43 protein-coding genes and 1 pseudogene are annotated in these 57,671 nt (G+C 71.4%); 10 read left to right on the forward strand and 34 right to left on the reverse strand.

The window, feature by feature from the left end:
* The first annotated feature begins 75 nt into the window (after window positions 1-75).
* Window positions 76-1,263 carry a class I SAM-dependent methyltransferase gene (locus tag JNB61_RS18090; RefSeq protein WP_220340542.1) on the forward strand — a complete coding sequence of 396 codons (1,188 nt, stop codon included), beginning with the start codon at window positions 76-78 and terminating at the stop codon, window positions 1,261-1,263.
* Window positions 1,264-1,269: 6 nt separating this feature from the next.
* Here JNB61_RS18090 and JNB61_RS18095 read toward each other — a convergent pair whose 3' ends face one another.
* The 16 genes and pseudogenes from JNB61_RS18095 to JNB61_RS18170 all read right to left on the reverse strand — a co-directional run bounded on the left by JNB61_RS18095 (window position 1,270) and on the right by JNB61_RS18170 (window position 24,774).
* Complete coding sequence (locus JNB61_RS18095) at window positions 1,270-1,857, reverse strand: DUF4190 domain-containing protein (RefSeq protein ID WP_220340543.1); 588 nt, start codon at window positions 1,855-1,857, stop codon at window positions 1,270-1,272.
* Complete coding sequence (gene tsaD / locus JNB61_RS18100) at window positions 1,854-2,921, reverse strand: tRNA (adenosine(37)-N6)-threonylcarbamoyltransferase complex transferase subunit TsaD (RefSeq protein ID WP_220340544.1); 1,068 nt, start codon at window positions 2,919-2,921, stop codon at window positions 1,854-1,856. Before tsaD ends, JNB61_RS18095 begins: the two co-directional genes overlap by 4 nt.
* Window positions 2,918-3,403, reverse strand: coding sequence for a ribosomal protein S18-alanine N-acetyltransferase (gene rimI, locus JNB61_RS18105; protein WP_220340545.1), 486 nt, complete (start codon window positions 3,401-3,403; stop codon window positions 2,918-2,920). Before rimI ends, tsaD begins: the two co-directional genes overlap by 4 nt.
* A complete protein-coding gene (gene tsaB, locus JNB61_RS18110; RefSeq protein WP_220340546.1) occupies window positions 3,400-4,059 on the reverse strand; it encodes a tRNA (adenosine(37)-N6)-threonylcarbamoyltransferase complex dimerization subunit type 1 TsaB in 660 nt (219 codons plus the stop codon). Before tsaB ends, rimI begins: the two co-directional genes overlap by 4 nt.
* Window positions 4,060-4,250: 191 nt before the next feature.
* On the reverse strand, window positions 4,251-4,805 hold the full coding sequence (tsaE, locus tag JNB61_RS18115; RefSeq protein WP_220340547.1) for a tRNA (adenosine(37)-N6)-threonylcarbamoyltransferase complex ATPase subunit type 1 TsaE: 555 nt from the start codon (window positions 4,803-4,805) through the stop codon (window positions 4,251-4,253).
* A gap of 121 nt (window positions 4,806-4,926) precedes the next feature.
* Window positions 4,927-6,051: an alanine racemase gene (gene alr, locus JNB61_RS18120; protein WP_220288308.1), complete on the reverse strand. Its 1,125-nt coding sequence runs from the start codon at window positions 6,049-6,051 to the stop codon at window positions 4,927-4,929.
* Between the two features lie 104 nt (window positions 6,052-6,155).
* Window positions 6,156-6,509 (reverse strand): annotated as a pseudogene (locus JNB61_RS18125) (holo-ACP synthase); the annotation flags it as partial.
* A gap of 92 nt (window positions 6,510-6,601) precedes the next feature.
* On the reverse strand, window positions 6,602-8,452 hold the full coding sequence (gene glmS / locus JNB61_RS18130) for a glutamine--fructose-6-phosphate transaminase (isomerizing) (RefSeq protein WP_220340549.1): 1,851 nt from the start codon (window positions 8,450-8,452) through the stop codon (window positions 6,602-6,604).
* A 58-nt stretch (window positions 8,453-8,510) separates the two neighbouring features.
* Window positions 8,511-10,295 carry a hypothetical protein gene (locus JNB61_RS18135; RefSeq protein ID WP_220340550.1) on the reverse strand — a complete coding sequence of 595 codons (1,785 nt, stop codon included), beginning with the start codon at window positions 10,293-10,295 and terminating at the stop codon, window positions 8,511-8,513.
* 4 nt (window positions 10,296-10,299) lie between these two features.
* Entirely contained in the window at window positions 10,300-14,421 is a 4,122-nt protein-coding gene (locus JNB61_RS18140) for a hypothetical protein (RefSeq protein ID WP_220340551.1), read from the reverse strand.
* The gene (locus JNB61_RS18145) at window positions 14,414-17,491 is read right to left on the reverse strand and encodes a hypothetical protein (RefSeq protein ID WP_220340552.1); all 3,078 of its coding nucleotides are present in this window, start codon (window positions 17,489-17,491) and stop codon (window positions 14,414-14,416) included. The genes JNB61_RS18140 and JNB61_RS18145 overlap by 8 nt, the downstream gene beginning before the upstream one ends.
* Window positions 17,488-20,259: a DUF6603 domain-containing protein gene (locus tag JNB61_RS18150; RefSeq protein ID WP_220340553.1), complete on the reverse strand. Its 2,772-nt coding sequence runs from the start codon at window positions 20,257-20,259 to the stop codon at window positions 17,488-17,490. Before JNB61_RS18150 ends, JNB61_RS18145 begins: the two co-directional genes overlap by 4 nt.
* A gap of 180 nt (window positions 20,260-20,439) precedes the next feature.
* The gene (coaA, locus tag JNB61_RS18155) at window positions 20,440-21,393 is read right to left on the reverse strand and encodes a type I pantothenate kinase (protein WP_159846592.1); all 954 of its coding nucleotides are present in this window, start codon (window positions 21,391-21,393) and stop codon (window positions 20,440-20,442) included.
* 141 nt (window positions 21,394-21,534) lie between these two features.
* On the reverse strand, window positions 21,535-23,163 hold the full coding sequence (locus tag JNB61_RS18160) for a tripartite tricarboxylate transporter permease (protein WP_220288301.1): 1,629 nt from the start codon (window positions 23,161-23,163) through the stop codon (window positions 21,535-21,537).
* Between the two features lie 16 nt (window positions 23,164-23,179).
* Window positions 23,180-23,767, reverse strand: coding sequence for a tripartite tricarboxylate transporter TctB family protein (locus JNB61_RS18165; RefSeq protein WP_220340554.1), 588 nt, complete (start codon window positions 23,765-23,767; stop codon window positions 23,180-23,182).
* On the reverse strand, window positions 23,764-24,774 hold the full coding sequence (locus JNB61_RS18170) for a Bug family tripartite tricarboxylate transporter substrate binding protein (protein ID WP_220340555.1): 1,011 nt from the start codon (window positions 24,772-24,774) through the stop codon (window positions 23,764-23,766). The genes JNB61_RS18165 and JNB61_RS18170 overlap by 4 nt, the downstream gene beginning before the upstream one ends.
* A 190-nt stretch (window positions 24,775-24,964) precedes the next feature.
* On the opposite strand from JNB61_RS18170, the gene JNB61_RS18175 reads away from it, so the two are divergent.
* From JNB61_RS18175 to JNB61_RS18185, 3 genes are read left to right on the forward strand one after another with little or no spacing between them, the layout of a single operon-like run.
* Window positions 24,965-26,584 carry an ATP-binding protein gene (locus JNB61_RS18175; protein ID WP_220340584.1) on the forward strand — a complete coding sequence of 540 codons (1,620 nt, stop codon included), beginning with the start codon at window positions 24,965-24,967 and terminating at the stop codon, window positions 26,582-26,584.
* Window positions 26,581-27,255, forward strand: a complete 675-nt coding sequence (locus JNB61_RS18180) for a response regulator (protein WP_308289103.1) — start codon at window positions 26,581-26,583, stop codon at window positions 27,253-27,255. The genes JNB61_RS18175 and JNB61_RS18180 overlap by 4 nt, the downstream gene beginning before the upstream one ends.
* A 9-nt stretch (window positions 27,256-27,264) precedes the next feature.
* Window positions 27,265-28,209 carry a Ppx/GppA phosphatase family protein gene (locus JNB61_RS18185; RefSeq protein WP_220288298.1) on the forward strand — a complete coding sequence of 315 codons (945 nt, stop codon included), beginning with the start codon at window positions 27,265-27,267 and terminating at the stop codon, window positions 28,207-28,209.
* A 48-nt stretch (window positions 28,210-28,257) separates the two neighbouring features.
* Here the strand turns inward: JNB61_RS18185 and JNB61_RS18190 are convergent, their stop codons facing one another.
* The 8 genes from JNB61_RS18190 to JNB61_RS18225 form a co-directional block, all read right to left on the reverse strand.
* Window positions 28,258-29,019, reverse strand: a complete 762-nt coding sequence (locus JNB61_RS18190) for a TetR/AcrR family transcriptional regulator (protein WP_308289102.1) — start codon at window positions 29,017-29,019, stop codon at window positions 28,258-28,260.
* Between the two features lie 230 nt (window positions 29,020-29,249).
* Window positions 29,250-31,265, reverse strand: coding sequence for a glycoside hydrolase family 32 protein (locus JNB61_RS18195; RefSeq protein ID WP_220340556.1), 2,016 nt, complete (start codon window positions 31,263-31,265; stop codon window positions 29,250-29,252).
* 84 nt (window positions 31,266-31,349) lie between these two features.
* Window positions 31,350-32,315, reverse strand: coding sequence for a family 43 glycosylhydrolase (locus JNB61_RS18200; protein ID WP_220288297.1), 966 nt, complete (start codon window positions 32,313-32,315; stop codon window positions 31,350-31,352).
* Window positions 32,316-32,405: 90 nt separating this feature from the next.
* Window positions 32,406-33,365 (reverse strand): carbohydrate kinase family protein, encoded by a 960-nt coding sequence (locus JNB61_RS18205; protein WP_223214959.1) that lies wholly within the window; start codon window positions 33,363-33,365, stop codon window positions 32,406-32,408.
* Entirely contained in the window at window positions 33,362-34,318 is a 957-nt protein-coding gene (locus JNB61_RS18210) for a carbohydrate ABC transporter permease (RefSeq protein ID WP_220288296.1), read from the reverse strand. The genes JNB61_RS18205 and JNB61_RS18210 overlap by 4 nt, the downstream gene beginning before the upstream one ends.
* 1 nt (window position 34,319) lies before the next feature.
* A complete protein-coding gene (locus tag JNB61_RS18215; RefSeq protein ID WP_159846604.1) occupies window positions 34,320-35,261 on the reverse strand; it encodes a carbohydrate ABC transporter permease in 942 nt (313 codons plus the stop codon).
* Window positions 35,262-35,318: 57 nt separating this feature from the next.
* Window positions 35,319-36,608, reverse strand: a complete 1,290-nt coding sequence (locus tag JNB61_RS18220) for a sugar ABC transporter substrate-binding protein (RefSeq protein WP_220340557.1) — start codon at window positions 36,606-36,608, stop codon at window positions 35,319-35,321.
* A 41-nt stretch (window positions 36,609-36,649) separates the two neighbouring features.
* Window positions 36,650-37,738, reverse strand: coding sequence for a LacI family DNA-binding transcriptional regulator (locus JNB61_RS18225; protein ID WP_220340558.1), 1,089 nt, complete (start codon window positions 37,736-37,738; stop codon window positions 36,650-36,652).
* A 196-nt stretch (window positions 37,739-37,934) separates the two neighbouring features.
* On the opposite strand from JNB61_RS18225, the gene JNB61_RS18230 reads away from it, so the two are divergent.
* Both JNB61_RS18230 and JNB61_RS18235 read left to right on the forward strand, forming a co-directional pair.
* Window positions 37,935-39,548: a glycoside hydrolase family 68 protein gene (locus tag JNB61_RS18230; RefSeq protein WP_220340559.1), complete on the forward strand. Its 1,614-nt coding sequence runs from the start codon at window positions 37,935-37,937 to the stop codon at window positions 39,546-39,548.
* A 248-nt stretch (window positions 39,549-39,796) separates the two neighbouring features.
* Window positions 39,797-41,449, forward strand: coding sequence for a glycoside hydrolase family 32 protein (locus JNB61_RS18235; protein WP_220340560.1), 1,653 nt, complete (start codon window positions 39,797-39,799; stop codon window positions 41,447-41,449).
* 138 nt (window positions 41,450-41,587) lie between these two features.
* Here the strand turns inward: JNB61_RS18235 and JNB61_RS18240 are convergent, their stop codons facing one another.
* From JNB61_RS18240 to rplM, 6 genes are all read right to left on the reverse strand, one after another.
* The gene (locus JNB61_RS18240; RefSeq protein WP_220340561.1) at window positions 41,588-42,634 is read right to left on the reverse strand and encodes a LacI family DNA-binding transcriptional regulator; all 1,047 of its coding nucleotides are present in this window, start codon (window positions 42,632-42,634) and stop codon (window positions 41,588-41,590) included.
* A 39-nt stretch (window positions 42,635-42,673) separates the two neighbouring features.
* Window positions 42,674-43,510, reverse strand: a complete 837-nt coding sequence (locus JNB61_RS18245) for a universal stress protein (RefSeq protein WP_220340562.1) — start codon at window positions 43,508-43,510, stop codon at window positions 42,674-42,676.
* Between the two features lie 84 nt (window positions 43,511-43,594).
* Window positions 43,595-44,554 carry a hypothetical protein gene (locus JNB61_RS18250; RefSeq protein ID WP_220340563.1) on the reverse strand — a complete coding sequence of 320 codons (960 nt, stop codon included), beginning with the start codon at window positions 44,552-44,554 and terminating at the stop codon, window positions 43,595-43,597.
* A 1,746-nt stretch (window positions 44,555-46,300) separates the two neighbouring features.
* Window positions 46,301-47,659: a phosphoglucosamine mutase gene (gene glmM, locus JNB61_RS18255; protein WP_220288290.1), complete on the reverse strand. Its 1,359-nt coding sequence runs from the start codon at window positions 47,657-47,659 to the stop codon at window positions 46,301-46,303.
* Between the two features lie 16 nt (window positions 47,660-47,675).
* Entirely contained in the window at window positions 47,676-48,152 is a 477-nt protein-coding gene (gene rpsI, locus JNB61_RS18260; protein ID WP_045301569.1) for a 30S ribosomal protein S9, read from the reverse strand.
* Between the two features lie 25 nt (window positions 48,153-48,177).
* On the reverse strand, window positions 48,178-48,624 hold the full coding sequence (gene rplM / locus JNB61_RS18265; protein WP_116194399.1) for a 50S ribosomal protein L13: 447 nt from the start codon (window positions 48,622-48,624) through the stop codon (window positions 48,178-48,180).
* Between the two features lie 159 nt (window positions 48,625-48,783).
* On the opposite strand from rplM, the gene JNB61_RS18270 reads away from it, so the two are divergent.
* A complete protein-coding gene (locus JNB61_RS18270) occupies window positions 48,784-49,230 on the forward strand; it encodes a hypothetical protein (RefSeq protein WP_220340587.1) in 447 nt (148 codons plus the stop codon).
* Window positions 49,231-49,288: 58 nt separating this feature from the next.
* Here the strand turns inward: JNB61_RS18270 and JNB61_RS18275 are convergent, their stop codons facing one another.
* The 4 genes from JNB61_RS18275 to JNB61_RS20570 form a co-directional block, all read right to left on the reverse strand.
* The gene (locus tag JNB61_RS18275; protein WP_220340564.1) at window positions 49,289-51,079 is read right to left on the reverse strand and encodes an HNH endonuclease signature motif containing protein; all 1,791 of its coding nucleotides are present in this window, start codon (window positions 51,077-51,079) and stop codon (window positions 49,289-49,291) included.
* An 845-nt stretch (window positions 51,080-51,924) separates the two neighbouring features.
* A complete protein-coding gene (locus JNB61_RS18280) occupies window positions 51,925-52,662 on the reverse strand; it encodes a CPBP family intramembrane glutamic endopeptidase (protein WP_220340565.1) in 738 nt (245 codons plus the stop codon).
* A 68-nt stretch (window positions 52,663-52,730) separates the two neighbouring features.
* Window positions 52,731-53,255 carry an LPXTG cell wall anchor domain-containing protein gene (locus JNB61_RS18285; RefSeq protein WP_220340566.1) on the reverse strand — a complete coding sequence of 175 codons (525 nt, stop codon included), beginning with the start codon at window positions 53,253-53,255 and terminating at the stop codon, window positions 52,731-52,733.
* A 196-nt stretch (window positions 53,256-53,451) separates the two neighbouring features.
* The gene (locus JNB61_RS20570) at window positions 53,452-54,321 is read right to left on the reverse strand and encodes a CPBP family intramembrane glutamic endopeptidase (protein ID WP_220340567.1); all 870 of its coding nucleotides are present in this window, start codon (window positions 54,319-54,321) and stop codon (window positions 53,452-53,454) included.
* Between the two features lie 35 nt (window positions 54,322-54,356).
* On the opposite strand from JNB61_RS20570, the gene JNB61_RS18295 reads away from it, so the two are divergent.
* The 3 genes from JNB61_RS18295 to JNB61_RS18305 all read left to right on the forward strand — a co-directional run bounded on the left by JNB61_RS18295 (window position 54,357) and on the right by JNB61_RS18305 (window position 57,620).
* Complete coding sequence (locus tag JNB61_RS18295) at window positions 54,357-54,947, forward strand: arsenate reductase/protein-tyrosine-phosphatase family protein (protein WP_220340568.1); 591 nt, start codon at window positions 54,357-54,359, stop codon at window positions 54,945-54,947.
* 71 nt (window positions 54,948-55,018) lie between these two features.
* Window positions 55,019-56,722 (forward strand): polysaccharide biosynthesis tyrosine autokinase, encoded by a 1,704-nt coding sequence (locus JNB61_RS18300; RefSeq protein ID WP_220340569.1) that lies wholly within the window; start codon window positions 55,019-55,021, stop codon window positions 56,720-56,722.
* Window positions 56,723-56,735: 13 nt separating this feature from the next.
* On the forward strand, window positions 56,736-57,620 hold the full coding sequence (locus tag JNB61_RS18305) for a hypothetical protein (RefSeq protein ID WP_220340570.1): 885 nt from the start codon (window positions 56,736-56,738) through the stop codon (window positions 57,618-57,620).
* Window positions 57,621-57,671: the final 51 nt, after the last annotated feature.

The following is a 57,671-nucleotide window of genomic DNA, read 5'->3' on the forward strand; positions in this document are numbered from 1 at the left end:
GAATAGGGGGTTCCGGTGGGGGGTTTCGGGATGCGGTCCGGGATACCGCCGGGCCGCACGCCGTAGGCTCGGCGGGTGGAACTGTCCGAACTGGAAGCGCTCCTGACGCCCGAGGGCCTGCGCCTGCTCGACGCGATGGGGCCGGTGGAGTCGTCCGACGATGTCGCGCGCACCGTGACCCGGCTCCGCCGCGACGGCCACTCCCCCGACCTCGTCTCGGCCGTCGTGGGCCAGGCGCGGCTGCGCACACGCGCGCGGGCGAAGTTCGGCGACCTGGCGCAACGGATGCTGTACACCCGCGCGGGTCTCGAACAGGCGACGCGGCTGCCCATCGCGGCCCGGCACGCGGCCCGGTTCCGTGACGCAGGGTTCACGCGCGTCGCCGACCTCGGCTGCGGCATCGGCGGTGATGCCCTCGGACTCGCCGGACTCGGCCTGCGCGTCACGGCGGTCGATGCCGACCCGGTGACCGCCGGCATCGCGGCCTACAACCTCGCCCCCTTCGGAGCCGACGCCGAGGTGCGTCTCGGCACCGCCGAAGAGACCGACCTCGACGGCGTCGATGCCGTGTGGCTCGACCCGGCGCGCCGCACCACGGGACACTCCGAGACCTCCCGCACCCGTCCCGAGGACTGGTCCCCGTCGCTCGACTGGGTGTTCGACCTCGCGCAGCGCATGCCCGTCGGCGTAAAGCTCGGCCCCGGGCTCGACCGCGGCCTCATCCCCGCCGACGCCGAGGCCCAGTGGGTGAGCGCCGACGGGTCGACCGTCGAGCTGGTGCTGTGGTCGGGAGCGCTGGCCCGCCCGGGCGTGCGCCGCGCCGCGCTCGTCATCCGCGGCGATCAGGCGCATGAGCTGACGGCGCAGACGGATGCTGCGGACCAGCCCACCCGATCCCTCGGCGCGTTCCTCCACGAGCCCGACGGCGCCGTCATCCGCGCGCGCCTCATCGGCGACGTCGCCCGCACGCTCGAGGCCGGGATGCTCGACGAGCACATCGCCTACCTCACGTCGGACGCCGCCCTCACGTCGCCGTTCGTCTCGACGTTCCGCGTGCGCGAGGTGCTGCCCGCCGACGAGAAGGCCCTCGCGAAGGCGCTCCGCGAGCGCGACATCGGCCGCCTCGAGATCAAGAAGCGCGGAGTGGACATCGACCCCGCGGCCCTGCGCACCCGCCTGAAACTGCGCGGGTCGGCTTCGGCGACGCTCTTCCTGACGCGCATCGGCACGCGGCGCACGGCGATCCTCGCCGACCGGGTCTGACCTCGATCAGCCGATGATGTGGGCTTGCGCCGCGGCGAAGAGAAGCCAGCCGGCGCTGTAGATGAACGACAGCGTGCCGAGCACGATCGCCCAGATCGCCATCGCGCGGCTCTCCAGTGGTCGACGAAGAGCGATGACGGCCGACACGACGGCGACGAGGCCGATCGGGAAGCCCCAGCCGACGAACATCGACACGATGAGGCCGACGATCGCGAACGCGAGCGCCCAGCCCGCGAGGCCGCGGTGAAACGCCGAGTCGGTCGCCGTCCACGAGGTGTCGTCAGGCGTGAAGTCGCCGCCCGGCTCCGCCGGAGCCGTCTCCACGGTGACGGCGACAGGCGCCGTGGGAAGACGATGGAACCCGCCGCGATGCGCCCCCGGCAGGGGGGACGCGTCCTGCGCGAGATCGACATCGGGCGACACCGGAGTCACCGTCGGCTCCACCGGGCCCTTCGCGCCGTCCGGCGCTTCGTCTGTCGCATCCGCGCCCACGAGCGATGCGCTGTCCGCATCCTCAGGCGCCGGCTCGAGGTCACCCGGATCGGCCCCGGGCGTCTCGTCCTCGGCGGGTGGCAGCATCCGTTCGTCCGTCATGCCGACTCCGCGACCTGGATCTCGGTGACGGGCAGCGTCGAATCGGCGCCGAATTCGAGGGTCGAGGGCGCACGGCCCGACATGATGAGCTCCGAGGTCAAGGCCGCGATCATCGCGCCGTTGTCGGTGCACAGCGACAGCGGCGGGATGCGCACGGTCACGCCCTCGGCCGCGGCGCGCTCGATCGCCACGTCGCGCAGCCGCCGGTTGGCGATGACGCCGCCGCCCAGCAGCAGGCGCGGCACACCGTGGTCGCGGCACGCGGCGAGGGCCTTCGTGACGAGCACGTCGACGACGGCCTCGCGGAAGCTCGCGGCCACGTCGGCCACGGGCACGGTCTCCCCTTGAGCCTCGCGCTGCTCGACCCACCGCGCGACCGCGGTCTTGAGGCCCGAGAACGAGAAGTCGTAGCGGTGCTTCGCCATGTCGCTCGCGCGCGACAGTCCCCGGGGGAACGCGATCGCCTTCGGATCGCCGGATGCTGCGGCCCGGTCGATCTCGGGACCTCCGGGATACGGCAGCCCGAGCAGTCGCGCGACCTTGTCGAAGGCCTCGCCCGCGGCATCGTCCATCGTCTCGCCGAGCAGCTCGACGTCGGTCGTGAGGTCGCGGACGAGGAGCAGCGACGTGTGCCCACCGCTGACGAGGAGCGCGACGGTCGGGTACTCGAGGGGTGGCGCGTCGGCGTCGAGGATGTCGGCGGCGATGTGCCCGACGAGGTGGTTGACGGCGTACAGCGGCTTCTCGAGCGAGACGGAGAGGGCCTTCGCGGCGCCGACGCCGACCATGAGCGCGCCGGCGAGTCCCGGGCCGGAGGTCACCGCGACCGCGTCGAGGTCGGCGAGCGTCACCCCCGACTCGGCGAGCGCGGCCTCGATCGACGGCTGCAGCGCCTCGAGGTGCGCACGGGCGGCCACCTCGGGCACGACGCCGCCGTAGCGGGCGTGCTCGTCCATCGAGCTCGCGATCGTGTTGGACAGCAGCGTGCGGCCGCGCACGATCCCGATCCCCGTCTCGTCGCAGCTCGTCTCGATGCCGAGCACCAGCGGTTCGGCGCGGTTCACGTGCACACCCCTCCGTCCTCGTCCCGCCGGGCCCACCCGCGCAGGTCAAGCTTCATCACCACCGCGTCGACGTCGTCCGGCTGGTAGTACCGCGGCTTGCGGCCGATCTCGGCGAAGCCCTCCGACGCGTACAGGGACTGGGCGACGGGGTTGTCGGCGCGCACCTCGAGGAACACGTCCGTGACGCCGCGCCGCGCGGCCTCCTCGAGCAGCGCCCTGAGCATCGCGCGGCCGCGGCCGCGGCCCCGCGACACCTCGGCGATCGTGATGGTCTGGATGTCGGCATCCTTCGCCCCGGCGACTGCCCGAAGGCCCCCGTACCCGACGAGGCGGCCGGCTTCATCGTCGACGACGTACCAGCCGTGCGGCGACGAGAGCTCTTCGCGCATCATCGCCTCGGACCACGCGTCGGTCGGGAACGACGTGCGCTCGAGCGTCATGATGGCGGCGAGGTCGTCGGCGGTCGCGGGGCGCAGCGTCACAGGTTCACCCGCTTCGGCGCGTGCGGCAGCGTCACGTCGGGCGAGCGGAGGTAGAGCGCGTCGGCGGGCCCGATGGTGCGTCCGGCGGCGAGCGCGCGGGCCGCGGCGAGCGCGAGCATGGCCGCGGGGATGCGGTCGGCGTCGCGGCGCGCGGCCCCGGCGCTCGCGAGCACGCCGTCGAGGTCGTCGCGGGGAGCGAGGGCGGACTCCGTCACGCGCACGGGCAGGCCATCGTCGTCGAGCCCGCGGTACAGCGTGTACGCGAACTCGCGGCGGCGCGCGTCGGTGACGACGGCGAACGTCTCGTCGGACGACTCCTCGTATCCGCCCGTGAGCGCATCGTGGATGAGCAGCTCGAGGGCGACGGCGTCGTGGCTCGGGACCGGCACGACCGGCACACCGCGCCCGAGAGCGAACGTGCGGGCCGCGGCGATGCCCACGCGCAGCCCGGTGAACGGGCCGGGTCCCATGCCCGCAGCGACATGCGTGATCTCGGACGGAGAAAGGGATGCCTCCGCCAGCGCCTGCTCGATCAGCGTGCCGATCACCTCGGCGTGGCCGCGGGGGTCTGCGCTCTCGACCTGCGAACGGATGACGCCGTCCGGCTCGACCACCGCCACCGCGGAGCCGAGCGACGTGTCGATGCCGAGAATCACCCTTCCAGGGTAGTCGGCGCCCCGTGCCGGGAGATCCGAGCGGCTCGGGCGCTTCCGCTCCTCAATCGAGGACCAGGGCAGAGGTGAGGAGCCTCTCGCCGGGTTTCCGTCCTCATCTCGGGCGTAACCCTCGATTGAGGACGCGTCACCCGAGGCGCAGACGGAGGATGGATGCCGCGGCCGCCGGACGCTCAGCCGTGCCGGGTGATCTTCACGAGGCGGGGGGTGTCGGCGTCGAGCTCGGCCTCGTGGGCGACGGTGCCGCACGCGTCGTCGACGCCGTGGCCGTGCCACTCGCGCTCCAGCTCGACCTCCCACCACCGGTCGCGCAGGCCGTCGACGAGACCCCGTCCCCACTCGACGATGACGACGGAGCCGTCGAAGTCGATATCGAGGTCGTCGAGCTCCGCGGCGGAGCCCAGGCGGTATGCGTCGACGTGCACGAGCGGTGCGCCGTCCGACAGCGACGGATGCGTCCGGGCCAGCACGAACGTCGGGCTCTGGATCGGCCCCCGCACGTCGAGCCCCCGGCCGATGCCGCGGGTGAGCGTTGTCTTGCCCGCGCCGAGCGGACCGGTGAGCACCACTATGTCGCCGGGGCGCAGCATTCGTCCCATCTCTTCGCCGAGTGCCTCCATCGACGCGGGCGAGGTGATCTCGCGCGTGCCGACAAGGGCGTCGAGTCCCTGGGTCTGCGTGTTCACGCCGGGTGCAACGCCCGCGGCGTCCTCCGCGTTCCCGCTCATCGCCGCTCCCTCGTCCGTAACTCAGGATGGCTGCGCGGGCCGGAATGCAGAACCCGCGAATCTCCGCGGTTCCCGCGGACGCTCGCCCACAACGGTCGTGAGTAAGGAACGCGGCGCCCGCTCATTCCGACACCTGCCGGCGGGGTACGCGGGGGCCGATGCGGGTGACGATCTCGTAGTTGATGGTGCCGGCGGCGTCCGCCCAGTCGGCGGCCGACGGCACGCCCAGGGTCGGGTCGCCGAACAGCACCGCCGCGTCGCCCACGGCGACGGGTGCATCGCCCACGTCGACGACGAACTGGTCCATCGCGATGCGGCCGGCGACGGCGAACCGGCGTCCGCCGATCACCACGGGCCCCGCACCCGACGCCTGGCGCGGCACGCCGTCGGCGTACCCCAGGGGCACGAGGGCGAGCGTCGTGTCGCGCTCGGCGCGGTAGTCGTAGCCGTACGACACGCCCGTGCCCGCGGGCACGCGGCGGACGGCCGCGACCGATCCGCGCAGGGTCATCGCGGGGCGCAGGCCCAGGTCGGCCGAGGTGCGGTCGTCGAACGGCGAGAGTCCGTAGATGCCGATGCCGATGCGGACGCACCCGAGGCGCGCCTCGGGCAGGTCGATCGCGGCGTGCGTCGCCGCGATGTGCCGCAGCGGCGGCGCGAGGCCGAGCGAGGCGGCGACGGCCACCGCGTCCTCGAACGCCCGCAGGGCGGCGCGGTCGTCCTGGGTCGACGCGTTCGAGAGGTGGCTGAACAGCGCGATGACGCGCACCCGCCCGATCCGCTCGAGGCGCGCGGCCTCGGCGAACACGACGCGGTAGTCGGCCGGGGCGATGCCGTTGCGGGAGAGCCCGGTCTCGAGTTTCAGGTGCACACCGACGGGACGATCGGCGGATGCTGCGGCCGCAGCCTTCTGCAGCTGCTCGAGGCTCGAGATACCGAGCTCGATCCCGAGTGCGGCGGCCTCGGCGAAATCCGCCCCGGGCGCGTGCAGCCACGCGACGATCGGAGCATCGATGCCCGCGCGGCGCAGGGCCAGCGCCTCGGTGATGTCGGAGACCCCGAGCCGCGATGCGCCACCGGCGAGCGCGGCGAGCGCCGAGCGAACGGCCCCGTGCCCGTACCCGTCGGCCTTGACGACCGCGATGATCTCCGACCCCGTGAGCCGCCGCAGGTGCCGCACGTTGTCTTCGATGGCGCCCACGTCGACGAGTGCCTCGCGGAGGGCACCGGCGGGCAGGCGGCTCACGCGCCGGCTCCTTCGGCGCCCCGCGATCCGCGAGACAGGGGGTTCGCAGCGAGACCGGGGACGTTGCCCTCGGTCTCGCGGAGAATCCCCTGGGTCGGCGCCTCCGGCACGGCCTCGAGAATCACGAACGCGGTCGCGAGGCCGGCGTCGTGCGAGAGGGACAGGTGCAGCGCCGTGATTCCCCGCTCGGCGATGACATCAGCCGTCGAGCCGCGCAGCGAGAACAGCGGACGACCTGACGCCTCCGACGCGATCTCGATCTCTGTCCAGTGCACCCCGTCCGAGCCGCCGAGCGCCTTGATGAGCGCCTCCTTCGCGGCGTACCGCGCGGCCTGCGAGTGCGGCTTGAGCTGCTGCTCCGCCTCCGAGAAGAGCCGCGGGAGCAGCTGCGGGGTGCGCTCGATCGTCCGCTCGAACCGAGGGATGTCGACGATGTCGACGCCGATACCGACGATCATGTGGTCCTCCTGCATGCTGCAGCCGCAGCATCCGCCACCCTATCGCGGCCCTCCGTCGCCCGACCTCCCCGTTGAGTCGGCGATGGATGCTGCTACTCGACCGTCACCGACTTCGCGAGGTTGCGGGGCTGGTCGACGTCGAGGCCCTTGGCCGTCGCGAGACCCATCGCGAAGACGTGCAGCGGGACCACCGCGAGGAGCGGCTCGAAGAACGGGCCGGCCAGAGGGATGCGGAGCACCTCGTCGGCCTTCGGCAGCACGGCGGCGTCGCCCTCTTCGGCGATCGCGATGACGCGGGCACCGCGCGCCCGGATCTCCTCGATCGAGGAGATGACCTTCTTGTGCATCTCGGACGACTTGCGCGGCGACGGCACGATCACGAAGACCGGCTGGCCGGGCTCGATGAGCGCGATCGGGCCGTGCTTGAGCTCGCCGGCGGCGAAGCCCTCGGCGTGGATGTACGCGAGCTCCTTGAGCTTGAGCGCACCCTCCAGCGCGATCGGGAAGCCGACGTGACGACCGAGGAACAGCACCGAGCGGGTGTCGGCCATCCAGTGGGCGAACTGCTCGATGCGGGGCTGCTCGCGCTCGAGGATCTGCGCGATCTTGCCCGGGATCGCCTCGAGCTCGCGCACGTGGTCGGCGGCGGCCTCCGGCGTGATCGCGCCGCGGACGCGGCCGATGTGCAGGGCCATCAGGTAGAGGGCCGTGATCTGCGCGACGAAGGCCTTGGTCGAGGCGACCGCGACCTCGGGCCCGGCGTGCGTGTAGACGATCGCGTCGGACTCCCGCGGGATCGTCGCCCCCTGCGTGTTGCAGACCGACAGCGTCTTCGCGCCGTGCTCGCGCGCGTACTTGACGGCCATGAGGGTGTCCATGGTCTCGCCCGACTGGCTGATCGACACGACGAGGGTGTCGGGCCCGATCACCGGGTCGCGGTAGCGGAACTCGTGGGCGAGCTCGACGTCGACCGGGATGCGGGTCCACTGTTCGATCGCGTACTTGCCGACCTGGCCCGCGTACGCGGCGGTGCCGCAGGCGATCACGATGATGCGCGAGACGTCGGCGAAGAGCTCGTCGAGACCGTCGAGCTCGGGGATCACGACCTGACCGTCGCGGACGCGCCCGCGGATCGTGTTGGCGACGGCGTCGGGCTCCTCCGAGATCTCCTTGGCCATGAACGACGACCATCCCCCCTTCTCGGCGGCGGCGGCGTCCCAGGTGACCTCGAACGGCTCGACCTCGACGGGGTTGCCGTCGAAGTCGGTGACGGTCACGGCCTCCGGGGTGATCGCGACGATCTGGTCCTGCCCGATGGCGAGGGCGTTGCGCGTGTGCTCGACGAACGCGGCGACGTCCGAGCCGAGGAAGTTCTCGCCCTCGCCGAGGCCGATCACGAGCGGCGAGTTGCGACGGGCGCCGACCACCAGACCGGGCTGGTCCTCGTGCACGGCGAGGAGCGTGAACGCTCCTTCGAGGCGTGACACGACGGCGCGGAACGCGCTGACGAGGTCGCCGGTGCGGGTGTACTCGCGACCGAGGAGCACCGCGGCGACCTCGGTGTCGGTCTCGCTGCGGAACGTGAACCCGTCGGCGACGAGCTCGGACTTGAGCTCGAAGAAGTTCTCGATGATGCCGTTGTGGATCACGGCGAGCTTGTCGTCGTCGGCGAGGTGCGGGTGCGCGTTGCCGTCGGTCGGGCCGCCGTGCGTCGCCCACCGGGTGTGGCCGATGCCGGTGGTGCCGTCGGCGAGCGGGTGGGCGGCGAGGTCGTCGCGCAGCACCTTCAGTTTGCCCGCGCGCTTGCGCATCCCCAGTCCGCCGTCGCCGTCGATGACGGCGATGCCCGCGGAGTCGTAGCCCCGGTACTCGAGGCGCGAAAGACCCGAGATCAGTACGGCCTGGCTCGGGCGCGGGCCCACGTATCCGACGATTCCACACATGGGCTCAATGGTAGGCGGGCGGTTTCGCAAGGAACCCTTACGAATACGGCCGCCTCACTCAGCGCGGCGGCGGTGAGGGCCGCCGGGTGCGGTCGAACTCGAGTCCGCTCTCCGCCTCGCCGGCGGCGGGGCGCACGCGACGGCCGGTCCACAGGACCCATGACCCGTCGGCCCGGCGCGCGGCCTGAGGGACGCGCTGCACGCGCACCCCCTGGCGCGGGACCTCGGCCGCCAGGAGCCGCCGCTGCTCCTCCTCGTCGAGCAGGCGCCCGGCCGGCTCCACACCCTTCCCGCCGCGGTCGACGTCGGCGCGTTCGAGCGTGACGCCACGATCCGAGATGCGGGCCAGGTAGGGGAACCAGTTCGTCGGCACGTACGTCATGAGCTCGTAGCCGAGCACCTGATCGGCGGGCTGCGTGCCCGGGTCGATCGCGGGCACGGGCGGCGCGGGCAGCGCGGCGACGATGCGGGGGTCGCCGGAGTCCGCCGGGACCGTCTGCTCGATCGCCCACACCAGGTTCGCCGTCTCGTCGCGGACGAAGCGCACGTCCTCGATCGCGGCCCCCTCGAGGCGTGCCGCGATGGCGGGCGGCACGAACAGGCCGGCCAGATCGCGACGCACTTCGCCTGTCGCGCCTTCCCACGCCCGCTCGCTCGTCGAGTACATCCGCCACGTCGGGGTGAACCGTCCCGCGGGGACGGCCGGCGCCTTCTCGTCGGCGTGCCACCGGGCCCCGAACGTGTCGCGCCACTGCACCGAGGTGACCCTCAGCACTCCGCCCGGCGGCGAGTCGACGGGCACGACGAGCCAGTCGTCGCCCGCCATGATCGCCGCCTCGACCACGGCGAGCCGGGCGAGCTCGTGCGGATCGGCGAACGCGGCGCCGAGGTCGATGTCGGCGTCCTCGAACTCCCAGAACCGCGACACCGGCATGCCGGGGAACGACAGCTGCGAGGCGAGCAGTGCGCGGTCGATCTGCTCGGGTTCGACGCCGTCGGCCGGCGGAGGCGTGCGCGAAGGATCGGAGTCGAACGTCGCCCATCCGATCTCGCCGGCGCCGTGCTGCGGCGCGTGGAGCACAGCACTCGTCGTCGCGACCGCGAACTCGTACTCGAGCCGGTCGCCGAGCCAGCTCGAGGGTGCGACCTCGCGATCGACCTCCGCGTCGAACCACACCAGCCAGTCGTCGACGGCGCCCTCCGCGCGCCGGCGTCGTTCAAGGCTGCCGCGCAGGGCGGCGGTGAACCAGTCCGGACGCTCACCCGCGAACTGCCGCGCCACCTCGAACGGATCGACGGCGCGGCCTGCGAGCACGCCTTGCACCGCGGCCCATCCGCTGGGCGGCTTCCCGTCGGGACCCGGCTCCGGCGTAGGGGCCGGGCAATGCTCGAGCAGGGCCGCCACGAGCGTCCGCTCCCCCAGCTCGAGAAGCGTCTGCTGCAGGGCCGCTCCAGCCGATGCGGCGAGGCGAGCGGATGCGGCGGGCGCGGCCCCTCCCGCCCCTCCTTCGGCATCGCGCCCGGCCTCACGCTCGACCAGGGGTTCGAGGAGCTCCCCCGGCGCGAGCGGGAGCCAGTCCCGGTCCGGACCGAACGGGCCGGGATGCCACGCCACCAGCGGGTCGAACTCGGCGTGCACGTCGACGCGGATCGGTGTTCCGGTGTCCTCCCCGGCGAACTCTCCGACCTGCCACTGCCTGCCGAGCATCCACAACGGATCCCAGACCTCCGCCATGAGCCCGACGAGCGGGTCGCCGCTGACGGGATTCGGTTCGATGCGGGTTTCGTAAGGGCGGATGAATGTGAGCTTCGAGAACGCCTGCGCGCGGAAGATACCGGCCATCGCGTCACCGTGCCTTCGTGTAGGTCGAGACGATGCGGTCGGCTCCGGCGAGGCCGCGGGGATCGATGACGTTCTCGTCGATCAGCGACCAGTGCGTGACCGCGATCGCGGGCAGCAGCTCGCCGAGCCGGCCGAGGTCGCCGGGAGTCGCCAGGCGCATGAGCGCCAGCGCGCGCACCTCGTCGAGCAGAGCGAGGATCCGCGCCTCGCTCCAGGCGCCGCCGTCGGGGCTGACGCCCAGGAGAAGGGCATGCGGGGCGCGCGCGGCGGGTGCGTCGGCGTGTATTGCGAGCCCCGTCGACACCAGCTGCCTCGGCTCGCGTCCCTCGCCGACCCGCCGCAGGGCCGGCCGGTGCTCCGCCCACTGGTCCACGACGAACCCGGCGACCACGCCCGTCGCGTCGAACCCGGGCATCCGTTCGAAGACGAGCTGTGTCGCCGCGCCGTCGGGCGCCTCGCCGTCGCCCACCCAGCGGTCGGCTCCGAATACCGCGATGCCGAGCCCCGCAGCCCGCTCCGTCGCGACGCGCAGGGCCGAGAGCGTGCTGAATCGCGCGACGGCGGGGCGCACGTGCGTCATGCGGGCGAGCCATCGCCTCACGGTCGGCAGCGCGTCTGCGTCGACGAGCGCTCCCGGGAGCGCGGGGTCCGGGGGCGGGCGCAGATCGGGCACCACCGGCACCCGGCCCACGACTTCGGCGAGTGCCACAGCGGGGTCTTCGGCGGCCTGCGCCGCGGCGATGCGCGCGCGAAGCGCGGCGATCAGGCCCGCCACGAAGTCGGTCAATACCGTCGGCTCACCCCCCAGCGAACCCGGGTCCGTCTCACCCCCGAGGCCGACCAGGGCGAGGTCGTCGGCGCGGCGCAGCAGCTGGGCCGTCCGCGTGGGCAGCGGCAGGCCGGCGAGCTCCTCCAGCTCCTCGATCACAGCGATGCGTCGCGTGGCGAGCGCCGCGGTCTCCGGCTCGTGGCGTGCGATGTCGTTTCCGGATCCGGCGGCGACCAGGTCGTCGGGTTCGAGCGCGCGCGCGTTCTCGAGCACCGCCCTCGCGGCCGCCGCCAGCTGCCAGGCGTCGTGCAGCGTGATGCGTCGCGCGCCCAGCTGCGCGTGCGAGCGCACAGGCGTATCGGGCAGACCGCCGCGGCGGCGCCGGCAGCGCTGCCAGAAGCGCTCGAGTCCGGTTTCGCTGCCGTCGGCGGCGAGCACGAAGTCCAGCGCGCTGATGTCCACGGCCGAGAGGTTGACGGTGCCGCCGTCAGGCCGCACCCGGAGCGCGATCAGGTCGGCCCGCCCGAGCACGGCGCGGCACCAGGCCTCCCAGAACGGGTGCGCACGGGAACGGATGCTGTGCGCCCAGCCTCCCGCGGGCCCCGGCGCCGTGCCCGCCGCGGCGGAGAGCACCGCCAGTCGCTGGGTGATGCCCTGACGCTCGGCCGGCGAGCGGGGCACGTCGGGTTCCTCGGGCAGCACGTCTCCTGACAGCGCATCCATGGCCGCGGCCGCGCGGGCGGTGGCGCCCGCGGCCAGCTGGTGCACGCCCTCGGCGAGCATGAGGTCCGACACGGCGTCTGCGAGGCGCTCGAGCCGCTCGACGAGCGTGTCGACTGCTCTCAGCTCGTCTTCCGTCGGCAGGCTCCAGCCCTCGTACGTCTGCTCCTTCTGCAGTGCCGTCCTGAGTCCGGCGCGCTTCTGCAGGAGCACGAGTCCGTCGACGACCGCCCCCGTGAGGGCGAACGCCGCCCCGTCGGCCGGCGAGGGGGGCGTCTCCCGCCCGACCACGAGCGGTGCGTGCGCGCGCAGCGCCGGCACGAGCCGGTTGAGCACCTTGTCGTGCTCGTGAAGCCAGCGTTCGAATCGGTAGCCCAGCAGCGCGCCCAGCTCCTGGCCCTGCGCCATGCCCCGCACGATGTCGACCGCTTCCCGTGTGCGGGTGCTGCTGAGGTCGATCTCGAATGGGCTCTCGGCTCCTTCGTGCGGCGCGTGCGTGAGCCGCGCGCTGCGCAGCAGCGCCGCGGTGGCGGCGTGCGTCGGCGACGGCGCCTGGATCCAGCCCACCCCGCGCGACTCGACCGCCGTGTCGGGATCGGCCGACCGCGGATCCAGCGTGATGTCCTCGAGCCACGCGTACGCCCCCAGGGCGATACCCCTCGGTTGGTCGCGCCGCAGGCGCGCCAGCCGCCGGCTTGCGAGCGCGGTCACCCACGCATCGAGGCGATGGGATGCTGCGTCCAGCGCGCCCGCGAGAAGTCGCTGCCGATGCGCATCGCCGTGGATCTGGGCCAGTCGGGCGATGCCGGTGCGCGTGCGGTGAGCGGTGTCGAGGGCGTCGAGGTATTCGAGAAGGAGGGCGAGCAGCTCGCGGGCCTGGGTGAGCAGGTCCGGCCCGGGGATGCGGAAGCGGTCCAGGAGCGGCGACCCGCGCACCGCGTCGACGAGGCGCGCGTGGTCGAAGCGCAACCGGTCGAGGATGTCGCGGGCGAGCGTGTCGAGCGTTGCAGTGTCGATGTCGAACAGATCCGGGCCGACGGCGGAGACGAGCAGGTCCGCGAGACGCACGCCGTCGTCGCCGAGCCGCGGCGGTCCGCCGGGCTGCTGGGGGGCCGCGAACTGCTCCCACCAGAAGGTGAGCTGGCCGACGATCTCGTCGCGGATCCCGGCGGCCTCCCGCCCGGTGGGGTCACGGTCGAGGATGTCGAGCAGCTCCGGTCCGATGTCCAGGTGGCGCACGATCGCGGCCCGCGCGGCGCGGGCCTCGGCGCGTGCGTTCTCACGGGCGGCGGTGAGCAGCATCTGCAGCACGCTCTCCTCGCCGACGTCGCCGGTCCCCTCTACCAGCCGCGCCAGCGCGTCGGCGTCGCTGTCGTGCACGAGCGGGAGGCCGAGCATGCGGACGCCGCCGAGATGCGGCACCTGCCGAAGCGAGCCGGGCTCCACGCGGAGCCGCTCCTCGAGCTCGCGCGTCGCGCGGCGGCGCTCCTCCTCGCTGTCGGGGTCGGTGCGGCGGATCGACGCCCCCAGCGGGCCGTCGGTCCGCAGGGCGCGCCGTGCGCGCACGTTCCGACTCGCCGGGGCCAGCCCGAGGATGCGCGGGAGGGTGTCAGCGAGGTCGCCGTCGTGGACCGAGGGCGGAAGGGGGGCCGACGCCCACAACGGCCACACGGCCCGCGCCACCCGGATCAGCAGCTGCTCGCTCCGGTCGTCGGGCACGAGCTCCTCGGTGAGGCAGGTCGGCAGCATGCCGTAGGGCTGCCGGTCGATGCGGAGGACTGGCAGCGGGCCCTCCGGCCGCACGAACCGCTCGACGTGATCGCGCAGATCGATCCGGTCGAACACGGTGAGCCCGCGCCGCCGTGGGCGCCAGGCGTCCCGCAGCCAGCGGCCCCAGGTGACGGGCCACAGCGCCATCGCCATGGCACCGGCGAGGTCCGGGTCCGCGGCGGTGCGCGGCCAGTCGTCGAACGCCTGGAGGTCGGCGACGCCGAGCGCCCGGGCGAGCGCGAGCGACGCAGCATCCGATGTGTCCTCCGTCGGCGGCGTCGCGGCGCGCGCCGCCTCGGTGTTGTTCGTCGGCGTGCCTGCGCCGACCAGCTCCGCGCGTGCGTGCCCCTTGAGCGCGTCGACGACGTCGTCCGCGCTGTCGTCCGGCGTGCCGCTGCGCGCGCCGATCACGTACAGGCGGTCGATGCGCGCCCGTCCCCCGTTGAGGGTCAGCGTGACCGCGAACCCGCGGTCGCGCGCGGCTCCGTAGTCGGTGAGCCAGGCGGCGTCGCCTCCCGGCGCCCCGCTCGCGAGCGCGCCGAGGCGCTGGGCGCCCGCTTCGAACTCGGTGTCGCCGGCCTCCTCGCCGATGTGGCCGAGCCCGAGACCCAGGTCGTCGTTCCGGCCGATCGGCGCGCCGTCTTCGATCGAGACGTCGCCGCCCTGCGCCGCGATGACCCGGAAGAAGTCCGGCATCAGCAGCGCGTGCGACGCCGTGTCGTCGATCGCCACGTCGTCCGGGTAGATGCGCACGAGCAGCTCGATGCTCCCATCGCCGGCGGCGGATTCACGCGACTGTGTCTCGACCCGCACGGGAACGAGCAGCAGGGGCACCGAGGTGTCGAGGTCGGACCACGGGTCAGCCATCGTCGCGCTCCTCTCCGATCTTGTCGAGAAGGGTGCGCACGCGGAAGCCGACCCGCGCCGGCCGCTGGAACAGCGCCCAGGCGACCTTCGCGGCGGTCTCGACGGCGGGCTGCGCGGCGTCCGAGACCGTCGGCACATCGGCCTTCAGGTGCGTGTCACCGGGGGCGAGGGTCCAGTGCGCCCAGTTGAGGTCGTCCCGCTCCGGCACCCCGCCGGCGGCCGGCCCCTCGTCGAGCCCGAAGCGGGGAGCGGCGACGTGCTCGGCGAGCGTGAACCAGTAGGCGCCTGGCGGCGGTGCCACCAGGGGGTCGGAATCCACCCCTGTGACCTCCGCCGAGGTCAGGTCGACCGCGACGATCAGGAGGTTCGGCGAGAGTGCGATGCGGAACAGCGGGGTCACCGGTGCCGGCTCGTACGTCACGACGAAGCCGTCGTCGGTGGCGGACGCCGCGGCGTTCGCCAGCACGTGGGGGAACCGCCGCACCAACTCGCCACGCACGACGAACACGAGCTTCCCGGACCGGGCGTCGTCGAGATGGGAGCCCAGTGCGCCGGTACGCATCGCGTGGATGCCGCTCTCGAGGTCCGGGTCGCGCGTCCAGAACCGGCGGAGACTGGTCGCGCGGCCGTCGGTCGGGTACTCGCGCCACACGAGTTCGCGCGCGAACTCGTGATTCGCCCCGACGAGGAACGCCTCGACGAATTCGGGATTCGTCTGCATCGCGGTGACCATGTCGGGCTCGGGAATCGCGGCGACGCCCGGCATGAGCCACTCCTGGTCGTAGCGGCTCAGGGCTTCGTAGAGCGGATGCCGGAACTCCGGGGCCGCCATGACGGTGGCCAAGTCGTCGGGGTCGCGACCGAACATCGCCGCGAAACCGGGCAGGCGAGTCGCGACACGCCGCGGGACGGTGAAGACCGGCAGGAGAAGCCGGGGCAGGTCGAGTGCGACGAGATCCAGCCGCGGCCGCGGCGGCTCGACCGGCTCGGGCAGGTCGCCGAAGAATCCGTCGACCAGCGTCTCCACGATGCCCGGATCGTGATCGCCGAACAGCCCGCGGATCTCCTCCTCGCCCGGGCCGACCTCCAGGGGATGCGCGCCGCCGAAGCCCCGCCGCTCCAGCGCGTGGAACACCGCTTCGAAGATCCCCTCGTTGAGTCGGCCGCTGTCGAACTCCGGCGGGTCGTCGGGACCGGCGCCGGTGTCGGGGAACCGCGCCACCGACACTGCGGGCAGCTCCCATACGGGGCGGCTGAGCGCGAGGCGCCAGCCGAGCGCGAGGAGCGTCGCGGTCTCGTCGAACAGCACCTCGAGCTCCGGGCCGTCAGGGAAGGCCTCGACCTCGAGCGGCACCGGAAGCTCGTCGATCACCTCGCGGAGAGTCGCCGTCGCCTCGTCGTCGGGCGCCACGTGCTGCAGGAGCGATGCGTCGCCGCCCTCCTCGAGCGCGCGCATCGGCCGCCCCTCCCCGGAGGTCGGCGGCTCCGGGATCGGCAGCACCCAATCGGCGCCGGCATCGCCGTCGGCGAGGACTCCGGAGGCGATCAGTGCCTTCTCGTCGTCGGCGGCGAACCGGGCGGCGTGACCCAGCGGACGCACGAGACGCCGCGCCGCGGCGCTCGTCGCCGCCGGCGGGAGCGCGCTGCGCGCGATCTGGCCGCGCGCGGTGACCTCGCCCGCCATCGTGCGCGCATGCGCCCGGGCCGTGGCCCCCAGCATCGCGCCCGGCAGCATGCGCTCGATCGTGCGCCGATGCAGGGCGGTCGCCGTGAACCGGGCGAACTGGGCGGCGCGCAGCACGGCGTCGACCTGCCGCACGTTCGGCAGCTGCGCCCAGGCCCCGGCCATCAGGTGCTCCTGGTCCATCCGCACGACGGCCGCGCCCAGCGCGGCCGCGATGCGCTGGGCCGGGTCGAGGCTGAGCTCCGACAGCCACTCCGGTTCCTGTGCCTGCTCGGGGAGCACCTCGAGCTCGAGGTGAGCTCCGCCGTACAGCGGCGGCCCCACCTCGGGGTCGTCCGCGGTGGGGCTCGGATTCACCAGCGCTCGCAGTGCGGCCGTGGCCGCGGCATCCCATCGTCCTTCGTCCCCCGGTTCCGGCCGGCCCGACAGAGTCGGGGCGATCAGCGCGCCCAGCACGCCGCGCGGCCCGTCGGTGGCGGAAGCGTCGACGCCGGCGCCCGGCTGCGACGTGTCGACCCACCGCCGCCCCAGCCCCCGCGCTGCGGGCACCGGCACGATCTGGCGGGCGAGCTCCTCGAAGCCGAGCGCGGGCCCGGTCGCGAACTCCCACCGGTCGTAGACCGGAAGCAGTGCGGTATCGCCCTCGCCCCACGACCACGCCAGCGTGTCGACCGGCGTCTGCCCGAGACCGGCGAGGCGGCCGGCCTCGAACGTCGGCACGACCAGCGCCGTCCACTGCTCGTTCGGCGTCAGCCTCCGCGGACTCAGCAGCCGCGAGAGGTTGAGCCTCGGCGAGCCCGCCCCGAGGCTGTCGGCGAGCTGTGCGGCCGACAGGCCCTTTCCCGCGACCTGTGCGTGCGCCCACGCCCACGCCTCCTCCGGCGGGGGCAGCTCCGACCGCGGGATCTTCTGCGACGGCGGCAGGTCGGGGCCGGCAGGCGGCTGCGGCGGCTCGAGCAGGCTGCGCGTGCGGACGACCACGAGCCGCACCCATGGGGGCAGCATGCCCTGGCGAGGCGCCGCCGGGGTGAACATCCACGGCAGGTCGGGCGCGTCGAACTCGATGTGCACGAGGTCGCCGGTGGGAGCGTTCCCGGTCCCCGCGACGGGATGGCGTCGGATGATCTGCGCGGGATCGATCGCCACGACGTCGCCCGGCCCGCGCACTCCGACCTTCTGCGACACGGTCTCGGTACCGCCGGCGCCGTCGCCGAGGGTGAAGGTCACCTCGATGACGGCGCGAGAGCTCTCCGTGGGCGCGAAGAGCGGTAGACGGATGCCGGCCGCCGCTCCGGTGCGGAAGTACGGCACGAATGTGAAGCTCTCGGCCTTCACCGCCTCGGGCGTGATCGCGGCCGCGAGCGCTGTCACGTCGAGGACCTTCACGGCATCGCCACCTTCGTCATCGCGGCGAGCCCGCCCGGAGCGACCCTCGCCGACCGCACCGCATCGCTCCACGGCGCGAACCCGCGCATCTCGGCGCCGGTGTCGACGTCGGTCAGGCGCACCTCGCTGACGGGGCGGACCCCGATCACCCGTACCGGTTCGCCCTCGAGATACCGGTCTGCGCTGCGCAGCGACGCCGCGCCGGCCGGACCCGCGTCGAGGAGGAGCGCGGCCCACCCGGTGAACAGCAACATGCGTCGGCCGCGCTGCGGCTCGACATCGGGTCGCTCGTGCCAGGAGTCCTCGTACGACATGGTCGCCTCGGCCGCGAAGCCGACGAGCTGCGACACCGCCGTCTCGGCGCCTGCGGGGTCGATCGCGATACCGCTCTGCCGGTCCTCGAACTCGGGCGCGGCGAGCTGCTCGTCCTTGGTCAGCTTCAGGAACTGGCCGACGGGGAACGACTGATTCACCGCGGAATGGGATGCCTCGGCCCCCGGTCCGAGCGTGACGGCACCGTTCACCGAGATCCGGCATCCGGCCGGCTCGACCACCGCGCGGCCGTGGCGATCGAGGGTCATCTCCAGCGGGAACGCCTTCTGGCTCACCTCCACCAGGCCCCAGGGCTCGATGACCAGTTCGCCGGCCGCGATCGGGCGGAGCCGGACCGGCACGCGCTGACGCTGACGGTCGACGCGCTGCCAGGCGTCGCGCTCGCGCATCGCGTCGCGCACGCGCTCGAGCGGGCGCACCGGCGGCGGCGCCGGATCGGGCGGTGCGCCGTCGCCGATCTCGATGGGCCCGAAGTCGAGGCTCGGGTCGGGGAGCGGCCAGGGCAGGCTCACCCTGCCGGTGCCGCTCACGCGCCAGGGACTCGGTCCCGCCAGGTGCAGCGAGAGCCGCACGCCCACCAGCGAGAAGCCGAGCACCTCGACGTGCGCGCTCGCGGTCGCGTCTACGACGAACCCGAACGGATCGAACTGGATGATCGCGTCGAGCGTGAGCGACCCGCGCACCGCCGCGACCCCGACCGACAGTCCCAGCTCGATCGAGCCGCCGAACTGGACGGTGTTGGGCGTGAGCGCGACGTAGCCCTGCAGGCGCAGCTGCAGGCCGATGGGCGGCGACATCTCCGCGCCGATGCGGCTGAGATCGGCCAGCTCGGCGGGCTTGTGGCTGTACGTCGGGTGGAAGCCCCCGGCACTGATCACCACGGTGCGCTCGCCCTCGAACCGGATCAGCATCCCGATGCCGCCGTACACGGAGACGAACCCGACCCGCGACGAGAAGAGCTCGGCGCGCAGGAGCACGATGCCCCGGCCGATCTGCACCAGCACCGCAGCCCGCAGGTCGATGATCGCTGCCTGCTCGTTCGGGATCGCCGCGCGCGCCCTACCGAGCACGAGGATGAGGGGGTCGGGCACGGCGAGGAGGACGGCGACGTCGAGCGTCACGAGGCTGACCGGGCGCCCCCATGCGAGCCGCACCATCGGGCCGATGACGAATCCGCCGGGCTCGCGGGGGAAGACCGCCGCGAGCGTCTGCAGGATCTTCGGCGCGGCCTTGCGCACGTCGTCGGGGAAGAGCAGGCGGTCGAGCACGCCGTCCTTCAGTCCGCTCGAGATCGCGGCCGGGTCGATGGTCACGCCCAGCCCCACGATGCCGCCCACCGCGTTGAGCGTGAAGAGGAACCCTAGCTCGACCGGCACAGGGAAGTGCACGGCCATCACCGCGACGAACGACAGACCCTCGCCGGGCACCGAGCGCAGCAGCCCGAAGGCTGTGACCTTCACCGGTCCGAGCCGCAGATCGAGCACACCGCCGAAGCCGTCGTCCATCGACAGCAGGTACCCCGACCCCGACACCGGTCCAGCGCTCAGCGACAGGCCGATGCCGTTCGGGGCCACCGGCGTGATCGCGTCGAGGCCGCCGAACGGAGGACCTCCCTGCAGCACCCGGTCGGCGTCGAGAGGCAGCCGCACGCCGTACCCGTCGATGCGCGCGCCGAGCACGCCCGCGATGTCGGTGGAGATCCGGCTGCGGATGAGCAGGGCGAACCGCGCGCCGTCGGGCTTCAGCGTGAGATCCAGTCCCTCGAGGTCGACCACCTTCGCGTCCAGCCGGGCCGGCAGCGCGATCGGCCCGAGGCTTCCGGCGCTCGTCACGCCACGGTCGTCGACGGTGAGCTCGAGATCCACGGCAGCGCTGCCCCCCGCGCCGATCAGCAGCCTCACGACGCCGGGCGCTGCGTGCCCGAGCTCGATGCGCACCTGCCGCCCGCGCACGGTCATGGCCAGACCCTTCGTGCCGAGTGTGACGATGAGCTCGATCGTGCCGGCCCGCAGAAGCGACACCTGGGCGTCATTCTTCGACCACGTGAGGTCGACGGCGTCGGCGCGCGGCGTCGCCGTGGGCGACGTCAACTGGAGCTGGCTCACGAGGGCGCCGGGCGGCGCTTTGTTCACGGCCCGCTGCACCGCGTCGGCGCCATTCGCCACACCGGGCAGCAGCGCGGCCGCCTCCAGGAACCTCTGCACCGCCGACCACGCGTGGCGTGCACCGTTCGCGACGTCGTTCGCGGCGAGAGCTGTGGCGGCAGCATCCGCCTCCAGAAGTCCGGCGTCGATGCGCGACTTCACCGCCGCCGGGTCCGGCGGCGGGGCGACGCCGAGCTCCTGACGCATCTTGTCGGGCGTGTCCATCGCGCGCAGGCGCGCGAGCACGTAGTCGATCGCCGCGCGCAGCAGCCGGCGGGGAAGTTCGTCCATCCTGACCTCCAGCGGTCATGGCGACGGAACGCGAGGAACTGCAGGCGTGCGAAGCACGACCGTCGCGGAGGTCGACCCGCGGCGGTGCGAGAGGCAGTGAGGGCGCGCACGTGGCGACACCGTCACGCACCAAAATGGCCGCGCACCCCGGCGCTGTCAAGAGGGCGCCGCTCCGGCGGGTCAGAGCTTGCGCAGCAGCACCGTCTCCACGGTGTGGTCGGCCGCCTTCTGCAGCACGAGGTTCGCGCGATGGCGGGTGGGCAGCACGTTCTCCTCGAGGTTCGGGAGGTTGATCGAGTTCCAGAACCCGAGGGCGCGCTCCACCGCCTCCTCGTCCGACAGCTGTGCGAAGACGTTGAAGAATGAGCTCGGGTTGCTGAACGCGGCCCGGCGCAGGGCGAGGAAGCGGTCGACGTACCACTGCGCGATGTGCGCAGCATCCGCGTCGACGTAGATCGAGAAGTCGAACAGGTCGCTGACGGCGACGTCGTTCGGGGTGGGCGGCGGCTGCAGCACGTTGAGGCCCTCGACGATGACGATGTCGGGGCGGCGCACGGTGACCACGGCGTCGGGCACGATGTCGTACCGCATGTGCGAGTAGAACGGCGCCCTCACCTCGGGCGCCCCGCTCTTGACCTCGGTGAGGAACGAGACGAGCGCGCGGCGGTCGTACGACTCGGGGAAGCCCTTGCGCTCCATGAGGCCGCGGCGCTCGAGCTCGGCGTTGGGATAGAGGAAGCCGTCGGTCGTGATGAGCTCGACGCGCGGCGTTCCCGGCCAGCGCGAGGTGAGCTCGCGCAGCAGGCGCGCGATCGTCGACTTGCCCACGGCCACCGAGCCCGCGACGCCGACGATGAATGGGGTGGTGGAGTCCGCCTCGCCGAGGAACGCGGACTCCTCTTCGCCGAGGCGCTTCGTGGACTCCGCGTACAGCGACAGCAGGCGCGACAGCGGCACGTACACCTGTGCGACCTCTGCCATGTCGAGGCGGTCGCCGAGCCCGCGGATCTGCACGATCTCGGTCTCGGTGAGCGGCTGCGTCATGCCCGACGCGAGGCGGGCCCAGTCGGCGCGGTCGATCTCGCGGTACAGCGAGAGTGCGGGGGCGACAGCGGTCGCTTCGTCGGCGGACATCGCGCCCATCGTAGTCGGTACCGTGAGAGCGATCGATGCGGCCGGCCCTGGCGAGCCGATGCCCCGACCCGTCGGGAGAACGGATCGGGGCATTGCGGTGGGGGCCGCGGCGTCAGAACGGGGTGACCACCGCGCGCCGAGTCATCGTCGCGTCGGACCGTCCGCGTCATCGCGATGGTCGAGTTCGTGCGCGGCGGCGCTGCCGGGCACGAGTCCCGCCGTCTCGGCCGCGGCCTGCACCGCGATCTCCGACGTGAGCGCCTGCTCCAGCGCCGCCTCGTACCGCCGCCGACGGCGCTTGAGCCACAGGCCGCCGATGATCAGCACGGCCAGCACGCCGTAGGCGACCGCGGCGAAGGGGTGGAGGAACAGCGACACGACGTCCCCCTGGCTCTGCTGCAGCGCCTTGCGGAGATACTCCTCGCCCATCGGGCCGAGGATCATGCCGACCACGAGGGGCGCGACGGGGTATCCGTACCGTCGCATGAAGAAGCCGAGCACGCCGATCACCAGGAGGATGAAGACATCCACCGTCTGGAAGTTCACGGCGTAGGCACCGAGCGCGGCGAACGTCATGATGCCCGCGTACAGGTACGGGCGTGGGATGCGCAGCACCTTCGCCCACATGCCGACGAGCGGCAGGTTGAGCACGATGAGCATCACATTGCCGATGTAGAGGCTCGCGATGAGCGCCCACACGAGCTCGGGCTGGTTCTCGAAGAGCCTTGGACCGGGCTGGATGCCGTAGGACTGGAAGGCGGTGAGAATGATCGCGGCCGTCGCTGTCGTCGGCAGGCCCAGCGTCAGCAGGGGCACGAGCACCCCCGCGGCGGCAGCGTTGTTCGCCGACTCAGGCCCCGCCACGCCCTCGATCGCGCCGTGGCCGAACTCGCTCTTGTGCTTCGACAGCTTCTTCTCCGTCGCATACGAGAGGAATGTCGCGACGTCGGCGCCGCCGGCGGGGATCGTGCCGATCGGGAAGCCGATGGCGGTTCCCCGGAGCCAGGGCGCCCACGATCGGCGCCAGTCGTCGCGCTTCATGGAGTGCCGCCACGAGCCTCCGACCGGGGTCACCGGGATGGAGCCGTGGCGCAGCCGCGCCGCGACGTACAGCGTCTCTCCGACGGCGAAGAGCCCGACCGCGACGAGCACGACGTCGATGCCGTCGGCGAGGGGCAGGAGACCGAGGGTGTAGCGCGCCTGGCCCGACAGCAGATCGGTGCCGATGAGGCCGATGAACAGGCCGATGCCGAGCGACGACATGCCGCGGGCGACCGACGACCCCAGCAGCGCCCCCACCGTGATGAAGGCGACCACGATCAGCGCGACGTAGTCGGCCGGCCCGAGGCTCACGGCGAACTGTGCCAGCACGGGGGCGAGGAGCGTCAGCCCGACGGTCGCGATCGTGCCGGCGATGAACGATCCGATCGCGGCGGTTGCGAGGGCGGTGGCGGCTCGTCCGAGCCGCGCCATCTTGTTGCCCTCGATGGCGGTGATGATGGATGCCGATTCACCGGGTGTGTTGAGCAGGATCGAGGTCGTCGAGCCGCCGTACATACCGCCGTAGTAGATGCCCGCGAAGGTGATGAGGGCGGCCGTCGGATCGAGCGTGTAGGTGAGAGGCAGCAGGAGGGCGACCGTCATAGCCGGTCCGATACCGGGGAGCACGCCCACCGCGGTACCGACGAGCACGCCGAGGAAGGCGAAGAGGAGGTACTGCGGCTGGAGCGCCGTCGCGAACCCCTCCAGCAGGAGCGAGATGTTGTCCATGTCCGTATCCGTCGCCTCAGATGAGGGGGCCGAGCCAGTTCAGCACGGGACCGAGCGGCAGAGAGAGTCCGAGCAGCTCCCCGAAGAGGATCTGCACGGCGAGGCCGAGGACGAATCCGATCACGAATCCGAGCCACCACCGTTTCGCGCCGAGTGCCCACGCGACGCCACCGAAGAGGAGGGTCGCCGACAGCGTCCAGCCGATGTACTCGAGCAGCAGGAGCTGGGCCACGACCAGCGCGGCGATGATCGCCAGCGTCCGCCAGTCCGTGCGCGCGTTCGGGTCGGTGTCCTCCGACTCCTCCGGTGTGCCCAGGTGTCCGCGAAGCACGCTCACCAGCACGGCCGTGCCGGCCACCAGGAGAATCAGCGAGACGAAGATCGGGAAGACCGTCGGCCCGACCCGGGCCCCGGCGGGCACGCGGATCATGAAGGCGCCGACGAGCGCGAACACGCCGAGCCCGATCACGAGGAGGGCGAAGACGAGCTCGCCCACGCGCCGCGACGAACGCGACCGGGTCGTGACAGCGAGCGACGGCTTGGTGATCGGGGGCGGGCCCCCTTCCGATCCGGAAGGGAGCCCGCTCGAGGCCGAGGTGCTCATTCCACGAGCCCGATGCTCTTCAGCGTGTCGGAGACCGAAGCGACGTTCTCGTCGAGGAAGGCGTCGAACTCCTCGCCGACGAGGAACGCGTCGGTCCAGCCGTTCTCCTCGAGGACCGCGGTCCACTCGCCGCTGTCGTGCATCTCGGTCATGAGATCGGTGAGCGCCTGAGCCTCGGCATCCGTGATGTCTCCCGGCGCGAGCACGCCCCGCCAGTTCGTCAGCACGACGTCGTAACCCTCGTCGACGAGGGTGGGGACATCAGGCAGCAGCGCGGCCGGCTCCTCGGAGCTCACGCCGAGGGCGCGCATCGAGCCGTCCTCGACGAACTCGGCGAACTCGCCGACGCCCGAGATGCCGGCATCCGCGTTGCCGCCGAGCAGCATCGTCACGGCCTCACCGCCACCGGCGTTGGGCACGTAGTTGAGCTTCTCGATGATCTCGTCGGAGTCCAGGCCCGCCTCGGTGAGGAGGAGGCCCGCGAGGATGTGGTCGGCACCGCCCGCGGAGCCGCCGGTGACCACCACGTCCTGTCCGTTCTCGGCAATGTCGTCGACCAGGTCTTCGAGCGTGTCGTAGGGCGAGTCGGCCGGCACGACCACGACGAGCGGCTCGTCGGTGAGGCGGGCGATGGGGGTCGTGTCCTCGATGCGCGTCGCCGACGCGTTCGTCTCGACGGCGCCGACCATCACCAGACCCGTGACCATGAGCGAGTAGGGGTCGCGCTCGTTGGCGAACGACGCGAGGCCGACCGTTCCGCCGGCGCCTCCCTCGTTGGTGACGGGTGCGGCGGAGACGAGCTCCTCGTCCACCAGGACGCCGCTCATGGCGCGGCCGGTCTGGTCCCATCCTCCGCCGGGGTCGGCCGGCACCAGGATGCCGACCTCTTCGATGGCGGCGGCTTCCTCCTCGCCGCCGCCGTCGCCGGCGTCCGTTCCGGACGCCGAGCAGCCGGCCAGTGCGAGGACTCCCGCGGCGATGACCGTGGGGATCGCGAATCTGCGCATTCCACTCCTCCTCGAGTGCGTACGGGGCGACGCCGCCCCGAGCTGTGTGGCCCCGACGTTAGAAGCGTCGGGCGGGGAGATCGAGGTTGCGTAAGTAATGCGGAGGTTCGGTAACTATTGGTCGCGGGCGACGGATGCCGCGGCCCTGCCCCCACCCGGACGCCCGACCTACACTGGCCCCGTGACGCCGATGTCGCTCAAGGTGCAGCTCCTGCTTCTGCAGGCGGTCATCGTGTGCCTGGCGACCTTGATCACCGGCGTCATCGCGGTGACGCTCCAGGAGCGCGCGATCCGCACCTCGTACCAGGACCGCATGATCGCGGTCGCGCAGTCGGTCGCGCGGCAGCAGGTGATCCTTGACGCTCTCGACGACGCAGACCCCGCGGCGGTGATTCAACCGGTCGCCGAGCTCATCCGTCAGGCGTCCGATGTCACCTACGTCGTGGTGACGGATGCCGATGGGATCCGCTTGTCGCACCCGGATCCGGATCGGATCGGCGAACCGGTGTCGACCGATCCGTCGGTCCCCTTGTCGGGCGAGACCTTCGTGGGCACGCAGGAGGGCACCCTCGGTGTCTCGTGGCGGGTGAAGGTGCCGATCTTCGCGGACGTCGACGGCGGCGATGTCGTGGGAACCGTGTCGGTCGGCATCCTGGAATCCGAGATCAGCGCCCAGTTCCTCTCGCAGGTGCCGTGGCTGCTCGTGGCGATGGGCGCCTCGGCGGTGATCGGCGTGTTCGGTGCGGCGTGGGTGACCTCGGTGGTGCGAAAGCGCATCTTCCGGCTGGAGCCGGGCGAGATCGCGACACTGGTCGAACAGCGCGAGACGGTGCTGCACCGCATCGGCGAGGGCATCATCACCGTGGATGAGCACGGCGTGATCACGACAGCCAACGACGCGGCCGCGCGACTGCTCGGTGACGACGACCTGGTCGGCCGCACCGCCGACGAGGCACTGGAGCCCGCCGTCGCCGACGTTCTGCGGCGCGGCGAACCCGACGGCGCCCTCGTGCTCGTGGGCGAACGGGTGCTGATCGCGCGCAGCACCGGCACCGTCGTCGATGGCGAGGCGACGGCCGCGACGCTCCTGCTGCGCGACCACACGGAACTGCATCAGGCGCTGCGCGAGATGGACGGCGCGCAGTCGCTGACCGACGGGCTGCGGGCGCAGGCGCACGAGTTCGCCAACACCATGCACGTGCTGTCGGGTCTGCTGGAGCTCGGACTCGTCGATGACGCCCGCGAGTTCATCGCCGGATCCAGCCCCGGCGGCGCCATGGGCGACGGAGAGACGAGGCCCGTCCTCGGCCAGTTCGAGTTGTCGGCCCTGCTCGCGGTGAAGACCGCCCAGGCACGCGAGGTCGGCATCACGCTCGAGGTGCGGCGGCGCCCCGGAGACGCCGACGATGTCCCGCGCCTCTCGGAGGACGTCGGCCACGACCTCGTCACGATCGTCGGCAACCTCGTGGACAACGCCGTCGAGGCCTGCGGCCTCGGCGACCGCGTCGAGGTGTGCGCGCGGATGGACGACGGCATGATCGTGGTCGCCGTCGACGACAGCGGCCCGGGGGTTCCCGAGGATGAGCGCGCCCGCATCTTCGTGGAGGGCGTGAGCTCGAAGGCACCGGCCGGCGCGCGGGGTCCTCATCGCCGCGGAATCGGGCTCGCACTCGTGCGCCGCGTGGTGCGACGCCGGCGCGGCGACGTCTCCGTCACGGATTCGCCGCTCGGCGGCGCGCGCTTCGTCGTGCGCCTGCCGATCGATGCCCCCTCCCCCACGACGAGCGCACACGAGGCGGTGCCGGCGTGAGCGCGGCGATGAGAGTGGTCGTCGTCGACGACGAGCCGGCCGTCGCCCGGCTGCACACCCGATTCGTGTCGGCTTACGACGGGTGCGAGGTGGTCGCCGTCGCGAGCACCGGCCCCGAGGCCATCGCCACCGTGCAGGAACTGGAGCCCGACCTCGTGCTCCTCGACCTGCACCTGCCCGGCTGCTCCGGGCTGGACGTCCTGCGGGCCGTGCGCGCCGGAAGCGGTCATCAGCCCGAGTTCATCGCCGTGACCGCCGCGAGGGACTTCGACAGCGTGCGGGTCGCGCGCCTCGCCGGCGTTCGCCACTACCTCGTGAAGCCGTTCTCCGCGCAAGACCTCTACACGCGCATCGACGACGTCGTGAGGGACTTCGCGGCGGCGACCGCCCCGGCCACCGCCCTCGATCAGGACGACATCGACTCGCTCATCGGCGGCGGGCCGGCCTCGACGGTCCTCCCCAAGGGCCTGAGCGTCGAGACCCTCGCCGCGGTGCGGGACGCCCTCTCGTCCGCGCCCTGGTCGTCGGCCGCCGACATCGCCGCGGCGGTCGGCATCTCGCGCGTCACCAGTCGCCGGTATCTGGAGCACCTCGCGCAGACGGGCGCCGCCGCCCGGCGGCTGGACTATGCGACGGCGGGCCGCCCGAGCACCCTCTACGCGCCCCGCTAACCTGAACCCGTGCGCCTCGGAGTTCTCGACATCGGCTCGAACACCGTCCACCTGCTGGTCGCCGACGTCCGTCCCGGCGGCCGGCCTCTCGCCACGACGAGCCAGCGCACGGTGCTGCGCCTCATGCGCTACCTCGCGCCCGACGGCTCGATCACCGAGGAGGGCGTCACGGCGCTCGTCGCCGCGGTGGCGGAGGCGCGCAAGATCGCGGCGTCCGAGCGGGTCGACGAGCTCCTCGCGACGGCCACGAGCGCCGTGCGCGAGGCGAAGAACGGTCCCGAAGTCATCGCGCTCATCGAGGAGGCGCTCGGGCAGCCGCTCCAGGTGCTGGGCGGCGAGACCGAGGCGCGGTACACGTTTCTCGCTGTGCGTCGCTGGTTCGGGTGGGCGGCGGGGCAGATCCTGCTCTTCGACATCGGGGGCGGGTCGCTCGAGATCGCGGCCGGAGCCGACGAACTGCCCGAGCAGGCAGCATCCGTCCCCCTCGGCGCGGGGCGCATGACGGTGCAGTTCCTTCCCGACGACCCGCCCGGTGAAGCGGCGGTCGAGAAGCTGCGCGACCACGCGCGCAAGACCCTCGCCCCGGTCGCCAAGTCGTTCGGCAAGCTGCCGTCGCCCGACCACGTCGTCGGCTCGTCGAAGGCGATCCGGTCGCTCGCGAAGCTGGTCGGCTATCCGGTTCCGGGTTGGTCGGGGATCGAACGGATGCTGCTTCCCCGCGCCTCCCTCGGCTCGTGGATCCCGCGCCTGGCCCGCATTCCCGCGTCGGCGCGGCAGGAGCTGCCCGGCATCACTCCCGACCGCACGTTCCAGATCGTCGCCGGCGCCGTCGTGCTGCACGAGGCGATGCGCGCGATGGACGTGGACGAGCTCGAGGTCTCGCCGTGGGCCCTGCGCGAAGGGGTGCTGCTGCGCTACATCGAGTCGCTCAGCTGGAGCGCGCCGAGCGCCTGACCCCGGCCGCGCTTCGGCGAGCGCCGCGCCTCGATCGCCTCGGCGGCGTCACGTGTCGATCGCCTCGGTGTACGCGGTGTAGATGCCGTAGACCGCGATCCCGGCGAGATGCCACTCGCGGGGTCCTTCCGGACCGAGGGCGGCGACGCGGGGCGCGTCGACCATCGCCGGGTTGATGCGACGGTGGTCGCTCATGCCGTCGACCATCGCCATGATGGCCACGGCAAGGTCACGCTCGTCCACGCCCTCTCGCATGCGCAGCCCGAACGCTCCGTTGAGCGCCCGGTACGTCTCGGCCATGCGGCTCAGGTACCGGTCCTCGATCTCCGACAGCAGCGCACGCACCTCCTCGCCGCCGGGCACGGCATCGCCGCTGGAGAGCGCGGCCGACATCGCCCGGTAGGCCCGGAACGCCACGGTGTGCTCGACGGCGGTCATGTTGTGCGCCACGGTGACGCGGAGCGCCTCGCGGAGCGCCATCTGCCGCCCCTCCGGAGTGCTCATCGCCTGCGGGTCGCCGGCCACCGCCTGCTCCAGGTGCTGGAGCGTCTCGCCGTCGAACCCGCTGTCGAAGCCCGGGTCGGCTTCGAACAGTGTGCGCACGAGGTCGGCGACGAAGGCCACGCGGTCGGGCCAGATGCGGAACACGGTCGAGCGCGGCACTCCGGCGGTGCGGATCAGATCCTCGAGCTCGATGTTGGCGTAGTCGAGCAGCAGACCCTCTTCTTTGACGCGCTCGACGGCGACCGCGAGCATGAGCGCGCGGGTTTGTGCCGCGGGCCGCCGCGATCGGGATTCGGGTTGCTCCACCCCTTGATTATCGCCCCCTGCGCGCTGTCCGGTAGGCCCCCTCGCCCCCGGCAGAAACTCGCGGTGCCGGGTCCCCAGAACCCGGCACCGACCAGATCGAACGCGACGGCATGGGGCCGCCGGCAAGATCGTTGTGCACAAGCCCCCCGACTCGTGCACGCATTCCACCCTAGAGACTCGAAGTCTCATATCTCAAGTCCGGGTGAGAGTCGTCCGTCATGCGGCCCACGTCAATCCGAAAGCACGACCTGATCGACCATGAGGTGGCCCCATTGTCCGGTCGCGTCATCGAGGATCTGGAACTGCGCCGTGCGTCCGGCGAGGTCGCGCAGATCCCACTGCAGGTGGCGCAGATCCGCCGAGTCCGCGCCGGTCGTGGTGCGGACCGGCTGCCCGTCGACGAGCAGCTGCACCGAGGTGGCGGGTTCCGCGCCGAGCGGGTGATCGCCGCCGCCGATGAGGAAGTGGAGGAAGTTCCTGTCGATCGTGAACGACGGTGAGGTGATCGTGCCCGTGGCCGGGTCTCCCCCGCCCACGAACGTGTCGGCGAGTCGCGCGCCCACCTGTCCGGGCAGGTCGGTCGCGGTCGGTCCCCCGCCGATGAAGCTGCCTGTCGCGGTCCAGCCCTGCCCCCACGAGTCGCCCTCGAAGTCCGCGATCACGCGCGCGGGCCGCTGCACGACGCTGCCGAACTCGGTGATCGTGAGATCGTGGAACACAGCCGGGCCGCCCGAGGAGTACAGAGCGACGCCCTGGTCACCGGGGGGCGCGAAGACCTGGCTCGAGTGGACGAATTTCCCGTCGTCGACGAACACCTCGACCGTGGTGCGGTCGACGAGGATGCGCAGATGCACCGTGTCGGCACCGCCGTCGAAGGGCGTGCGGCTCTCGGTCTTCCAGGTGCCGGCCGGGTAGCCGGTCTGACCGCGGTTCAGGTAGGCGTACGTGCCGGTCACGCCGACGTCGGCGTGACGTGTCCCGTCAGCGGAGCGTCGCAGCTGCAGCCCGATGTTGGTAGCGGCCTCCCATGTCACGTCCGCCTCGACCTGGTATGCGTCGCCCTCGTAGGCGAGCGGCAGGACTCCGTCCACGGCCACGTCGCCGAGCTCTGTCCGCGCCGTCGCGATGTCGGCGAGGGCCGCCACCGGCTGCGACACCAGGCCGTACGTCGCGCCATATCTCTTGAGACGGATCTCGCGGGTGATCGAGTCCGTGCCGTTGAAGCCGTCGGCCGGCCATGTGGGGGTCGAGTGCGCGTAGTCCCAGTTGTTCATCCAGCCCACGGCGTAGCGGCGGTCCAACGGCGCGGCGGGATCCTCCCACGTCACCGCGCCGTACCAGTCGAACCCGTGGTCGAGCCACTGCGGGGCGCTCTGGTCGAACGTGAACGACGTGCCGTCGAACGCGCCCGTCCAATACGCGAAGGTCGCGGGCTCCCCGGTCGCGTAGCCGTTCGCGCTGACGCCGAACACCCACTTCGTGGTGCCGTCGTCGGCACGGATCCGGAACAGGTCAGGGCACTCGATCGTGCCGATGCCGGCGTTCACGTACTCCCAGGTGCGCGTCCACGTCTTCAGGTCGGGCGAGGTGTAGAAGCTCACGCGGTCGCGCTCCGCGATCAGTGCCACCCATCGGCCGCGCTCGGCATCCCATACGACTTTCGGATCGCGGAAATCCGCGCGGCCGCCGTTCTCGATCACCGGCTGGTCGCCGTAGGGACGGAAGTTGCGGCCACCGTCGGTCGAGTACCACAGGAACTGCGCCTGCGGGCCGGAGGCGTTCGCCTGCTGGGCGAGCGTGGGATGGTCCATCTGCGTGACGAGCATCACCACGGCGCCGGCACCGAAGCCCGCGGTGTTCGCCTCATCGACCACGGTCGACCCCGACCAGAGGTCGTAGTTCGCATTGGTCTTCTTCGGCGCGGCGATCCCCTGATCGGCGAACACGACGCCGTCGTACGAGGTCGCGAGCCGCCACTCGGTGCCGAAGTTCGCCGTCGGGTCCGCGTTGTAGTCGCTGTTGTAGAGGTAGTAGTAGTGGAACTTGCCGTCCACGAAGATGGGCCGCTGCGGGTTGTTCTTCCAATGGTCGGGCACCGTGAAGTGGTATTGGGCCCGGTAATCGTCGGCGGAATCGGCGGCCGCCGGGTCATCCCCGACGCCCACCGCCGCACCTGTCCCGACCCCCACCGCGATCACAAGCGCCACCGCCGTCAGACGCGCAGGGCGTCGCTTCGAAACTGACATCGTCGTCATCCTTCTTTCGCGCGGACCTGGCACGCCGAAGCGGGAGGAGGCCGGGGCTCGTCCGCGAAGCCCCGGCCTCGAGGATCAGGCGGAGGCGCCGACCCTCTCACGGCGGACGAGCCGATCGCCTTCCCACCGCACCGGCATCGGATCGGTGACACCGCCCTGGAACCGGCCGTCCTCGCCGATGTTGCGGAAGGCGAAGAGCAGCCACTCGCCGTCCGACCTGCGCTGCAGCAGGCGCCCGACGTAGAGGCGCTCGTCGGTCAGCGGGTACGCGGTGTCGATGTCGAACGGTCCGAGGAGGCTCTCCGCCGGCACGGCCCACGTACCGGCGGCCGCGGCGCGCCGGGATGCGGTGCTCTGCTCCTTGAGGCAGGAGAAGAGGAGCACCGGGCGCCCGTCGACGATCTCGGCCTGCAGCACCTCCAGCTGCCCGAACCCGTCGGCGGTCGGCGCACTGAGCGGTTCTCGCAGCTCCCAGGTGCGCAGGTCGGCCGACCAGGCGTGACCGACGACGCCCCGGCCGTCGACCGGGCCCTCCGGCGCCCGGGCGGTGATGAGCATGTGCCAGCCGTTCCCGTCCGGGTCGGCGAACACCCACGGGTCGCGGAACGCCTCGTCGTGCCATGCACCGCTCGAGAGCTTCTCGTACCAGGGCCCAGTGGCTTCGAGCACCGGCGCGCCCGCCTTCGTCCATGTGAACAGATCCGTCGAGGTGGCGTAGCCGATCCGCTGGACGTTCTTCCCGTCGGCGGCGAGCGTCGCGCCGGTGTAGAACATGAACCACGTCCCGTCCGGGTGGCGCACCACCGACCCGGTCCACGTGGCGAGCTCGTCGAAGGCGGGGGCGTCGCTGCGCACCAGCGCATCGGCGACCTGCGTCCACTCGACGAGGTCGGTCGAGACCGCGTGCCCGACGGAGGCTCGGTAGTGGCGCGCTTCGGGATCGTGCAGGGCACGCGAGGCGTAGAGGAAGAAGAGGTGGTAGCGCTCGCCGTCGTCGGCGAACCAGTAGTCCCATACCCAGGAGTCGGGGAGGTCGAACACGAGAGTTCCTTCAAGGGTCGAGCGCGGTGGATCGCGCGAGGTGTGCCCCTTCGCCCGGCGGGCGGAGGGTGCGGATCTGAGCTGCGGTGGCTACCAGGCGGCGGCGTGCGTCACCGGCGGTGCGGCGAGCTCGACACGACGCGGCGGATCGGCGCCGGGCCGCGACACGGTGATCGCCGCGGCGAGCGCCGATCGCTCGAGGAGCGCTTCGATATCGGAGGAACGGATGCTGCGCCCCGACCCCTCGAGCCACGCCCGCAGTCCGTCGCTGCCGACGATGCTGTCGATGAGCACCCCCATGAACGTGTCGCCGGCGCCGACCGTGTCGACCACGTCGACCACGACGGCTGGCACGGCGACCTCGCCGTCGGCGGTCACGCCGATCGCACCGTCCGAACCGAGGGTGACCACGACGAGCCGAGGCCCGCGCGTGGCCCACTCCCGGGCCGTCTCTACGACATCGCGCCCCGGGTGCAGCCACCGGAGGTCTTCGTCGCTCGCCTTCACCACGTCGGCGAGCTCGACCAGCTCGGCGATGCGTCGCCGGACACGGTCCGGGTCATCCACGAGCGACGGCCGGATGTTGGGGTCGTACGTCACGATCGCGCGCCCGCGCACGGATCGCACGAGATGCGCGACGTCGGCCGCGCCCGGTTCGAGCACCGCACCGACCGAGCCGATGTGCACGACGTCGGCGCCGCTCACGAGGCGCTCGAGGCGGGCGATGCCTTCTCCGAGGTCCCATTCGAGATCGAACTCGTACGACGCGGCGCCGCTCGCATCCAGGTGGGCGGCGGCCGTCGACGTGCGTGGCGACGCGACGGCCACCACCTCGACGCCGGACTCCTCGAGCCACCGTCGCACACGGCCGCCCCGGTCGTCCCCGGCCAGGCGGGTGATCAGCGTCGGGTGCCGACCGAGCCTCCCCAACGTCAGGGCGGTGTTCGCCGGACTGCCGCCGGGAGTCTCCTCGACGACGCCGTCCGCACGGTGGACGATGTCGACGAGGGACTCTCCCACGACGACGAGGCGCAGCATCCGTTCGCTCATCCCTTCACCCCGCTCGCGGCGATGCTGCTGACGAACGCCCGTTGGAAGATCAGGAAGACGATGAGCACCGGGATCGTGATGAGAGAGGTGTAGGCCATCACCTCGCCCCACGCGGTGTTCAGCTGGAAGAAGTACTGCACACCCACCATGACCGGGCGCAGCTCCTCCTTCTGCACGACCATGAGCGGCCAGAGGTACTGGTTCCACGCCGGCAGGAAGGTGAGGATCGCCACGGTCGCGAAGGCGGGGCCCGAGAGCGGCACGAGGATGCGCCGGTAGATCGTGAACCAGCTCGCCCCGTCGATGCGGGCGGCCTCGTCGAGCGACTTGGGGATCGTGGAGAAGTACTGCGTGAAGAGGAAGATCGAGAACGCGTTCGCGATGAACGGCACGATCTGCACCTGGTAGGTGTTGAGCCAGCCGAAGTCGTACTTCAGCACGCCGCCTTCCATCACCAGCGTCGGCAGCTGCGCGACCCAGTACACCATCGGCACCGCGATCGTCTCGAAGGGCACGATCAGGGTCGCGATGATGATCGCGAGCACGATGATGCGGCCCTTCCATGCGAGACGCGAGAGGGCGAAGCCCGCCATCGAGTTCACGATCAGCCCGAGCCCGACGGTGAGCACCGTCACGAGCACGGAGTTGAACATGAACTGCGCGACAGGCACGCGGTCGAACACCCCGAAGTAGTTGTCGAGGCTGATGTCGCCGACGGGGAGGAACGCCGCGGCGGAGTCGATGTCCTGCAGGATCTGGCTGTCGGGCTTGAGGCTCGACACGAACATGAAGACCAGCGGGAACAGGAAGACGATCCCGAACAGCGACAGGGCGAGGTAGAGGAAGACGCGGCCCCAGCGGCGCTGGGCGCGGGCACTGCGCGCAGGAGGCAGTGAGGGCGCCGCGCGGCGGGATTCGCTCGGTGCCGTGGTGAGGGTTCTGGTGGCGGTCACGTCAGTCCTTCTCTCGTGTGAGCCGGCGCTGGATGAGCGCGATGACGAGGACCGCGACGAAGAAGATCAGGGAGATCGCCGCGGCGTAGCCGATCTCCTGCTGCGCATACCCCTTGCGCACGGCGTGGAAGACGATGGTGGAGGTCGAGTTCACCGGTCCGCCCTGGGTCATGACGCTGATCTGCACGAACAGTCCGAGCGCGGCGATGGTGATGGTGACGAGGACGAAGACCATGGTGGGCCGAAGGCCCGGCCAGGTCACGCTCGTGAACTGACGCCACGGGCTCGCGCCGTCCATCTTCGCGGCCTCGTAGAGCTCCTCGGGGATCGTCTGGAGCCCCGCGAGCCAGATGATCATGTGGAAGCCGACGGCCTGCCAGATCGACATCACGATGATCGCGCCGAGCGCCGTGTTCGGGTCGTTGAGCCAGTCGGCGCCCTGCCATGCTCCGAAGGTGAGGGTGTCGATCATCGAGTTGATGAGGCCGTCGTTCTGATACATGAACTTCCACAGGATCGAGACCACGACGATCGAGGTCACGACCGGGATGAAGAAGATCACGCGGAAGGCCGTGATGCCGCGCATCCGGCGGTTGACGAGCACGGCCAGCAGCAGCCCGATACCCGCCTGCACCGGCACGACCACGAGAGCGAAGACGGCGGTGTTCCCGACCGACTGCAGGAAGACCGGGTCGGCGGTGAAGGCCCGGATGAAGTTGTCGAAGCCGACGAAGCGCGGCGGGTTCGGCGAGATGAGCCGCGCGTTCGTGAACGACAGCGTGAACGCGAGGATCACCGGGATGATGAGGAACAGCACGAGGAGGATGCCCGCGGGGGCGATCATCCCCAGGCCGGCCCACGTCTCGCGGCCCTTGATGGAGCGGAAGCGACGGTAGGCGCGCCGAGGCTCTTCGGCGGCGACCGTCGGAGGAGTGACAGTCATGACAGATCTCTCGGGGAGTGCGCCGGCGAGGGCGTGTGCCCTCGCCGGCGCGATGGATCACTGGAAGCCGTAGCCGTCGTTCGACTCGATGTTGGCGTCAATCTCCGACACCGCCTGATCGAGCGTCTGCTGCACGTCGGCGCCGTTCATGATGTCTTTCGCCGCCGTCTCGAACGTCGTCGAGATGACCGCGTACGCGGGCGTCTCGGGGCGCAGCACCGCGTACTCCTGCGAGAACTCGACGAACGGACGCAGGGCGCCGTCCTGGCCGAAGTACTTCGACGCCTCGGCCGCGGCCTCCGTTGCGGGGATCACGACCTGCTTGTCGGCGAACTCGGTGAGGTACTTGTCCTGGAAGCTGAACTCGAGGTAGGCGCGGGCACCGTCCGCGTCGTTGCACGACGAGGAGATCCCCCACTGCCACGAGCCGCCGCCGATCTTCGGGCCGTTGCCCAGGTCCGGCGGGGGCAGGATCAGCAGGTCGTCGCCCACCTCGTCGAGCGCGGTCACAGCGTTCCAGACGCCGGTGTAGCTGAGCGCCACCTCGTCGTCGATGAACTCCTGGTTGCCGATCGTGCCGCTGTTGTTCGCGTAGCCGTCGGCGAAGAGGCCCTGGAACCACTCGCCCCACGCGACCGCGTCGGGGCCGTTCAGGGCGCCGTCGGCCGTGAGCATCGTGGAACGGTCGATCAGGTCGCCGCCGAAGCTCTGCAGGAACGGCGAGTAGGCGTAGGGCCACCACTCGCCCTTGTCCTCGGCGCCGATGTCGATCGGCGTGTCGTAACCGGCGGACTTCAGCGTGGCCAGAACGTCGGCGAACTCGTCCTTCGTCCACGGCTCGGCGACCGTCGGGATGCGGATGCCGTTCGCCTCGAGCACCGACTTGCGGGCGAAGATGCTGAGCGCCGCATCCCAGTATCCGGCCGAGTAGATCTCGTCCTCCCACACGCCGACGGCGGTGGGAAGGAGGGCGTCGGTGATGTCGGTGGAGATGCCGAGCGGCTGCAGGTAGCCGGCCCAGGCCCAGTTGGGCATGATCGGGCCGTCGAGGTCGAGAAGACAGGGAAGATCACCGGAGGCTGCGGCCGCGACGATCGCGTCGTTGTAGGCGCCCTGCGGGAACGACTCGTGCACGACCTCGTAGTCGTCCTGCGACGCGTTGAAGTCGGAGATGATCTGCTCGTAGACCTCGAGCTCGGCCGGGTTGCCCGCCGAGTGGGTCCACATCGTCAACTGGGTGCGGCCGTCCGCGGTGGTGCTGTCACCTTGGCCGGCCTGCCCGCATCCGGTCAGGGCGATCGCCGTGACCAGGCCCGCGGACACGAGGATCGGGGTCCTTGTGCGCATTGTTGTGGTTTCCTTTTCTTGGTGATCCACGCCCGCGTGGGTCACCGGTCGGGGGCCGCCTGGAGCGGCCGCTCGGTGTGTGAAGCCCGTCGCCGGTTCGGTTTGGCGACTTGCGCCGGCGGCGGGCCAACGGAGTCTCGTCGGATGACGGGACACTCCATCAGGTGCGTGGCGTCCTCATCCCCTTCTGCGCGGACGCCGAGCGCGACCTCCATCGCCCAGCGGCCCATGGCGTAATGGGGCAGGGCGACGGTGGTGAGTGGGGGATCCTGTTCCGCGGCGATCAGCTGCTGGTCGTCGTAGCCGACGACAGACAGATCCCGCGGGATGTCGAGGCCGCGGCGGTGGGCGGCGATGTACACGCCGGCCGCCATGCGGTCGTTGAAGCAGAAGATGCCGGTGGGCCGCTGTTCCTCGGGCAGGTCGAGCAGGAGCTCGGCCGCCGCCCGGCCGCCGTGGGCGGACGTCTCGGCGGTGACGTGCAGTGCCGGGTCGGCGGGAATGCCGGCCTCGGTGAGCGCCTCGAGGTACCCCTCGTGGCGCAGTCGCGACGCGATCGGGAGCGGGTCGTCGGTATCGAGGTAGGCGATGCGGCGGTGGCCGGCGGCGACCAGCTCGCGTACGGCGGCTGCTCCCCCGGCGCGGTCGTCAGGCACGACGCTGCGGTACCCGCCGCCGGCGGGACGGCAGTCGAGAAGCACCGTCTTGGCCAGCACGCCCTGCGGGACGTCGACCACCCGGTGCCACATGCAGGCGTAGATCATCGCGTCGACCTGCTGCGCGGACAGCGCGTCGATCGCCGCGCGTTCGATCTCGACATCTCCGCCGGTGTCGAGGAGGTAGACGAGGTGCCCGTTGTCGCGGGCCGCATCCTGTGCGCCGGCGAGCATGCGCCCGGCGAAGGGGGTGGTCGCGATCTGGTCGGAGATGAGTCCGACGGTGCGGGTCCGCTGCGTGCGCAGCCCGCGTGCCACCGAGCTCGGCGCGTAGCCGACGGCCCGCGCGGCGTCGCGCACGCGTCGGCGCGTCTCGTCGGAGATACGGGACTCCACGTCGTTCATCACGAGCGACACGGTGGTCACCGAGACGCCGGCTGCCGCCGCAACGTCTGAGATCCGCGCCCGTGCCATCTGTAACACTCCCTTGTGATAAATCGATTTATCGACCGAACTGATTATGAACCGCGATCGCGTTCGGCGTCAAGTGCGAGATCGCGAAGTCGTGTCCCCCGAAAGGACGACATGCGCGTTGGAAGCTGACATGTTTATATGGATATGCCATGCAAATCGATTTGCATCGGCGTTCCCCACCGAAGGAGCAACACTCATGAACACTCCCCCGAAGCGCGTCAGGCGTCTCCTGACAGGGGGGCTTGCGGCGGTCGCCGTGTCCGCCTCCGCCCTCGTCGGCCTCCCCGCCGCCGCCCTCGCCGCCCCCGTCGCAGCGGCGGTTCCCGACCTGCAGGACGGCCCCCAGCCGACCGAGCACACGCAGCAGGCGTACGCCCCCGAAGACGACTTCACCGCCAAGTGGACCCGCGCCGACGCCCGCCAGCTCAAGCGCCTTTCGGACCCCACCGCGGGCTCGAAGGAGAACTCGATGCCGGCCGAGCTCACCATGCCGGCGGTTCCGCAGGACTTCCCCGACATGAGCAACGAGCAGGTGTGGGTCTGGGACTCGTGGCCGCTGACCGATGAGCACGCGAACCAGTACAGCGTGAACGGCCAGGAGATCATCTTCTCGCTCGTGGCCGACCGCAACCTCGTCTTCGACGAGCGCCACGTGTTCGCGAAGATCGGCTACTTCTATCGCCCCGCCGGCGTCCCCGCCGACGAGCGTCCCGAGAACGGCGGCTGGACGTACGGCGGCCTCGTCTTCGACGAAGGCGTGACCGGCAAGATCTTCCCCGACCAGTCGTACAGCCACCAGACCCAGTGGTCGGGTTCGGCGCGCATCTCGAAGGGCGGCGAGATCAAGCTGTTCTTCACTGACGTCGCGTTCTACCGCAACGAGGACGGCACCAACCGCAAGCCCTACGACCCGCGCATCGCGCTGAGCGTCGGCAAGGTGCACGCCAACAAGGACGGCGTGAAGCTGACCGGATTCGACAAGGTCACCGACCTGCTGCAGGCTGACGGCACGTACTACCAGACCGGTGCCCAGAACGAGTTCTTCAACTTCCGCGACCCGTTCACGTTCGAGGACCCGGCCCACCCCGGTGAGACCTACATGGTCTTCGAGGGCAACTCCGCCATGCCCCGCGAGTCTGCGAAGTGCGACGAAGAGGACCTCGGCTACCGCGAGGGCGACCCCTTCGCCGAGACGGTCGACCAGGTGAACGCCTCGGGCGCCACCTACCAGATCGGCAACGTCGGTCTCGCGAAGGCGAAGAACAAGGAGCTCACCGAGTGGGAGTTCCTGCCGCCCATCCTGTCGGCCAACTGCGTCACCGACCAGACCGAGCGTCCGCAGATCTACATGAAGGACGGCAAGTACTACCTCTTCACCATCAGCCACCGTGGCACGTTCGCGAACGGCATCGATGGCCCCGAGGGCGTCTACGGCTTCGTCGGCGACGGCATCCGCAGCGACTACCAGCCCATGAACTCCGGTTCGGGCCTGGCCCTGGGCAACCCGACGAACCTGAACTTCGCGGGTGGGCAGCCGTTCGCGCCGGACTACAACCAGCCGATCGGGCACTTCCAGGCGTACTCGCACTACGTGATGCCCGGCGGACTGGTGCAGTCGTTCATCGACACGGTCGGCACCGAGGGTGACTTCCGCCGCGGCGGCACGCTCGCCCCGACCGTGAAGATCGACATCGACGGCGCGTCGTCCGCGGTCGACTACTCGTACGGCGACGGCGGACTCGGCGGCTACGCCGACATCCCGGCGAACATCAACGTCAATTCGGGCGGCAAGGTCACCCCGCTGCCGTGACCTGATCGGACGGTGGATGCCTCGGCACGGCCTCGTGCCGAGGCATCCACTCCGTCCGTCCTGGGTTTCCGGATCCTCATTCGAGGTCCGGAGCCGGGATGAGGGAGACCTTCGGCGTTCGGCTCCGCATCTCGGCCCGTCTCCTCGATTGAGGACCGAGTCCGACCCCGACCCCGACCCCGACCCGGCAGACCGTTCCTGAAACGCCCCGCCGACACACTCCGACCGCCCACCGGAAAGGATCCGTGATGCCCGCTCCTGACGCCCCCACCGCATTCCCCTGGCGGCGCGCCCTCGTCTGGGCGGCGGCGGCCATCGCGGTGGTCGCTCTCGTGCTCGGAACGGCGATCGCCCTGCTGCGGCCATCGGGCGACAGCCCCGAGGCGCGCCCTACGCCGACCGCGCCGTCGGCCGACGACTCCGCGCGGCCCGCCGATTGGTCACCGCATCGGCCAGGGATCCACCTCACGCCCGGCGAGAACTGGATGAACGACCCGCAGAAGCCGTTCCTCCTCGAAGGCGTGTGGCACTACTACTACCTCTACAACGCCGACTATCCCGACGGCAACGGCACCGCGTGGTACCACGCGACCTCGACCGACCTCGTGCACTGGAAGGACGAGGGCGTCGCGATCGACAAGTACACGAACGGGCTCGGCGACATCTGGACCGGCACCGCGGTCGTCGACGAGAAGAACACCGCCGGCTTCGGCGAGGGCGCCGTCATCGCGCTCGTGACGCAGCAGGTCGACGGCGTGCAGCGCCAGTCGCTGTTCGTCTCGCGCGACGGGGGCTACCGCTTCGAGTCGTTCGAGGGCAATCCGGTGATGGACAATCCCGGCGTCGCCGACTGGCGCGACCCCCGCGTCTTCTGGGACGACGCGGCCGGCCACTGGGTGATGGCCCTCGCCGAGCACGACCGCATCGGGTTCTACACCTCGCCGAACCTGCGCGACTGGACGTACACGTCCGACTTCGTCACGACGGATCTCGGCGTTCTCGAATGCCCCGACCTGTTCCCCATGGCGGTCGACGGCGACCCCGACGACGTGCGCTGGGTGCTCGTCGCGGGCGCGAACGGCGCCGCGGAGGGCAAGGCGACGGGAACCGCGTACTGGGTGGGCGAATGGGACGGCGAGCGCTTCACCGCCGACGGCACCGGCCACCAGTGGCTGGATCACGGCCCCGACTACTACGCGGCCGTCACGTGGGACGACCCGCGCCTCGACGAGACCGACCGCCTCGCGTCGCGGTACGGCATCGGCTGGATGAACAACTGGGCCTACGCGGGCCGGTTCCCGACCGAGGACTGGCACGGCGGATCGGATTCGCTCGTGCGGCAGATCACGCTGCGGGACGACGACGGGCGCGCGACGCTGCACTCGACGCCGGCGCCGGCGCTCGACGCGGTCTCGGGTGACCCGGAGCGCCTCGACGATGCGCGGCTGGGCGACGGCGAGATCGTGGACGTCGCGGTGCCGCGATCGGGTGCGTATCGATTGCGATTGGATGCTGCGAGCCCGGCCGGCGAGCTCCGGGTGAAGGTGCTGACGGGCGACGGCAGCTTCGCCACGGTCGGCTACGACTTCGAGGCTCAGTCGGTGTTCGTCGCACGCGATGCGGACGCCGTCGCGGGCACGATGCCCGACGCCTACCGCGAGGTGCGCACGGCGGCGGTGGAATCGACGGATGGGCGCATCGCGCTCGACATCGTGGTGGACGCCGCCTCGATCGAGGTCTTCGCGGGCGACGGGCGCGCCGCGCTGACGATGGCGACGTTCGGCACGACGGGCGCGCGGGGTCTGCAGCTCGAGGGTGCCCGCGAGGAGGTCGCCGTCACGGGGGCGAGCCTCACTCCGCTGCGCGTCGCCCCGGTCGAGCGGGAGTCGCCGCGCGGTTAGCGGTCGACGGCGCGAGCCTGACTCCGCTGCGCGTCGCGCCGGTCGAGCGGGAGTCGCCGCGCGGTTGACGGTCGCCGGCGCGAGCCTCATCCCGCTCTGAGGTTCCGCCTCGGGCGGGAGACGCCGCACGGTTAGCGGTCAACCTGCGAGGGGCGCCGGCACCGCGACGGACTGCCGTTCGACGAGCCAGCCCCGCAGCAGGTGCACGCCGTCGCCGAGCGGGGGCGCGGTGCCCTCGATCCGGTCGAGGAGGCGCGTCATCCCCCACCGCCCCATCTCGTCGTGGGGCAGCGCGATCGTGGTGAGCCCGGGGTCGAGCGCGTCGGCGACGGGATGCAGGTCGTCGATCCCGACGACGGAGAGGCCCTGCGGGACGGGAATGCTTCGGCGGGCGGCCGCCTGCATCACTCCCATCGCGATCTGGTCGTTGAAGCAGATCACCGCCGTGGGCGGGACGGGCTGGTCGAGCAGTCGCCCGCCCGCCTCGCGACCTCCGGCGGCATCGGATGCGCAGAAGTCGAGGCGCCCGTCGCCCAGGGCGATGCCCGAGTCCCCCAGGGCGGATCGCACGCCGATCAGGCGGCCTCGGGCCGCGCGGGACTCGTCGGTGGTCCCGACGTAGGCGATGTCGCGGTGCCCCTCGCGCGTGAGGCGCTCGCACGCGAGGGCGGCGATCTGCGCCTCGTCGGGCACGACGGCGTCGACCTCCCAGCCCGGCTCCGGTGCGGCGTCGACGAGCACGACGGGCACGCTGTCGGGCACCTCGGGCTGTGCGACGCGCTGGTGATACATGCGGGCGATCAGCAGGCCGTCGACCCGCTGAGCGAGGAACCGCGCGACCAGGTCGCGTTCCGCGTCGGGGTCGCCCCCGCTCTCGGCGACCATCAGCAGCACGTCGCGCTCGAGCCCTGCGCGTCGGGCTCCCTCGATGATGCGACCGGCGAACGGGGTCGCCGCGAGATCGTCGCCGATCAGTCCGACGACGCCGGTGCGGCGGCGGCGCAGGCCGCTCGCCACGCGGTCGGGGACGTAGCCGAGCTCACGCGCGACAGCGAGGATGCGCTCACGCGTCTCGGCGTTCACCGCCCGTGCGCCGCTCAGCGCGTGCGAGACCGTCGTCGCCGAGACGCCGGCGGCCGCGGCCACATCGCTGACGCGCGCGCGTCCGCCGGTCTTCCCAGACATACGCCCAGCCTATGGGCCGAGCCTCCCTCCGTTGAGTTCTCAGCGCACCACGGCGGTCACGGTGGCGAGTCGTGCGAGCACTTCCTGGCTGATCGAGCCGAGCAGGAACCGGGCGAGCGCGCCGCGGCCGTGTGAGCCGACCACGGCGAGACGTGCCGAGGCCGCGAGCTCGTTGATGACGTGCGACGGGTAGCCGCGCTCGACGCGGCGCACGATCTCGAGGTCGGGGTAGCGCGAGGCGAGGCCCGCGAGCGAGAGCCTAAGGGCTTCGGCCGTGAGCTTCTCCATGTTCTCGAGGTACTGCACGGGGTAGGCGCCCATGTTGCGCGGCACCTCGAGCGGCGTCCACACCGCGACGGCGATCAGCGGTTCGCCGAGGCGGTCGGCCTCGGCCGCGGCGAAGGCCACGGCCTTCTCCGACACAGGCGATCCGTCGACGCCGACCACGACTCCGCTGCGGTCCGACACGTCGACGTCGGGCACCACCACGACGGGGCAGTGCGCTCCCGCGGCGATGCGCAGGCCGTGCGCGCCACGGCGATGCGCCGCCCCGCCGGTGTGATCGCTGCCGATCACCAGGAGCGATGCGCGGGCCGACGCCTCCGTCAATACGGCGACAGGGTTGCCGCGTTCGACGCGCATGTACACCTTCAGCCCGAGACGAGGAAGAGCGGATGCTGTGGCCTCGACCCGCTCGCGAGCGGCGGCGACGGCGGCATCCAGCACTTCGTCCTCGCCCACCGCGCCGACGGCTCCGCCGACGACTTCGATGAGCTTGAGCGGCAGGCGATGGGCCGATGCGCGCTTCACCGCCCACTCCACCGCGCGCTGGGCGGCAGGGGCGTCCGTGACTCCGACGACGATAGGTTCACCCACGTTGGCTCCTCTCGGATGCCCCCACGTTAGCCCGACCGGACCCCGCAGCGGTGCATGCCGGCCCGTGAGAAATCCGCTCGCTGATCAGGACTCGTCGGGCCAGGGCCACGGCCACGGCCATTCGTCGCCGGGGTTCGGCTCGGCCGGGGGCTCGGGCTCCGGTTCGGGCTGCGGTTGCGGTTCGGGCTGGGGCGCCGGTTCGGGAACCGTGGGTTCTTCCGCCCCGGGCGCCGGCTGGGGCGCGGGTGCGGGAGCGGGCACCGGGTCTTCCGTCCGCGGGGTGCGCGGTGTCTGCGAGCGCTGCTCCTGCAGTTCGCGCATCCGCTGCTGCTCCGCGGCGATCCGGGTCTGCTCGTCGCGCAGCGCCGCCACGGCGCCCGCGTACGTTCCCATCGCCTCGAGCGCGGCGGCCTCTTCCGTGGCCGCCGCAGCTGCACCCGCCGCGGCGCGGACGGCGTCATGCAGGGGCGCAGCGGGCAGCGGGTTCTCTGCCACGATCCGGTCGGCCGATGAGGGCAGCGAGGCGCCGAGGGCGAACAGCGCCGCGCGCGCGTCGTCGATTCGTCCCTCGAATGTCGCCGCCGCATCGCGCACGTCTGACGCCGCGGCGTCGAGCTCCTTGCCGTGGGCTTGCGCAGCGTCCGCCGCCGCCGCGAGCGCTTCGAGATCGGTGGTGTCGATCTCGGCGGCTCCGTAGGCGGCCGGCTCGGCCACGGGGTCGACAGCGCTCTGCGCCGTCAACGCGTCGAGTGTCGCCTGCGCCGCGAGCCGCGCGGTTTCGTCGCTCATGCCGCCGAGCTGGGCGATCACCGAAGCGGCGGCGGCAACCGCATCTGCTCCCTGTGCGGCCAGCGCGCTGTAGTCGCGCATCGCGGCGTCCAGGTTGCTCTGTGCCGCGGCGGCCGTCTGGTCGGCCGCGTCCCACAGAGCGACCGCCGCCGCGAGGCGATCGCGAGCTTGCGCGGATTGCACCGTGAGGGTTCCGGCGATGGCGACGCCGGCGACGACGATGACGGATGCTGCAGCCACCCCCCACTTCACCATTCCGCTCCGCCGTGCCCGGCGAGAAGGACGGGGCGCGGGTGCAGCCGGCGCCGCATGCGCGGGTCGCTCCGAGAGATTCGTGGGCTCTGTCATCAGACCCGGCTTCACCGGGTCCGGCAATGGCGGAGCGACCACACCCCCGGCCCCGGTCACGCCAGGCAGTTCAGGCGCCGTCCCCAACGCCCAAGCCCGATCCCCAGCCCTGGCCACGCCAGGCAGCCCGGGCGCTGTCCCCAACGCCCGAGCCGGATCCCCAGTCCCCGCCAACCCAGACAACTCGGAAGCGGCCGCCGGATCCCCGGCCCCGGCCGCGCCAGGCAGCTCGGGCGCCGTCCGCAACGCTTGAGCCGGATCTCCGGCCCCAGCCACGTCGGGCAGCCCGGGCGCCGTGCCCAACGCCCGAGCCGGATCCCCAGTTACCGCCAACCCAGACAACTCGGAAGCGGCCGCCGGATCCCCGGCCCCGGCCGCGCCAGGCAGCTCGGGCGCCGTCCGCAACGCTTGAGCCGGATCTCCGGCCCCAGCCACGTCGGGAAGCCCGGGCGCCGTGCCCAACGCCCGAGCCGGATCCCCAGTCCCCGCCAACCCAGACAACTCGGAAGCGGCCGCCGGTTCCTCAGCCCCAGCCGCGCCAGGCAGCTCGGGCGCCGTCCCCAACGCCCAAGCCCGATCCCCGGCACCGTCCGCGCCAGGCAATCCGGGCGCCGCCCCCAACGCCCGAGCCGGATCCCCAGCCCTCTCCAACGCAGAAGCGGCGGCCGGGTCCCCAGGCCCGGCCGCCGCAGTCCGAACAGCGACGTCGAGCGGCGCGGGCTCGATCGTCGCGAGCGGAATCGCCGCGGCAACCTCGGCGGCGGGAAATTCCCCGATCGCAGCCGATGCGCCCTGAGGATCGGGTGCGGCACGCGTGTGGCGGGCATCGGGCGGTGGGAGTGACACCCCTTCCTTCTCCTCCGCACGCGCATCGGGAGCCCCGGTCGCGGGCATCACCGGCGCGGGCGCAGAGGGTCCGGCGGCACCGTTCGCGACGGGCGCCGCGTTCGTCGACGCGGGTGCCCGCCCCGTTCCCGGCGCGACCGCCACGATCGGCACATCCGTCCGCACGGTCACCGCCGCTGCCGGAACAGAGACCAATCCGCCTACCGTCGGGGCCGACCCCGGCAGTGTGACAGCTGCCGCACCGTGGCGAGCCATCAGGCGCGCGCTGGCCGCCGCCATGGCGATCGGCTGCTGGCGCTCCTCGGCGGCGAGGGGGCCGAAGAGACCGGCCAGCGCCGCTTCGCGCGAGCGTTCGGCCTCGAGGTCGCTCTCATCCGCGGCATCTCGCGGTCGATCGCTCTGCGGCACGCGGTAGTGGCTCCGAACGCCCATGCTCGATCCCCCCTCTCATCGCTGAGAAGGACGCCAGTGTATGTCGGCGTCAACGCGCTCACATGGGGGTTTTCCCCTGATCCCCTGCCTCGGCCATAGGGGTCTGCGAGCCGCCGCCCGTGACGGCATCCAGCACCGTCGGCAGGGCGCGGCACCCGGCCTGAACGGCCGCATCTGTCTGTCGTCACCGCGCTACGACCGTTCGACCAACCCGGTCGCGACGCGCCGCGCCGCAGCATCCATTCCCTTCACGGCATACGCACCCGTTCAGAGCGCCCGGGCCTCAAGAACCGCGAAAAAGGGTGGATCCCGCACGCGTGGCGTGCCGGGATCCACCCTTCGCGACTCCGGGCGCGGACCCGGAGCCGAGGCTGATTACAGCGAGAGGCGCTCGCGGACGACGCCGGCGAGCTCGTCGGCGTGCCGTCTGGCTTCGTCCTCGGAGGATGCCTCGACCATCACCCGCACGAGCTGCTCGGTGCCCGACGGGCGCAGCAGCACGCGGCCCGAGAGGCCGAGCTGGGCGGAAGCGCGGGCGACGGCATCCTGAACGCCCTCGTCGGTGGCGGCGCGGGAACGATCGACGTCCTTCACGTTCACGAGCACCTGCGGGTACACGGTCATGATCGACGCGAGCTCTTCGAGCGTCTTGCCGGTGCGGGCCATCTCGGCGACCAGGTGCAGGCCGGTGAGGAGTCCGTCGCCGGTCGTGGCGTAGTCGCTCATGATGACGTGGCCCGACTGTTCGCCGCCGAGCGAGAAGGCCCGCTCGTTCATGCGCTCGAGCACGTAGCGGTCGCCGACCGCCGTGGTCTCGACGTGGATGCCGTGGGCCGACATGGCGCGGTGGAGTCCGAGGTTGCTCATCACCGTGGCGACGAGGGTGTCGTCCTTCAGCTGGCCCCGGCTCTTCATCGAGACCGCGAGGATCGCCATGATCTGGTCGCCGTCGACGACCTTGCCGTTCGCGTCGACCGCGAGGCAGCGGTCGGCGTCGCCGTCGTGCGCGATGCCGACGTCGGCACCGACGCGCACGACGTGTTCGGCGAGCTGGTCGAGGTGGGTCGAGCCCACGCCGTCGTTGATGTTCCAGCCGTCGGGATCGGCACCGATGACGGTGACCTGTGCGCCGGCGTCGGCGAACGTCTCGGGCGAGACGCCCGATGCGGCGCCGTGCGCGCAGTCGAGCACGACGTGGATCCCGTCGAGGCGGTGCGGCAGCGAGCCGAGCAGGTGCACGACGTAGCGGTCTTCGGCGTCGGCGAATCGGCGGATGCGACCGACCTCGGCGCCCGTGGGCTGCAGCTTGGGACCCGACATCGCGGCTTCGATGCGCTCTTCGACGACGTCGGGCAGCTTCACGCCGCCGCGGGCGAAGATCTTGATGCCGTTGTCGGGTGCGGGATTGTGGGATGCCGAGACCATGACGCCGAAGTCGGCATCGATGTCGGCGATCAGGAACGCCGCTGCGGGGGTCGGCAGCACGCCGGCGTCATAGACGTCGACGCCGGATGAGGCCAGGCCGGCTTCGACCGCGGCGGAGAGGAACTCACCGGAGACGCGCGGGTCGCGGGCGACGACGGCGGTGAGCCGCTTGCCCGCGGCGCGGCGCGCCTCGGCGGAACGGCCCTGGCCCAGGACGACGGCGGTCGCCTGGGCCAGGGACAGTGCGAGATCGGCGGTGAGGGGGCCGTTGGCCAGCCCCCTCACCCCGTCCGTGCCAAAGATCGGCATACGGAGTGGAAGCCGATCAGCGCTTCGAGTACTGCGGCGCCTTGCGGGCCTTCTTGAGACCGGCCTTCTTGCGCTCGATGACGCGAGCGTCGCGCGAGAGGAAGCCGGCCTTCTTGAGGGTCGGGCGGTTGTTCTCGACGTCGATCTCGTTCAGCGCACGGGCGATGCCGAGGCGGAGCGCACCGGCCTGGCCCGAGGGGCCGCCACCCGAGATGCGAACGATGACGTCGTACGCACCCGTGAGGTTGAGGACCGTGAACGGGTCGGTGATGAGCTGCTGGTGGAGCTTGTTCGGGAAGTAGTCCTCGAACGCACGGCCGTTGACCGTGATGGTGCCCGAGCCGGGGATGACGCGCACGCGGGCGATGGCCTGCTTGCGGCGACCGACTGCGGCGCCCGAGACCGAGAGCACGGGGCGCTCGGCGGCGACGACGGTCTCGTCGATCGCGGTCTCGGTGGAGTAGCTCGTGGGGGTTTCTTCGATGTTCGCCATCAGTGTGTCCTGTTCTGTGCGGCGCTTACTGGGCGACCTGGTCGAAAACGTACGCGGTGGGCTTCTGCGCGGCGTGCGGGTGCTCGGCACCGCGGTACACCTTGAGCTTCGACAGCTGGTTGGCGCCGAGGGTGTTCTTGGGGAGCATGCCGCGGACGGCCTTCTCCACGGCACGGACCGGGTTCTTCTCGAGAAGCTCCGCGTAGGTGACCGACTTGAGGCCCCCCGGGTAGCCCGAGTGACGGTAGGCCTTCTTCTGCTCGAGCTTCTGGCCCGTCAGCGCGACCTTGTCGGCGTTGATGATGATGACGAAGTCGCCCATGTCGACGTGGGGGGCGAAGGTCGCCTTGTGCTTGCCACGCAGGAGCGCGGCAGCGTGCGAGGCGAGGCGGCCGAGGACGACGTCAGTCGCGTCGATGACCAGCCACTCGCGCTGGGCTTCGCCAGCCTTGGGGGTGTAAGTGCGCGTCACAGTAGTGCTGCTTTCTTGATTCGAACGGAGAGGTTCGTGAATCCCACTCCGGGGTGGTTCTGTCTCTCGATGAGAGACCGAACACGCCAGTGGAGGGCTCACGTTCGCGGTGCCGGGTCAGCTGAGCCGGACACCAAAGATCAATAGTACGCGACACGGATGCTTCGACCAAACCGACGCCCTACCGTCAGGTCTCTCCGGTTCGGCGCCGCCACGCCGAGCGCACCCTTCTTCATCCCGGCACGCATCTCTTTATGGAGACACGCTCCTCTATATAGGGGGACAGACCTCTACAGGCGGGCAGACCTCTCCAGGCGGACAGACCTCTCCAGGCCGACAGACCTCTCCAGGCCGACAGACCTCTCCAGGCCGACAGACCTCTCCAGGCCGACAGACCTCTCCAGGCCGACAGACCTCTCCAGGCCGACAGACCTCTCCAGGCCGACAGACATCTCCAGGCCGACAGACATCTCCAGGCCGACAGACCTCTCCAGGCCGACAGACATCTCCCGGCGGACAGACCTCTCCAGGCCGACAGACCTCTCCCGGCGGACAGACCTCTACCGGCGGACAGACCTCTACAGAGGGACAGACCTCTCTATATAGGCGCACACATCTCTATATCTCGCCGGTCCCCCGGTGGAGGGCGCCCGCCCGCTGGGATTCAGGTACCGGTTCTCGTCCCGGCGCCTCGGGCACGCTCGGCCGAGCTGTGCGGTTCGGGCGCCCGCGCACCCGGGCTGCCGGGTCTGGGTGGTAGGTCCGGGGGTTGTCGCCACTCGGTTCGGTCGGGTGGTCGGGGCGGATCCCACGCCCAGCTCCACGCCGACTTCGACACCAGCACGATCGGGGCACCCTCGCCGGCGGGCGGGCGGAGCACGAACGGCCCTTTCCCGTCCCTGGTGATGCGCCATCCCGTGTTGTGCAGCTTCATGTGGTGAAACCGACAGAGCAGTACGCCGCGATCGACGTCGGTGTTGCCGCCCTCGGAGAAGTGGTCGCAGTGGTGCGCTTCGCAGTATGACGGGGGCCGATCGCAGCCGGGCCACACACAGCCCCCGTCACGAACGGCGAGCGCGAGTCGCTGTGCCGCTGAATACATGCGGGCCTCGCGTCCTAGGTCGAACGGGTTGCCCTCAGGATCGACGATGATCTCGATGAACCCGTTCGCGCACGCGTTCCGGTCGATCACCGAACCCGGCAGAGCGCAACCACCGTCCATGTCGTGCCCGACGGCGAGAAGGCGGCCGAAGGCATCGCGGGGGCCGGCGTCTTTGACAACGACCATCCGCACGCCCGGCTGCCTCGATCCGAACACGCTCTTGGCCTGGGCGAGCGCGCCGGCTCGGATGATGTCCATCAGCAGGTCGTACGCGAGCTGGTCGTTCGTGCGCGGGTCGTCGATCAGGTCCTCCGCTTGTGCACGCTCGTCGTCGGTCATGAAGCGCGGGCCACCGCGGCGCGGACGCAATCCCGCAGCCAGCATGGCGCGGACGAACGCCCCCATCTCATCGTCGAAGGCGATGGTGCTGCGGTCCTGTCCGTCCCCGTCGGTCCACATCCGGAATCCGCGGTTCTCGAACCGTCGGCCGTACCGTTCCTCCGCCCCGACCGGGTCGAGCATGTCTCGCATGGTCCGCGCGCGCTTGGCCAATTCCTCCACCGGCAGCCCCGATGCTTCGGCCGCGAGCGCTTCGGCAGCGAGCGTCCACGCCTCACGCACTATGGCTTCGCGGGCGTCCTGCGCGGCCGGATCCATCGGATCGAAGACAATCGACTCCGGGTCGCCTTCCGCGCCCGCCGCCTGGCGGGCCCCCGCCTCGCGGGCGGCCACCTCCGCCGGGTCGACGTCGCCGCGGTCGGCGGTCGCCACTCGAGGCTCGCCGAGCCCGCGCCGGATCGCGTCATGCTGCGCCGTCGTCAGCCGCCCTTCGAGGATTCCCCGCCGCAGCGGCTCATCCCACGGCACCACCCGCGTCGGGGCCTCGACCTGCGCCTCCACCCCGCCGCCGACGCCCTCGTCGGCACCGAACCCCGGCAGCTCCTCGCCCGCGGGCCCCGGCGCCCCCGAAACGCCGGCCCCTGGGTCGAGCGGCGGGGACGCAGCATCCATCCCCTCCACCAGCGACTTGCCGACGCGCACCTGACGCACGGCGTCGGCCCTCGTGCCACCGGTGATCGATTGGATCAGCTTCTCGGGCGTGGAGAAGCCCTGCCCGGCGGCGAGTCCGCCCTGGCCGCGGTCGCGCGAGGACCGGGTGGCCGCCACTCCGACGATCACCGCCTGCAGCCGGTCCGCGTCGTTCGCGATCGCGCCGACCTCGGCGAGGATCTGGAGCACCGACGCATCGCTCAGCCGCGACACACTAGACGGGAGTGCCTCAGTGTCGACATCCAGCTCCGACCATGCCACGAGCCGGTCGAGCCGGCCCCGCATGTCGGAAAGGAAGTTCATACCTGAAGCATCTCATGAGCCTCCGACATTCGAACCTATGTTCTCGACCTTCAGCGCAGATCGCAGACTTCCGAACATCGACTCGCCCGATGCCCACCGACCGCCGCATGAGACACCGAAAGCCGACCCAAATAAAGAGGTACCCGACCGATCGTTGGCGCCAGCACCCCCCTATATAGAAGGCAGGCGCCGGGCCATACAAGAGCACGTCACGGCACCACATCCGCCCCCGCGCCCTCCCCTACATAAGGTTCTCCGCCTTCGGGCGCAAATCGCAGACGTCCGAACGTCAGCTCACCCGATGCCCACCGACCGCCGCATGAGAGGCGCCGAAAACCGCCGCATATAAAGAGGTACCCGACCGATCCTCGGCACCAGCAACCCCTCCCCTATATAGGAGGCAGACGCCGGGCCCTACAAGAGGCACGCCACCGCACCACATCCGCCCCCGCACCCTCCCCAATAGAGGAACGGATCCCGCGCCCTCGCACCCTCCCCTATATAAAGGGGAACGGCTGCCGCGCCCCCGCCCCTCCGTGGTGCTGGCAATCCCCATCCCATGGAGGCGGACGCCGGCTCACCCCGTGCCCACCTACCGCTAAATCAGCGGCACCCAGACCGCGTGTATGAGGGGCACCCAGACCGCGTACATATAGGCACCGCGACCGCGCCACGACAAAGCCGCAACGCCTACTCTGCCCCATAAGAGAGGAACGGACCCCGCGCCCGCACCCTCCCCTATATAGGAGGCAGACGCCGGGCCGTACAAGACGCACGCCACCGCACCACATCCGCCCCGCACCCTCCCCTATATAAGAGGAACGGATGCCGCGTCCCCCGCCGCCTCACCAGATCAGCAGCGCCGCCCCGATCGCGTTGAAGGTGACGTGCGCGATCAAGGCCCCCGCGAGCCTTCCGCTGAGCAGCGTCAGCACGCCGCATCCCAGCCCCACGGCCAAGGTTCCGAGCAGCAGCCCCGTCGGCACGAACGCTCCTGCGGCCAGCGCGTGCAGTCCGGCGAACAGTGCCGTCGAGAACAGCACGGCGACCGCACCCGCGACCCACCGGCCCGCCCCGGCGAGCGCATCGCCCAGCGCGCGCTGGAGCAGGCCACGGAAGAACAGCTCCTCGACCAGAGGAGTCACCAGCACGGCGCCGACCAGGCCGACGATCGTCGCGGCCACGAAGCCGGAGTCCATGACCAACCCGCCCCCGAGCCCGCCGGCGGACGGCGCGACAAGCTCCACCAGCGCTCGCGCGATGAGCCCGACGCCGAGCCCGGCGACCAGGTCGATCCACGAGAATCCGCGGAGTCCGGTGGCGGCCGCGAACCGCTCCTGCGTGACCCGCGCGGCCACCATCACCGCACCCAGCAGCGGAGCCGACAGCAGCAGCAGGTCGACGAGCGCGACCACCACCAGCGGCCAGCCGGAGAGCGCGAAGTGCAGAGACGGCAGCCACAGGATCACGGCCGCGGCGAGCAGCGCCCCCACGGCCGCGACCGCCAAAGCCACCCACGGATGCCGCCAGGCTCGCCCGCCGATCGTCGAACCTGCCGACACCTCGGCACCGTTGTTCACCATTGGCCCCCCGACCTCTGGATAAGGCGAAGACCCCGGGCCTGAGCCCGGGGTCTTCGTGATGTCGTAGGTCAGCGGTTGGCTGCCGCGCGACGACGGGCGACCGCTGCCGCGACCGCGATGCCGCCGAGGCCGATGGCGCCGACGCCGAGCCAGATGATCGCGCCGGGAACCTCGCCACCCGTGGCGGGCAGCTGGCCCGAGCCACCGCTCGAAGCGGCCGTGCCGACGGTGAGGGTCTGCGTGCCGACGACGTTGCCCTCGCCGTCCGCGGCGGTGACCGTGTAGGTGCCGGTCTGGCTGGCGGTGAACTGCACCGAAGCCGAGCCGTTGACGACCTGCTTCTCGACTCCGCCCGAGCCGGCGGCGTGCACCAGCGATGCGAGCGTGACGCCCTGGCCGGGGGTGACGGTGATGCGCACGAAGGGGACGTTCAGGTTGTTGAACGTGATGGTGATGGTCTGACCCACGGCGGGCGTGGTGTCACTCACCACGACGGTCGGCGGGTCAGGGGTGTAGTCGGCGGAAGCCGCACCGGCGCCGCCGAGAACCAGCAGGCCGGCGACAGCGATCGCGGCGAAAGTCTTCTTGAACATGGCAGAGATCTCCCGAGGTTTTTGCGCGTCATCGGCTGGGGGGATTTGTGTCGGGCAAGCGCTCCCCGGTTGCCCGACCCGTCACACGCTACAGCATTCTGAGAGTTCGATGAGAGGCCCAGGGTTTCCAGAAAGTAACAAATTGCCGCTGTTGTCCCCCCTTTGGGGGACAAAAGAGCGCAGATTGCCCAATGACCTAGGTCATTGCGCCCGCGAGCAGCCCCAACGCCACGTATGAGGCGTTGTAGACCGCGTGCACGAGCACTGCTGCCCAGATGCGTCCGGTGAGCAGCACGAGCATCGCGCACACCATCCCGAGGAGCGAGAGCGACACCACTCCGCTCACGTCGCCGACCGACGAGATCCCGTGCATCAGCACGAAGAGCGCCGTCGACACGAGCGCCGCCGCGAGCCCCGCGGCGAACTTGCCGAAGGGCCGCCGCAGCACCGTGTACAGCGCGACGAGCAGCACGCCCCGGAAGAAGAACTCCTCCACCACCGGCGCGACGACGACCGGCGCGACGACGTCGAACACCACCGTCGACAACGGCACGACCCCGTCCACCTGCACCAGCGTCGGGAGCAGGGCGGGCGTCCCATCGAGCCCCTCGAGCCACCCCTGCGTCGTGCGCAGCAGCGCGCCCAGCACGAGCCCGTAGAGCACGTCCAGCGCGCGAATGCGCAGCAGGCCGATCGGGCGCGACCGGGTGAAGGCCCACGCGATGGGCAGCAGCATCCCGATCCAGACGATGACGGTGGCGGATGCTGCGGCCCACGGTGAATCCCAGACCGCGGCGACGAGCGCCCCGAGCAGCACGCCGGCGCCGAGCGAGATCAGCGCGACCGCGAGCAGGCCTTCGCGCCACCGGTAGACCGTGCGCCCGCCGAGCCGCCAGTCCGTGCGGGCCTCGTGCGCGCTCCGCCGCGACCGCCGCGGAGCAGCGACCTCTTCGACCGGCGCCCCCTCCGCAAGAGCATCGGCGGGGCCAGCCGCGGGCGCAGCCGCCGGCGGCTCGAGCGACCACAGGTCGACCACGGGTGCAGCGTCGCTAGGCTGATCGGGCACGCGCCTACGCTACCCCGCCGTGTGGAGGCCCTCTCTTGTTCGACATCCTGACGGTGTGCACGGGCAACATCTGCCGCTCGCCCCTCGCCGAGCAGCTGCTGCGCGATCGCCTCGCCGATCTGGCGCCCCACGTCTCGAGCGCCGGCACGCGGGGACTGCCCGCCGCGCCGATGACTCCCGAGGCGGCGCACATCGCCGTGGCGCTCGGCGTTCCGGAGTCCGAGACGGTCGAGCATCGGTCGCGGTTCCTCACCGAACAGCACCTCGTGTCGCCCGACCTCATCCTCGCGATGACCCGCGTACACCGCCGCGCGATCGCCGAGCTGGCACCGTCGCGGCTGCGTTCCACGTTCACGATCCGCGAGTTCGCGCGCATCGCCGCCGTGGTGCCCGAATCCGAGATCAAAGCGGCGGCGGATGCTGCGGACTACCCCTCCGAGAAGCTCAGGGCCGCGGCATCCGTGATCGCGTCTTACCGGGGTCTCGTGCCGCAGCCGGAGGATCCCGAGGACGACGACGTGATCGACCCGTACCGCCAGCCGTGGGAGACGTACCTGCTGTCGGCCCGGCAGCTCGAGCCCGCCGTCACGGCCGTCGCGGCCACCGTGCGCACTGCGCTGACGTAACGCTTTCCGGGTGCTCACCGGGCCCTGTGCAACAATTCACGGAGCACCGCCCAACCCCCACGAGAGGCGACATGGAGCTCACCGACTACATCCGGATCCTGCGCAAGAACTGGGTGATCATCGTTGTCGCCACCCTGGTCGGGATCGGCGTCGCAGCGGCCTGGTCGCTCACCCGTACGCCCCAGTACGAAGCGCAGAGCACGGTCTTCGTGTCGACCCAGTCGGGTTCGACCATCCAGGATCTGCAGCAGGGATCCAACTTCACGCAGTCCCGCGTGCAGACGTACACGAACCTCGTCACGACGCCGATCGTGATGAATCCGGTGATCGCCGAGCTCGACCTCGGCATGACTGCGAACGAGCTCTCGGCCACGGTCGAGGCATCCGCTGCCCTGAACACGACCCTGATCACCATCACGGTGACCGGCCCCGATCCGGTGCAGGCGGCCGATATCGCCAACGCCCTGGGTGCTTCGCTGAAGTCCGTCGTCGAGCGGCTCGAGACGCCGAACGGCACCGACACGAGCCCCGTGCGCGTCGAGCGTGTGAAAGACGCGCTGCCGCCGCTCAAGCCGTCGAGCCCGAACGTCCCGCTCAACCTCGCGCTCGGCGCGCTGGTGGGTCTCGCGCTGGGCATCGGCGTGGCGGTGCTGCGGGCCGTGCTCGACACGCGCATCCGCACCCCGCGCGATGTGGAGCAGGTCACCGACCGGCCGCTGCTGGGTGCGATCGCCTTCGACCCGAAGGCGAAGGAGCGCCCGCTCATCGTGCACGCCGACCCGCTCAGCCCGCGAGCCGAGTCGTTCCGCGCGATGCGCACGAACCTGCAGTTCCTCGACACCGAGGGGCACGCCTCGTACGTGATCACCTCGAGCGTGCCGAGCGAGGGCAAGTCGACCACGACCATCAACCTGGCCATCGCGCTGGCCGATGCCGGCAAGCGCGTGGCGCTGCTCGACACCGACCTGCGCAAGCCCAAGGTGGCCGAGTACCTCGGCGTCGAGGGCGGCGCCGGCCTCACCGACGTGCTGATCGGCCGCGCGCGCCTGGCCGACGTCATGCTGCCGTGGGGCAACCGCAGCCTCTACGTGCTGCCGGCGGGCAAGATCCCGCCGAACCCGAGCGAGCTCTTGGGCTCGAAGAGCATGCACCAGCTGCTCGAGGCTCTCGAGCGCGACTTCGACGTCGTGCTCTGCGATGCTCCTCCCCTGCTTCCGGTGACGGATGCTGCGATCCTGGCGAACGCGACCAGCGGGGCGATCCTCGTGGTGCGCGCCGGTCACACCAACCGCCACCAGCTCACGGGCGCGGTCGATGCGCTGAACGTCGCCGGCGCGCGCATCGCCGGTGTGGCGATGACGATGGTGCCGACGCGCGGCCCCGACTCGTACGCCTACGGGTACGGCTACGGCTACGGCTCGTACGGCTACGTCGCCGATGCTCCGGCCGCCAAGAAGCGCAAGCGCGGCAAAGACCCCAAGCCCGCCGCGCCTCCGGCACGGACGTCGACCGGGCCCGCCCGCACCGCGTCCCCCGCCCCTGCGGCCGCCCCAGCGGCGGCCACGGCTCCGGCCGCGCGCCCGGCAGGCGGCTCGGCACCCGCTGCCGCTCCCGCGGCCGCGCCGAACCAGGTGCGTTCGATCCCCGCCGTCACCGATCCGGCGAGCGCACCGTCGCAGGCCGGTGCGGCCGACGCGAAGCTGACGCTCGACGACATCATCCGGCAGGCGGGCGGCGCGGCGAACGCGCCCGGCCGCAACGACCCCCTCCCCTGACCCCGGGAACGCCATGCAACGTGAGGGCGCCGCGAAATGGGTCGCGGTCGCGGGAATCGCCGTGCTCGTCGCCATCGTCGGCGTGCTCGTGCTCGCCGCGCTCCAGCACGCGCGCCCGGACGCCGTGAGCGGCGAGGCGGAACCGGTGCCGACGTTCACGCTCGGCGTGCAGACGCCGACGCCGACCCCGACCCCCACGCAGGCCGCCGCCCCGAGCCTCGAGCAGACCCGCATGCTCGGGCTCGGCTCCGAGGTGTGGTGGCGCGCCACGGCCGGCTCCTGCACCGGCCCGGCGCCGCTGATCGAGCGCTCGTACGACCAGGGCGCGACCTGGACCGACGTGACCCCCACCTACCGGGGCATCGCCCAGGTGCAGACGCTCGAGGCCTTCTCGGCCCGCGACGCCGAGATCGTCGCCGCCGTGGCCGACTGCGAGCCGCAGGCGCTGCGCACGTACACGCGCGGCGAGTTCTGGGACCCCTACCCCGACGTGCTCGCCGCCTCGCGCTACGTCGACCCGAGCGATCCGGGTTCGGTGAACCTTCCGTCTGGCCCGGTGCCGGCGCCGTGCCCCGCCGCCTTCGGGCTCCACGCCTTCGGCGACGTGATCGCGCTGGTCTGCGACGGCCGCGCGTGGTCCTGGTCGGCCGGGGAGTGGGTCGCACTGGCCCCGGAGAACGCGCTGGCCGTCACCATCGACGGATCAGACGTTCTCGTCGCCCATCGTTCCGACGAGTGCGCCGGTGTGGCGATCGCCCGAGTGGCCGCCGGCACTCCCGACGTCGCGTCGCCGGTGGGCTGTGCTGAGGGAGCGGATGCTGCCGCCCCGGTCGCGATCGCCACGCGAGGTGATGGCGTCGTGGCGTGGATCGGCGACGCGCTCGTCGGCATCCCGTGACGTCGCAGGGTTGCCCTTGACGCAGGAGCCGTCGGCGAGGAACATGTCTCG

Source organism: Microbacterium ureisolvens (assembly GCF_019511645.1).
GTDB lineage: Bacteria > Actinomycetota > Actinomycetes > Actinomycetales > Microbacteriaceae > Microbacterium > Microbacterium ureisolvens_A.

Coding starts and splice junctions, on each gene's coding strand:
- JNB61_RS18095 (WP_220340543.1), bottom strand. CDS start 1,857: ATGACGGACGAACGGATGCTGCCACCCGCCGAGGACGAGACGCCCGGG.
- tsaE (WP_220340547.1), bottom strand. CDS start 4,805: ATGAGCGGGAACGCGGAGGACGCCGCGGGCGTTGCACCCGGCGTGAAC.
- glmS (WP_220340549.1), bottom strand. CDS start 8,452: ATGTGTGGAATCGTCGGATACGTGGGCCCGCGCCCGAGCCAGGCCGTA.
- JNB61_RS18135 (WP_220340550.1), bottom strand. CDS start 10,295: ATGGCCGGTATCTTCCGCGCGCAGGCGTTCTCGAAGCTCACATTCATC.
- JNB61_RS18140 (WP_220340551.1), bottom strand. CDS start 14,421: ATGGCTGACCCGTGGTCCGACCTCGACACCTCGGTGCCCCTGCTGCTC.
- JNB61_RS18150 (WP_220340553.1), bottom strand. CDS start 20,259: ATGGACGAACTTCCCCGCCGGCTGCTGCGCGCGGCGATCGACTACGTG.
- coaA (WP_159846592.1), bottom strand. CDS start 21,393: ATGTCCGCCGACGAAGCGACCGCTGTCGCCCCCGCACTCTCGCTGTAC.
- JNB61_RS18160 (WP_220288301.1), bottom strand. CDS start 23,163: ATGGACAACATCTCGCTCCTGCTGGAGGGGTTCGCGACGGCGCTCCAG.
- JNB61_RS18165 (WP_220340554.1), bottom strand. CDS start 23,767: ATGAGCACCTCGGCCTCGAGCGGGCTCCCTTCCGGATCGGAAGGGGGC.
- JNB61_RS18170 (WP_220340555.1), bottom strand. CDS start 24,774: ATGCGCAGATTCGCGATCCCCACGGTCATCGCCGCGGGAGTCCTCGCA.
- JNB61_RS18175 (WP_220340584.1), top strand. CDS start 24,965: ATGTCGCTCAAGGTGCAGCTCCTGCTTCTGCAGGCGGTCATCGTGTGC.
- JNB61_RS18195 (WP_220340556.1), bottom strand. CDS start 31,265: ATGTCAGTTTCGAAGCGACGCCCTGCGCGTCTGACGGCGGTGGCGCTT.
- JNB61_RS18205 (WP_223214959.1), bottom strand. CDS start 33,365: ATGAGCGAACGGATGCTGCGCCTCGTCGTCGTGGGAGAGTCCCTCGTC.
- JNB61_RS18215 (WP_159846604.1), bottom strand. CDS start 35,261: ATGACTGTCACTCCTCCGACGGTCGCCGCCGAAGAGCCTCGGCGCGCC.
- JNB61_RS18220 (WP_220340557.1), bottom strand. CDS start 36,608: ATGCGCACAAGGACCCCGATCCTCGTGTCCGCGGGCCTGGTCACGGCG.
- JNB61_RS18225 (WP_220340558.1), bottom strand. CDS start 37,738: ATGGCACGGGCGCGGATCTCAGACGTTGCGGCGGCAGCCGGCGTCTCG.
- JNB61_RS18230 (WP_220340559.1), top strand. CDS start 37,935: ATGAACACTCCCCCGAAGCGCGTCAGGCGTCTCCTGACAGGGGGGCTT.
- JNB61_RS18235 (WP_220340560.1), top strand. CDS start 39,797: ATGCCCGCTCCTGACGCCCCCACCGCATTCCCCTGGCGGCGCGCCCTC.
- JNB61_RS18240 (WP_220340561.1), bottom strand. CDS start 42,634: ATGTCTGGGAAGACCGGCGGACGCGCGCGCGTCAGCGATGTGGCCGCG.
- JNB61_RS18250 (WP_220340563.1), bottom strand. CDS start 44,554: ATGGTGAAGTGGGGGGTGGCTGCAGCATCCGTCATCGTCGTCGCCGGC.
- glmM (WP_220288290.1), bottom strand. CDS start 47,659: ATGCCGATCTTTGGCACGGACGGGGTGAGGGGGCTGGCCAACGGCCCC.
- rpsI (WP_045301569.1), bottom strand. CDS start 48,152: ATGGCGAACATCGAAGAAACCCCCACGAGCTACTCCACCGAGACCGCG.
- JNB61_RS18270 (WP_220340587.1), top strand. CDS start 48,784: ATGCTTCGACCAAACCGACGCCCTACCGTCAGGTCTCTCCGGTTCGGC.
- JNB61_RS18275 (WP_220340564.1), bottom strand. CDS start 51,079: ATGAACTTCCTTTCCGACATGCGGGGCCGGCTCGACCGGCTCGTGGCA.
- JNB61_RS18280 (WP_220340565.1), bottom strand. CDS start 52,662: ATGGTGAACAACGGTGCCGAGGTGTCGGCAGGTTCGACGATCGGCGGG.
- JNB61_RS18285 (WP_220340566.1), bottom strand. CDS start 53,255: ATGTTCAAGAAGACTTTCGCCGCGATCGCTGTCGCCGGCCTGCTGGTT.
- JNB61_RS18300 (WP_220340569.1), top strand. CDS start 55,019: ATGGAGCTCACCGACTACATCCGGATCCTGCGCAAGAACTGGGTGATC.
- JNB61_RS18305 (WP_220340570.1), top strand. CDS start 56,736: ATGCAACGTGAGGGCGCCGCGAAATGGGTCGCGGTCGCGGGAATCGCC.